The sequence below is a fragment of the Acidovorax sp. LjRoot117 genome (assembly GCF_964252695.1).
Classification (GTDB): Bacteria; Pseudomonadota; Gammaproteobacteria; order Burkholderiales; family Burkholderiaceae_C; genus Acidovorax.
The window spans coordinates 54,056-111,351 of record NZ_CAXUPO020000004.1 but is presented as its reverse complement, the minus strand read 5'-3'; the positions used below and the strand labels follow the sequence as shown (position 1 = coordinate 111,351).

The window sequence follows — 57,296 nt, the reverse complement described above, 5'->3', positions numbered from 1 at the left end:
AGACGGCGGCAAGTCCTTCCGCGGCAAGGTGGTGGGCATGCTCAGCGCATCGCCCGGTGCCCTGGGCGGCCTGCGCTCGCAAAGCCACCTGGCCCCGCTGCTCATCAACGCCGAATGCTGGCTGGCGCCCAAGGCGTTTGCGCTGGGCTCGGCCGGCAGTGCCTTCGACGAGGCGGGTGCCCTGGTGCAGCCCGCCCACCGCGACCGCGTGCGCGGCGTGGTGGACCAGGTGCTGTGGGCCTCTGCCCGCCTGCACCCCGAAGGCGCACCCGCCTGACGCCCTGCCCCGCCCAGCCCCCCGCCAGCCAGCCACCACAACCCCCATGGACTGCCGCCCCGGCTGCGGTGCCTGCTGCACCGCACCTTCCATCAGCTCCCCCATCCCGGGCATGCCGCAGGGCAAGCCCGCCGGGGTGCGGTGCGTGCAACTGGGCGCGGGTGAGCGCTGCCTCATTTTTGGGCAGCCCGAGCGCCCCGCGGTGTGCGGCGGCCTCATGCCGTCGGCCGAGATGTGCGGCGCCAGCACCGCGTCGGCCTTCGTGTACCTGGAGCGGCTGGAGCGGCTGACCCAGCCGGGCGCGGCGCCGTCCCGGCCTTGAGCTGCAGCGTGCCACCGCGCGGGCGCCAGGCACTGCGGTTGACCATCAAAACCGGCCCTACCGCTCATCTGGCAAGCGCCAACAGCTATCAAAACAGGAGCAAACCGCTCCACACTGTCACACACCGGCAGTCTCCCCCGTCTGGTCAACATGGCCAGACAACGCGCAGCGGCGGTTGATCTGCTTCACCACCCCCAGCCCAGGCACCAGCCCATGACCTCCGCAGCCCCTCCAGCGACCTCCGGCGCTTGCGCCACCGACCCCTTCACCACCCTGCGCCCCCGCCTCTTCGGCATCGCCTACCGCATGCTCGGCGTGCGCGCCGATGCCGAAGACGTGCTGCAGGACGCCTGGCTGCGCTGGAGCCGTACCGACCCCGCCGCCCTGCAGTCCGCCGAGGCCTGGCTGGTCACGGTGGTCACGCGCCTGTCCATCGACCGGCTGCGCGCGCTCAAGGCCGAGCGCGAGGCCTATGTGGGCTGGTGGCTGCCCGAGCCGCTGGTCGAGCTGGACGGTGCGCACACGCCCGAGTCGGCCGCCGAGCTGGCGGGCGAGCTGTCGGTGGCGTTCCTGTACGTGCTGGAGCGCCTGGGGCCCGAGGAGCGCGCCGCCTTTTTGCTGCGCCAGGTGTTCGACTACGACTACCCCGAGATCGCGGCCCAGCTGGGCAAGACCGAGGCCAGCTGCCGCCAGATGGTGCACCGTGCAAGCGAACGCGTGCAGCAGGCGCGCACCCGCTTCGAGGTGCCGCGCAACGTGCACCACCAGTTGCTGCAGCGCTTCATGCTGGCCGCGCGCAGCGGCGACCGCAACGCCATCGAAACACTGCTCAGCGAAGACGCCCAGCTCATCGGCGACGGTGGCGGCAAGGTGCCATCCTTCGCCCAGCCGCTGGTCGGCCCCTTTCGCATCGCCAACCTGTACTGGGCCCTGTTTCGCCGCCTGGGCGCGCAGGTGGTCTACCGCATGGCGCTCATCAACGGCGAGCCGGGGCTGCTGCGCTACCTGGACGGCCAGCTCGAATCGGCGCAGGCCTTCGTGACCGACGGCGAGCGCATCGTGGCGATCTACGCGATCCGCAACCCGGACAAGCTCGCGGGGATCCCGCTCTCGCTGGACTGACACAGGCGCGGCGCTGGGCGCTGTGGTGGCGAAGGGTTCGTGGATGGATGGGTGGTTGTGTTGTGGAGTGGAGTGGAGGCTGCAAAAAAACGCCGCCCGCTGTCACACCGGACAACACGCGCACGTCTTGAAAGGTATGGAATGCGATGGCCTGTGCCACGCACCCATCGCCCCCTTTCATCCACCACCGCCCCACCAGGGCACACCCAGGAGTTTTTTGATGTCCCAGCACACCGCCCGCCTGCCCTACCACCAGCTCTCGTCCAAGGCCTTCATGGGCCTGGTCAACGTGTCCGAAACCATCAAGAAGGGCGCCCTGGGCGCGCGCCTGGCAGAGCTCGTGTTCCTGCGCGTCTCTCAGATCAACGGCTGCGCCTACTGCATGGACATGCACTGGAACTACCTCGTCAAGGACGGCGTGGAAGCGCGCCACTTGAACGCCGTGGCCGGCTGGCGCGAGGCACCGTTCTTCAACGAACGCGAGCGCGCCGCCTTCCGCTGGGCCGAGATCCTCACGGCCACGCCGCACAGCGACGCGAGCGACGAAGAGTTCGCCAAGCTCAAGGCCCTGTTCACCGACGCCGAGATCTCCGACCTGGGCTTTGCGATCGCCACCATCAACGCCTGGAATTTGCTCAACGCAGGCATGCGGGCGCCGATTCCGCAAGCAGGCTGAACGCTCCGTCCCCAGGTGCCGGCACGCGACGTGCCGGCAACCCCCCCCGCCACAGGGCAGAGAGGGGAACGCGGTAAGGGCTGCAAGGCCGGAATGGCCGGAGAGGCCAGAGAAGGGGCGAAGGGCTGCGTCGAGCGCACGACACCCTGGCATTTCACGATTGACGCGTTAGCGGGGCTCATTCAGACTCGAATGTTTCCGCGGGTAACGGCGGCGGCGCAGCCACGCGCCTTGCCGCTGCCCCCGACGCCAGACATCCGAAAAGTTCGAAGAGCCCCCGGCCCGCTTCAGAGACCACCTCCATGCACCCTTTCCACAAAGCCTCCCTGGCGCTGGTCGCCAGCCTGGTCGCTGCGGCCTGCGCCGCCCAGGCCCCCGCGGCAACCATCACCGCGGCACGCCAGAGCGACCGCATCACCTGGACCGCCCAGGCCCCGCACGGCGCAGCCAAGCTGCGCCTGGTACGGCCCGACGGCACCGTCACGGACCAGGTCTTCCCGCGTGCCCCCATCGTGCTGGAGCCCCGGCAGGCGCGCCTGCCCGATGGGCGCTATTTCTACGAGCTGAGCCTGGACCCCCCCGCCACCATGGACCCGGCCCAGGCCCAGGCCACCCTGCACCAGCGCATCGTGTCCGGCTCCTTTGCCGTGGCGCAGGGCCAGGTGGTGGGCGCTGGGGCCGATGCCACCACCGCCGCGCAGCGCAGCACCGCACCAGCCGCCACCACGTTCACCACCAAGGACCAGGTCGTGGCCGACGACCTGGTCGTGCAGGGCAGCCTCTGCGCGGGCCTCGATTGCGTGAACAACGAAACCTTCGGGTTCGAAACGGTGCGGCTCAAGGGAGGCAACCTCGCCATCCATTTCGACGACACCAGCAGTGGCGCGGGCTTTCCCGCCAACGACTGGCGCATCAAGGCCAACGACACCTTCTCGGGCGGCGCCTCCTACCTCGCCATCGAGGACGCGACGTCCGGCAACCCGGTGTTCACCGTGAGCGCCGGGGCGCCCACCAACAGCCTCTACGTGAGCGCGAGCGGCCAGCTGGGCCTGCGCACGGCCACGCCTGCGCTGGACGTGCACGCATCCACCGGCAACACGCCCGCCTTCCGCCTGGAGCAGTCCTCCGCGGGCGGCTTCACCGCGCAGACGTGGGACATCGGGTCCAACGAGGCCAACTTCTTCGTGCGCGACGTTACGAACAGCTCGCGCCTTCCCCTGCGCATCCGCCCTGGCGCGCCCACCAGCAGCGTGGACATCGCTGCATCGGGCAATGTCGGCTTCGGCACCGCATCGCCTGCCGCCGCACTGCATGTGATGCGCACCGACGGCAGCGCCCAGGTGCTGGTGCAGGAGGCCAGCGGCACCGCGGCCCAGCGCACCTTGCTGAATCTGGCGAACAACGGGCCTGCCACGCTGCGCTTCACCACCGCGGCAGCCACCGGCTGGGACATGACGGCCGGCACCGCCCTCACCCTGGCGACACAGGGCGCGGGCACGCCGCAGTTCACGCTCGCGGCCAACGGCAACCTGGCCATCACCGGCACGCTGAGCACGGGCTCCAGCCGCACGCTCAAGACGGGGATCGAACCCATCAACGGCACCAGCCTGCTGGAGAAAGTGCTGAGCCTGCCGCTCTACCACTGGCGCTACACCGCCAGCCCCGCGCAGGAACGCCACGTCGGCCCCATGGCAGAGGACTTCCGCAAGATCTTCCAGCTCGGGCAAGACGACAAGAGCCTGGCCCCCGGCGACCTCGCCGGCGTGACCCTGGGGGCCGTGCAGGAACTGGCGCGCAAGGTGACCGAGCGCGAAGCCGACATCGCTGCGATCAAGGCCCGCATCTCCCTGCTGGAAGCGCAAATGGCGGCCCCCGCCAAGCCCGCGCGCTGAGGGAGCTGCCGTCCATGTCCCACGACCGAACCGCCTTTTACGGCCGTCCGCAGCCTCGCGCCGTGCGCCTGGCCGTGGCCGCGGCCATCGCCGCCTGCCTGCTGGGCCAGAGCGCCCAGGCCCAGACCACCCCAGCCGCAGGCACCCCACCGGCTGCCACCCCCATCACCGCCCGCCTGCAGGCCCAGCGCCTGGAATGGACCGTGGCCGTGCCCCACGGCCGGGCCACGCTGCGAATTGCCCGCGAAGGCGGCGCGCCGCAGGACATCGTGCTGCGCGAGCCCCTGGCCCTGGCACTGCAGGACACGCCCCTGCCCGACGGGCGCTACACCTACGAGCTGACGCTCGCCCCCGCCACCGCCGCCCTCCGGCGCGAGGAGGCCCCGGTGGCCCCCACCCGGCCAGAAGGGCCTGTCGGCGCCGTGCTCAGCGCCAGCGTGACCATTGCCGGGGGCGCTTTCGTGCTGCCTCCGGACGTGCCTCCCCGCGGTGAGGCCGGTGCGGCCGGCGACAACGCCAGCAGCGCCAGCACCGCCCGCACCCAGGCCATCACTGCGGCCAGCGCAAGCCAGCGCATGGTGCTCAAGGACCAGGTGGTCAGCGACGACCACATCATCCAGGGCAACGTCTGCACAGGCCTGGATTGCACCAACGGCGAAACCTTCGGCAACGACACCCTGCGGCTGAAGGAAAACAACCTGCGCATCGGGTTCCACGACACCCGCGCCGCACCTTTCCCCAACTCTCCCTGGACCTTGCTCACCAACGACAGCGCCAGCGGCGGTGCCAGCTACCTGGGGATCGCCGATGCTGCAGCCAGCACCGGCACCAACATCACGTCCAGCCAGGTCAAGGCGCTGTGGATGGCCGGTGCACCCGCCAACAGCCTGTACGTGAGCCCGCTCGGCCGCGTGGGCATACGCACTGCCGCGCCCGTGCTGGACCTGCACGTGCTGTCGTACAACACACCGGCGCTGCGGCAAGAGCAGAACGGCCTGAACGGCTTCACGCCCCAGACCTGGGACATTGCCGCCAACGAAGCCAACTTCTTCGTGCGCGACGTCACCGGCGGCTCGCGCCTGCCCCTGCGCATCCGGCCCGGGGCGCCGCACGCCAGCCTGGACATCGCCGGCGACGGCAACGTCGGCCTGGGCACTCCGCGCCCGGCGGCGCCGCTGACCCTGCGCCGCTCCGACGGCACGGGCAGCTTGCGGGTCGACAACACGACAGCCGCGGCCTCGACCGCGCGCGTGCAGATGGAGCTGCGCAACAACGGCGACATCGCCACGCGCCTTGCGCATGGCACGGGCACGGCGTACTGGACGCAGCTGACCACCGCATCGGGCGTGAGCCTTGCACCGAGCGGCAGCGGCAGCCCTGCGCTGTCGGTGCAATCCAATGGCAACCTTGCCGTGGCCGGCACGCTCAGCCAGGGCTCCAGCCGCACGCTCAAGCACGACATCACCGCCGCGCCGGTCCACGCCATCCTTGGCGAAGTGGCGCAACTGCCGGTGTATGCCTGGCGCTACCTGAGCGATCTGAGCGCCAGCCTGCACCTGGGGCCCATGGCGGAAGACGTGCACCAGCGCTTTCAGCTGGGCGCCAGCCCGAAGACGCTCGCACCCAGCGATGTGGCGGGCCTGGCCGCCGCGACGGTGCAAGCCTTGCACCAGAGGCTGGCCGCCAGGGACGAAGAGCTCCTGGGCCTGGCGCAGCGGCTGTCGGCCCTGGAAAAGCAAGCCGAACGCCAGCAGCGGGGAGGCCACCAATGACCGCCCGCGCAAGACCGGCTGCATTCCCCTGGAGCCATCGCATCGTCGCCGCCGTGGGCGCCGCCTGCGTCCTGCTGTGGGGCGCTGCCGCCTCCGCGCAGAGCATCAGCGTGACGCCGGCAGCCGTTCCCGTGCCGGTGCAAGGCACGCCCTACAGCGTGACCTTCACCGCCAGCGGCGGCGTGGCGCCGTACCAGTTCCTGGTCAGCACCGGAGTCCTGCCCACGGGCCTGAACCTGTCGGCGGGCGGCGCGCTCACCGGCACACCCACCACCGCCGCCGCCTACAGCTTCACCATCACGGCCTCCGACTTCCTGGGCCGTGAGCGGGACCTGGTCGCCGCCGGCACCGTCGCCGGCGTGCTGGCCGTCACCCCGCCCTCCTCGCCGGTCACCAACACGCCCTACAACAGCCAGATCCTGGTGACGGGCGGAACAGGGCCGTACAGCTTTGCCATCAGCTCGGGCGCCCTGCCGCCCGGCATGTCGCTCGGCGCGGGCGGCCTGCTCACCGGCACACCCACCACGGCGGGCAGCTTCAGCGTGGTCATCCAGGTCACGGACGCCAATGGCCTGATTTCGCCCTTCACGCTGAACATCAACGTCCTGGCAGGACCCGGCGGCACTGCCAAGGCCATCCCGGTGGACAGCCCCTGGATGCTGACGCTGGCAGGGCTCGGGGTGGCCTGGCTGGGGCGGCGGCGGCTTCGCGCGCAGCGCGGGAGGTGACGGCCAGGCGCTGTCACCCCTGCATCTGCCCCGCCAGCGCCACCGCGCTGCCCGCCGCCAGCGTCAGGCCCAGCGCGCCGTGCCCCACGTTGAGGTACACATTGCTGTCGCGCCAGCGGCCCACGATGGGCACCGACGTGGGCGTGGCGGGCCGCAGCCCGGCCCACACGGCCGGGGCGTCCAGGTCGCACAGGCCCGGGTAGGTCTGCGCCACGGCGTCCACCATGGTCCGCACCCGGTCCGCGGGCACGTCGAGGCCCGTGGCGCCCACCTCGGCCATGGCCGCCACGCGCAGGTGCGTGCCCAGCGGTGCGAACACCGTCTTGCGGCCCAGGTCGGTCACGCTCGCGCGGGGCCGCGCCACGCCGCCCCGAAACGGCACCGTGATGCTGTAGCCCTTGATGGGCTGGATGGGCAGGTGGATGCCCAGCCGCGCCGCCAGCGGCCCTGCAGCGGGCCCGGTGGCCAGCACGAAGGCATCGGCGGTGATCCCGCCCTGGTCCGTGGCCACCGCGCTCACCCGGCCTGCATGCCGCACGAACGAACGCGCCACCACGCCGAACGATGCCGTGCCGCCGCGCTGGCGCAGGCTGCCCACCAGGCTGCGGCACAGATGGTGCGGGTCGGCGATGCACTCGTCGCGGGTCCACACGCCACCGGCCCAGGGCAGGCCCGGCGCCGCCTGCAACGCGGGCTCCCTGTCCAGGCATTCGCGCACGCTCAGCACCTCCTGCCGGCAGCCCATGGCGGCCTGAACGGCCACCTGGCGCTGCTGCTGGCGCAGCGCCTGTGGCGTGGGGCACAGCACCAGCTTGCCGTTTTCTTCAAAGCCGAAGGACCAGTCCTCCTCGGCCATCCACTGCGCCAGCGCCGCGCGGCTGGCCTGCGCCAACTGCAGCAACTGCGCCGTGCCGCGCACCGACTGCCGTGCCGAGCACGCGCGCAGAAACTGCAGGCCCCACGCCCACTGCCGCCAGTCCCAGCGCGGGTGCAAGCGCACGGCCGAGCCGCGCGACAACAGCAGCTGGGGCAAGGCGCGCAGCGTGGCGGGCGACGCGAACGGCTCCACATAGCTGTAGCTCAGCTGCGCGCCGTTGGCGTAGCTGGTGACGAGGCCCGGCGCCTGCGCCGCGTCCAGCAGGTGCACATCGTGGCCCTGGCGCGCCAGTTCGTAGGCCGTGGCGCAGCCGATCACGCCCGCGCCGATCACGCAGACCTTCATGGCAGCGCACCTGCCAGTGCGGGCGCGCGCTGCAGGATGCGCGACACCGCCAGCTGCGCCACCGCCACATCGGCCAGGCCGATGCCCACCGACTTGAACACGGTGATGCCCGGCGCCTCGGGCCGCCACGGCGCACCGCCCGCGTAGAGCTGGGGCAGGTCCACCAGCGGCGCGCTGGCCGTGCGGCCCTGCCACAGCACCACCTCGCCGGCTTCGGCCAGGCTTTGCGGCAGCCATTCCAGCACGATGCGGCCCGCGCGGTCCATGGTGGTGTCGTCCAGCTCGCGGCCCTTGGGCGCGCTGATGCCCATGGCGGCCACGAAGGCGCCGGGCGCGAGCCACGCGCCGTCGAACACCGGTTTGGCCGAGCGCGTGGCCGTGACCACGATGTCCGCGCCGCGCACCGCCGCTTCGGGCGTGGTGAAGGCCGCCGGGCAGCCCGCCTGCACCGCCAGCGTCTGCGCCCACGCCGGGTCGCCCGCGGGGTCCACCAGCGCGATCTCCCCGAAGTCGAACCAGCCGCTCAAAGCCTCGGCCTGCGCGCGGCCCTGCAGCCCTGCGCCGAAGACCGCCAGCTTGCGCGGCCGCAGCGGGCCCGCCTTGGACGCCACCAGCGCCGTGATGGCCGCGGTGCGCAGCCGCGTGATCTCGTTGCCGTCCAGCACTGCGAGCGGCTGGTTGGTCACCACGTCGAACAGCACGATGGAAAAGCTGAACTGCCCCCGCACCGTGGGGTACACCTTGACCCCGGCCACGCCGCGCTCGGCCCACACCGCGCCCATGGTGCTCAGCCGCAGGTCGCGGCAATCGGTGCGCTGGCGCTGGTGCACGGCGGCACCGCCCGCGGCCAGGCTGGCAAATGCGTCGCCGAGCACGGTGGCCACCGACGCGAAATCCAGCGCCTCGGCCACTTGCCGGTCGCTGATGAAGGGAATGCTGGTGTTCATGAAAAGCTCTGGGATGAAGGGACTGAAAGGACTGAAAGGGCCGGCTGGAAAAAAAAGACCACTGCGGCAATACCGCCGCGCGTTCAGGGAATGCCGTACTTGTTGGGGTAGCGGATGTTTTCGCGCATGTGGGCGCTCATCGGGATGCGCAGCGCTTCGGTGTCGAACCACTTGCGGTACAGGGCGGCCAGCTCGCCCGAATGCATGAGCGCGAGCACCGTGCGGTCCACCACCTCGCGCAGCGGCGCATCGTCCTTGGGCAGCATGAAGGCATACGGCTCCACCGTAAGGTGGCGGCCGGTGACATGCAGGTCGCCCTTCTTCGGCGATGTGGCCAGCAGTGCGTAGAGCAGGATGTCGTCCTGCGCGAAGGCATCGACCGTGCCCTCTTCCACCAGGCGCACGCCCTCGGCATCGGTGGCCACCACCACGACCTGCAGCTCCTGCTCGCGCTGCACGCGCGCCATGGTCTCCTGCGCCGTGGTGCCGTTGCTCACCGCAATGCGCCGCCGCCACAGGCTGGGCACGCCGTCGATCAGCGCGGCCTGGCGCGCCAGGAAGCGCACGCCCGTGGTGAACAGCGTGTGCGAGAAGTCCACGTCCTTTTGCCGGCCCACGGTGTTGGTGTTGCCACCGCACTCGATGTCGATGCTGCCGGCCTTGAGCAGCGGTATGCGCTGCGCCGCCTCCAGCGGGCGGAACTCCACGCGCAGCGCCGGCTGCGCCAGCACCTTGCGCAGGTTCTGCACCACGCGCTGGCACACGTCGATGGAGTAGCCCACTGTGTCGCCCGCCGCGTCGCGGAACGCAAAGGTGCCCGGCGTGGGGATGTAGCCCACATGCACCACCCCGCCGCGAGCGATGCGCTCCAGCGCCGAAGCGCCGCCTCGGGCCGGTGTCTGTGCAGAGGCCGCGGCCGCGGCGCACAGCAGGGTGAGCGCCAGCAGGCACGCCCGGGGCGCGCGTGGGGACAACGCAGGCATGGTGAAAAGCTCCTGGGGTGAATACAAAGGGGGTGGGGTGCGCCGCTCAGTCCCAGCCCGGCGGCACCGCGCGGTGCCAGCCGGTGGCCTGCTCGAACGCATGGCCCACGCGCAGGATCGTCGGCTCGTCCATCGGCCGGCCGATGACCTGCAGCGATACCGGCATGCCGCCCTGCGTGAAGCCCGCCGGCACGGCCAGCGAGCACAGATCCAGCAGGTTCACGAAGCGGCCAAAGCGCGACAGCGGCGTGGCCAGCTCGTCCACCGCACTGACCGGGATGGCGGCGATCGCATTGGTCGGAAAGGCGCACACATCCACACCCTCCATGGCGCGCAGCATGTCGGCCTTGGCCTGCTCGCGCAGCTTGAGCAGCGCGATGTACTGCGCTGCACCGATGTCGCGGCCCAGCAGGATGCGGCGGCGCACATGCGGGTCGAACTCCAGCCCGTCCTGCTCGAACAGCGGTCCCAGGTTGGCATAGCCCTCGGCGCTCATCAGGCTGCCCGCCACGCGCATGGATTCGGCGCAGCTTTGCGGCAGCGCGCGCTCCACGCGCTGCATGCCCAGCGACACCAGCACCTGCACCGCCGCGTCGCAGGCCGCAAGCACGTCGGCATCCACATCGTGGCGCTCGGCCTCGGGCAGCGTCCACACGCGCAGGCCCTGCACGCCGCGCGCAAGGTGCGGCAGCACCGAGCGCACGGGCGCCTGCAGCGACACCGCGTCGTGCGGGTCGGCACCGGCCAGCACTTCCAGCAGCAGCGCACTGTCGCGCACCGTGCGCGTGAGCGGCCCCACCGTGTCGTGCGTGGGGCACAGCTCGATGAGCCCGTGGCGGCTGATGAGGCCGCGCGTGGTCTTGAGCCCCACCACGCCGCACAGCCCGGCCGGTATGCGCACCGACCCGCCCGTGTCCGTGCCGATGGACGCACTGCACAGCCCCGCCGCCAGCGCCACGGCCGAGCCGCTGCTGCTGCCGCCGGGCGTGCGGTGCGTGTGCACATCCCAGGGGTTCCAGGGTGTGCCCATCACCGCGTTGGTGCCCCAGCCGCCGAATGCGAACTCCACCGTGTGCGTCTTGCCGACCACGATGGCGCCGGCCGCACGCAGGCGGTCCACCACCGTGGCGTTCATGCCGGAGATGCGCGCCGGCCGCGCGCGCGAGCCTGCGGCAATCGCCTTGCCCTGCACCTCGAACAGGTCCTTCACCGCCACCGTCACGCCGTGCAGCGGCCCGACGAAGACGCCCGCACGGGCCATGCGGTCCAGGCCCTGCGCGGCGGCGCGGGCCTCGTCGGCGTAGACCTCGGTATAGGCGTGCAGCTGCGCGCCATGCCGGTCGATGCGCGCGAGCTGCGCCTCCACCAGCGCCTCGCTCGACAAGCGGCCCGCACGGATGGCCGCGGCCTGGTCTGCCAGCGGCGCGTAGACCATGGATGGCATCGAGAGATCGGTGGTCGTCATGCAGCCCCCAGCGTGCGGCGGCCCTGCGCCAGGCGGCGCTCCATGAAGCGCGAGAGCATGGACAGCGGGAACGCGATCGCGAAATAGAACAGCCCCACCAGGATGAAGACGTGCAGCGGCAGGAAGTACTCGCTGGAGATCGCCTTGGCGGCCAGCATGAGTTCGTTGGTGGCGATCAGCGCGCACAGCGAGCTGTCTTTCAGCAGTGCCACGTAGCTGCTCAGCAGTGGTGGCAGCATCACGCGTGCCGCCTGCGGCAGCGTGACGTGCAGGAACACGCGGCGCGGCGTGAGGCCCACCGCCAGGCCCGCCTCGCGCTGCCCGCCGTGCACCGACTGCAGCCCGCCCCGCAGGATCTCCGCCACATAGGCCGCGCCATGCACTCCGAGGCCGATGGCACCGGCCCAGTAGCCCGACAGCGTCACGCCGATGGAAGGCAGCGCAAAGTAGATCGCCAGGAGCAGCGCTAGCAGCGGTATGGCCCGCAGCAGCTCGATGAAGCCCTGCGCACTGCGGCGCAGCACGGCCACGCCGCTGCGCAGCATCCACACCAGCAGCGCCCCCAGCACGATGGCGATGGCAAAGCCGATGGCCGACAGCTCGGCCGTGACACGCGCGGCGTCCAGCAGGCGCGGCCACCACTCGCCCAGGTACTCGGCATAGGTTGCAAAGAATGCGGTCATCGTGCCCCCCTGGCAGTGTGGCGCTCCAGGCGCGTGAAGGCCCAGCTGATGGGCAGCACCATGGCCGCATAGAGCAGCATGGCGGTCAGGTAGATCAGCGGCGTCTCGAAGGTGGACGTCACCAGGTTGCGCGCATAGAACATCACTTCAGGCGCCGCGATGGCCGACGCGATGGAGGTGTCCTTGACCAGCTGGCTCGCGTAGTTGCCCAGCGACGGCAGCGTCACGCGCAGCATCTGCGGCAGCAGCACGCAGCGCAGCGTCTGCGCGGGTGTCAGGCCCACGGCCAATGCCGCCTCGCGCTGGCCCACCGGCAGGCAGCGCAGGCCCGCGGCAAACACGTCGCACAGGATGGCCGCGCCCACCAGGCCCAGGCCGACGACCGCGGCCGTGAGCGGCGACAGCCGCACTCCCACCGACGCCAGGCCGAAATACAGCACGAACAGATGCGCCAGCGCGGGCACGTTGCGCATCCATTCGATGTACGCCGCAATGGCCCATTGCAGCGCGCGGTGGCGCACGAAGACCACCAGCAAGGCCAGCAGCAGCCCCAGGCCCGCGGCGATCAGCGCGGCGCCTGCCGCCACCTGCGCGGCCGTCCACGCACCGCGCAACAGCGTGAGCGCGATCAGGGTGAAGGTATCGAGTCCGGGCATGGTCATGCACCCAGCCCTGCGCCACCGCCCACCTGGCCCAGGAAGCTGCGCGTGCGCTCCATGCGCGGCGCGTTGATCACCTGCGCGGCGGGGCCCTCTTCGACGATGTGGCCACCGTCCATGAAGATCACGCGGTCGGCCACATCGCGCGCAAAGCGGATCTCGTGCGTCACCAGGATCATCGAGCGGCCCTCGTCGGCCAGCTCGCGGATCACGCCCAGCACCTCGCCCACGAGTTCTGGGTCCAGGGCGGACGTGGGCTCGTCAAACAGGATGAGCTTGGGCTTTTGCGCCAGCGTGCGCGCAATGGCCACGCGCTGCTGCTGCCCGCCGGACAACTGCTCGGGGTAGGCGTCGGCCTTGTGCCGCAGGTGCACCTTCTCCAGCATGTCTTCGGCCAGCGCGTGGGCCTCGTCGCGCCGCATGCCGCCGGCCTTGATGGACGCAAGCGCCACGTTGTCGCGCACCGTGAGGTGCGGCCACAGATAGAACAGCTGGAACACCATGCCGATCTCGCGGCGCTGCGGTGCCATCTCGGTGTCGCTCATCAGCCGCCAGCCGCCGCCCTTGCGCGCAGGCACCTGGCCGATGCGCTCGTCCTGCAGCAGCACCTCGCCGCCGTTGGGCTTTTCCAGGAAGTTCAGGCAGCGCAGGCACGTGGACTTGCCCGAGCCGCTGGGCCCGATCAGCGACAGCGTCTCGCCTTTTTTCAGGTCGAAGGAAATGCCCTTGAGCACCTCCGTCTGGCCGTAGCTCTTGGTGAGGCCGCTCACGCGCAGCAGGGGTGGATGGTCGTCGTTCACAGCATGGTTCTCCAGACAGTGGTGTGCGGGCGCTGCGGCACGCAAATTGCACCCGCATGTCCTTGCTACCCAGTGCCTCCATGCTAGGAATGGCGCCCCTCTGTTCATTGGAGGGGGACGCAGCTATATTGAACGTATGCGACATGCAGGGAAAACGCGATGCCCCCCACCACACCCCAGCGCAAAGCCCCTGGCGTCAAAAATGGCGCCAACGCGCACCAGACCAGTGCACAGAACACAGGCGACATTGGTGCATTGATCGGCAAGCTCGACGCGGCGTCGCGGCCCAGCGCGCCGCGGCGCAAGGCGTCATCGGCCTCCGAACTGCGCGTGGGCATCCTGCTGTGGCCGCAGTTCCCGCTGCTGTCGCTGGCGGGCCTGTGCGACGGCCTGCGCCACGCGGCCGATGTGGGCGACCAGAGCCGGCAGATCCGCTGCTCGTGGACCATCCTGGGCATACCCGGCCAGTCGGTGGCCGCCAGTTGCGGTGTCGAAGTACCCGTGCAGGAATCGCTCTCGTCCGACTGCGACTACGACTACATCGCCGTCATCGGCGGGCTGCTGCCGGCCATCCCCTCAGCCCACCCGCGCTACCGCGAGTTCCTGCAGTACGCCGCATCGCTGGGCAAGCCGCTCATCGGCATCTGCACCGGCTCGTTCGCGCTGGCGCATGCGGGGCTCATGGCGCAGCGGCGCGCCTGCGTGCACCCCTACCACGTGGAGGACTGGCAGCAGGCGTTCCCCACGCTGCCCTTCGTGACGGACTCGCATTACCTCTTCGACGGCGACCGCATCACCTGTGCGGGCGGCATCTCCATCGTGGAGCTCACGGCCGAGCTGGTGCGCCTGCACTGCGGCCCCGACCGCGCGGCCAAGGTCGTGCACCAGATGACGGTGAACCCCTCCGCCGGCCACACCCACGTGGCACGCCGCCATGCGCTGGGCTACGGCACCACCGACCACGACAAGCTGCGCCAGGCCATCGTGCTCATGGAAAAGAACATCGGCACGCCCCTCGAGATCGCGGTCATCGCGCGGCTGGTGGATTCGAGCAGCCGCCAGCTCGAGCGCGTGTTCCTGGCCGAGACGCGCACCACGCCGTCGGAGTACTACCGCAACGCGCGCCTCAAATACGCCAAATGGATGCTCACCAGCACCGCCCTGCCGGTCATCACCATCGCGTATGAATGCGGCTTTGCCGACGCATCGCATTTCATCCGGCACTTCCAGCAGCTGTACGGCATGCCGCCGGGGCGCATGCGCAAGGCGCTGCAGGCTGGTACGGTGGAGGCCTGACGGCGCACAGCGCTGCCCCACAGCGATGGCTGGCGGCCCCGCAATGCCGGGCCAAAGACAAAAGCCGCATGCCTGGACAGCATGCGGCTTGGCAATTCGCCGAGACCCCATCGGGCAACCGGCGATGCGACGAGGCGCTAGTTCATCCCTTGCACGACGGCAGCTTCCAGTCCGCTGCGCGGTCCACGCCGGCCCGGGCGTTCTGGCCCACGGGGATGTACCACACGTCCTGCACCAGGCCGTAGGTCTTGCCGATCTTGCGCAGCTCGCAGCTGCCCCAGAGCTTGGCGATCTCGGCGTTCACGGCCTTCACCAGTTCGGGGTTGTCCTTGTTCAGGCCGAACACCACCTGGCCCAGGCCCGTGAGCAGCGGGTAGTCGGGCGATGCGTCGCTGAACGCGTTGAACTTGATCTTCCACTGCGGGTTCTGCGAGATCGCGTACTGCATCACCGGCGGGTCGCCGATCACCGCGTCGATGCGCCCGGCCAGCAGGTCGCGCACCGCGGCGTCCGAGGTGTCGTACAGCGCCAGTTGCAGGCCGTTGATCTTGCGCAGCTCCGGGATGAACGAGAAGCCGGTGATGGTGCCGACCTTCTTGCCTTCCAGGTCCTTGAGGCGGCTCCAGTCAGTCTTGTCCGACTGCGTGATGCCGTTCTTGAAATAGTGGATGGGGTCGCTCAGCGCCATGATTTTCGAGCGCTGCTCGGTCCAGCCCATGGTGCCGGCCATCACGTCCACGCGTTTGGATTGCACCGAGGCGATGGTGCCCGACCACTCCATCAGCGCGGGCTTGACCTTGAGCTGCAGCGCCTGCGCAATGCGCTGCAGGATCTCGCCGTCGTAGCCCACCATCTTGCCGTCCTGGTAGCCGGTGCCGGGCATGTCGCCCGAGAACGCGATGGTGAAGGCGCCCTTGTCCACGGTCTCCAGGGCGTGGGCCGACAGCCCCAGCGCCGACAGGCAGGTGGCGGCGGCGAACGAGGCCAGCAGCCTCGCGATCTTCGATGTGGGATTGCGCATGGTGGTGATCTCCAGAAGTCCGGTGGTTCCCTCCCACCGGCTGGTGGGATGGATGAATGAACTTTAGGGACGCACCCCGCGCCGCGATTGGAGGTTCTCACAGCGCAATGGAACGGCTGCGACATTGCGGGAAAGCCCGTACCGGGCACCCCCAAACGCCGCTTGTGTAGCCTGCCTGACACCCGTTTGCGCTGCAGCGGCCTACAGTGGACCTTCGTACCCACAACCCACGGAGACAAGCCCATGCTCAGCATTCCCTCGCTCAAGGACAGCGTGTCCGCCCCAGAATGGCAGTTGCGCTGCGACCTGGCCGCGTGCTACCGGCTCGTGAGCCTTTACGGCTGGAGCGACCTGGTCTTCACCCACATCAGCGCCAAGCTGCCCGAGTCGGTCTCGGGCCCCGAGCACCAGTTCCTCATCAATCCCTACGGCCTGATGTTCGAGGAGATCACCGCGTCGAGCCTGATCAAGGTGGACATGCAGTGCAACAAGCTGCACGACTCGCCCTTCCCCGTGAACCCAGCGGGCTTCGTGATCCACAGCGCCGTGCACGAGGCCCGGCCCGACGCCGGCTGCGTGCTGCACACCCACACCCGCGCGGGCGTGGCGGTCAGTGCACAGAAGGGCGGCGTGCTGCCTATCAGCCAGCAGAGCACGTTCGTGCTGGGCTCGCTGGCGTACCACGGGTACGAGGGCGTGGCCTTTCGCGACGAGGAAAAGCCGCGCCTGCAGGCCGACCTGGGCGAGGCCAACTTCCTCATGCTGCGCAACCATGGCCTGCTCACCGTGGGCAAGACGATTGCCGATGCGTTCCTGTCGATGTACACCTTCGAGAACACCTGCCGCATCCAGATCGATGCGCAGGCCGGCGGCGAGCTCACGGCCGTGAACCCGCAGATCGTGAGCGGCGTGGCGCAGGCCATGCGCGTGCAGACAGGCGGCCTGGGCGGTGCGTTTGCCTGGCCCGCACTGCTGCGCAAGGTGCAGCGCGAGGCACCGGGTTACGACAGCTGATGCCGCAGGGGCCGTCCCACACAACCGCGCGCACCCGAACGACAGCAGGCGTCACGCACAAGGCATAGGATGGCGGGTTTCTCCGTCACTTTTTTGGAAGGACCTTTTCATCATGAAGCTGTACTACTCCCCCGGCGCCTGCTCTTTGTCTCCGCACATCGCCCTGCACGAGGCGGGCCTGGCCTTCACGCCCGTGCTCGCCAGCACCAAGAGCCACAAGCTGCAGGACGGCACCGACTACTACAGCATCAACCCGCTGGGCTATGTGCCCATGCTGGAGCTGGACGACGGCACGCGCCTGCGCGAAGGCCCGGCCATCGTGCAGTACATCGCCGACCAGGTGCCCCTGAAGATGCTGGCGCCCACCAACGGCTCGCTGCAGCGCTACCGCCTGCAGGAATGGCTGACCTTCATCGGCACCGAAATCCACAAGGGCTTCAGCCCCCTGTTCAACCCCGCCACGCCTGAGGAATACAAGACCATGGCGCGCGAGAAGCTGCTGCAGCGCCTGCAGTGGGTGGACAGCCAGCTGGCCGACAAGCAGTACCTGATGGGCGACCAGTTCACCGTGGCCGACGGCTACCTGTTCACCGTGACCAACTGGGCCAAGCCGACCAACGTGGATATTTCCGCCCTGACGAACCTGGCCGCCTACCGTGACCGCGTGGCCGCCCGCCCTGCGGTGCAGGAGGCGATGAAGGCCGAAGGCTTGCTGAAATAGTAGGCACCCCCTGAGGCGCTGCGCGCCTTCCCCCTCTCTCGACTCGCTGCGCGATTCGGGAGGGGGACGCACCCAGCGCGGCGGGGCGGCCCTTGCGCGGGTGCGCTGGCCTTGGGCCGCGCCAGTTTCATGCGCTGTGGCGCGCGACAGCTGCGAGCCGGCTCGGCGGCTAACGCCCCTTCCAGGGCACGAAGCGCTGCTCCAGCCAGCGCATGAACCAGTCGAAGGTCCACGCCACCAGGCCGATGACCAGGATGCCCATCACCACCACATCGGTGCGCAAGAAGTTGGAGGCATTGAGCACCATCTGCCCCAGCCCCACGGTGGCTGCCACCATCTCGGCGGCCACGAGCGTGGTCCACCCGAAGCCGATGGCGATGCGCAGGCCCACCATGATCTCGGGCAGCGCAGCGGGCACGATGACGTGCCGCACCAGCTGCCATCGGCCCGCGCCCAGCGACAGGGCGGCGTTGATCTGCTCCACGCTCGCGCTGCGCACGCCGGCCTTGGCGGCCAGCGCGATGGGGGCAAAACAGGCCAGGTAGATCAAGAGGATCTTGGCGGTCTCGTCGATGCCGAACCAGATCACGATCAGCGGCAGGTAGGCCAGCGGCGGCAGCGGGCGGTAGAACTCGATGGGCGGGTCGAACACGCCGCGCGCCACGCGGCTCACGCCCATGGCGATGCCCACCGGCACGGCCGTGACGGCCGCCAAGGCGAAGGCGCCGAACACGCGGATCGCGCTCCACTGCAGGTGCTTCCACAGCGGCTCGCCGCCCTGGATGTTGCCGCGCCAGGCATCGCCGAACGCACGCAGCACGGCATCGGGTGCGGGCAGGAACAAGGGCGGCACCCAGGCCAGGTGCGTGGCCAGCCACCACAGCGTTACCAGTGCGGCCACGCAGACGGCGCTGATGGCACGGCTCGGCCCGCTGCCGGGCAGGCGAAACGGCGCGACCGCACGCAGCGAGGACGCTGCGGGTGCAACGTGCGGCGCAGCAGGTGCACCGGACACGGCTGCACCGGGCGTATCGCGTCCGATGCCCGGCACCACCAGGATCTGGCCCATCGCGTCAGGCATGCGTGGGCTCCGCATTTGCCAACACGGCGGGCGCGATCCAGTCCAGCACGCGTTCGCGCCAGGCGATGAACTGCGCATCCGATTTCACGGCGCGCGCAGCCCGGCCACCCAGGTAGTCGGTGTTGAAGGCCAGCGCGTGCTGCTGCGCGATGCGGCCCGGACGCGGTGTCATCACGATGAGGCGCGAGGCCAGGAACAGCGCCTCCTCGACATCGTGGGTGATGAAAAAAATCGTCTTGCCTGTGCGCTGCCACAGCTGCAGCACCAGCTCTTGCAACGACTCTCGGGTGAACGCGTCGAGCGCGCCCAGCGGCTCGTCCATGAGCAGCACGTCGGGGTCGCTGGCCAGGGCGCGGGCCATGCCCACGCGCTGCTGCATGCCGCCCGACAGCTGCCACACGGGCGCGTCGGCAAAGGCCTCCAGGCCCACCAGGGCCAGCTTCTCGATAGCCAATCGACGACGCTCGGTGCGCGGCACGCCGCGCAGGCGCAGGCCCAGCGCCACGTTGTCGACCACGTTGAGCCAGGGCATGAGGGCATGCTTTTGGAACACCACGCCGCGCTCCGCACCCGGCCCGGTCACCGCGCGGCCGTTCAGCGTGATGCTGCCGGACGACGCCTCGGTGAAGCCCGCGATGCAGTTGAGCAGCGTGGTCTTGCCGCAGCCGGAGGCGCCCAGCGCCACCACCAGCTCGCCGCGGGCGATGTCGAGGTCCACGTCCTGCAGCGCCAGCACCGTCGACGCCTGGCGGGCACCGGCATAGCGCACGTTCAGGCCCCGTATCTGCAGGCCTGGTTCTGCGCCGTCGCCGTGCCTACTTGGCACGCCGCACCCAGGCGGGGTTCACACCGACGGAATAGTCGGGCAGCACGTTCTGGATGGTGCCCTGCTCTTTCAAAAAGGCCGCAGTGGCCGCCAGCGACTTGGCCACGCCCGAGTCCTTGCCGCCACCCAGCCACTGGTTGGATGCCTGCTCGGCAGGCGGCACGAAGGCGTACAACGCCAGGCTCGCAGGCACGGTGGGCGCCTCGGCCCCGCTCCACTTGGCCAGCGACTTGACCTCGGCCGACTCGGCGGTCCAGGCAGCCTTGTGACCGGTGTAGGCCTTGTCGGCATCGGCCAGCACCTGCACGAACTGCGCGAGGAAGCCGTCATGCTCCTTGGCAAAGGCCTTGGTTACGGCCAGTCCGTCGAAGGTGGCCTTGCCGGTCTTGGCCGCGATCTGGCCCGAGGTCACGATGACCTTGCCGTTGGCCTTGGCCTTGGCCAGCACCGGGTCCCACACGAAGGTCGCGTCGATGTCGCCGCGCTCCCAGGCCGCCAGGATCTCGGGCGGGCGCAGGTTCACGATCTGCACGCTCTTGGGGTCCACGCCCGCGTCCTGCAGCGCCACCAGCGCGTGGAAGTGCGTGGTCGACACGAAGGGCAGGCCGATCTTCTTGCCCTTGAGGTCCGCCAGCGTGTTCACGCCCGAGCCATTGCGCGCCACCAGGGCCTCGGCATCGTTGATGTTGTCCAGCACCCAGAACACCTCGATGGGCACGCCCTGCGAGATGGCCGATGCGAACGGCGACGAACCCGCCTCGCCGATGTGGATGGCGCCGGAGGCCAGCGCGCGCACCACCTCGGCGCCGCTGCCCAGCTTGCGGTAGGTGACCTTGTAGCCCGTGCGCTTTTCGACCTCGCGCGTTTCCTGTGCATGGCGCCACGGCACGACCATGTCCTGGTAGCCGATGACCACCTCGCGTGTCTGCGCCAGGGCACTGAAGCCCAATACCGTGCCTACCAGCAAGGCCGCGGCCTGGATGCTTTTTCTGCGTGTTGTCGTTGCCATGGGGGGAATGTCCTCTCGGGATGCGTCGGATGCGGCCACGGTGCGGCGCGGGTCCGCCCATGGCATGAGAGAAAAATTCTAGGCAGCGGGCCGTTGGCGGCTTGCACTGGTTTCGCACTTGGATATGCGAAAACCAACTAACCGCCAGCGCGGCATCTGTGCAGGGTCCTGCTCGCCCCACACCCCCGGTCAGCCGCCCGCGCCAGAGCCCGCCAGCGGCCTTTGCCGCGACGCCACCAGCGCCCCCGCCCAGAGCGCACAGGCCGAGAACACCAGCCCGCGCGCCAGGCCGCCCGGGCCGTCGGCGATCCAGCCGACCACCGTGGGCCCGACAATCTGTCCAGCCGCGAACACGATGGTGAACGCGCTGATGCCGCTGGCCCACAGCACCTGGGGCAGGTTGTGGCGCACCAGCGCCGTGGTCGATGCGACCACCGACAGGAACACCCCGCCAAACAGCAAGCCCGATCCCAGCACCACCGGCCACGCGGACGTGAGCGCCGGCAGCACCGTGGCCACGCCCAGCAGGCCGTTGAGCAGCGCCAGCGCCTGCCCGCCCCGGCTGCGGTCCAGCAGGCCCGCCCAGATGCGCGAGGACAGCAGCACGGCCAGCCCCAGCAGCGCATAGAACCAGGTCACCGCGGTGCCGCTGGCGCCCTGCTCGCGCAGCAGCGCCACCACAAAGGTCATGTAGCCGATGTAGCCCACGCCGAACAGGCCATAGCCCAGCAGCGCAGGCCCCAGGGCCCGCCAGCTCACCCGGGCGGGTGGATGCTGCAGATTGAACGGCGTGGGAGGCGCTGCCGGTGCCGCCAGCGCCTGCAGGCGGCGCGCGGGCCACAGCAGCACCGCGGTGGCACCGGCGCAGGCAACGGCCAGCGCCCACCAGGCCCACGCCCAGGCATGCGGCCCGGGTGCGCCCGCCAGCACCGCAGGCACCAGCAGCGCCGACAGGCTGATGCCCCAGCCCGTGCCGCCGTAGTACAGCCCCAGCAGCAGCCCTGCGCGCCCCACCGCATGCGCCCCCAGGCGCGCCGCCAGCAGCCCGCCCGCAATGAACACCAGCGCGCTGGCAGCACCGGCCAGCAGGCGCTGCAGCAGCAGCGGCACCGCATCCACGAAGAAGCCGCTGAGCCCCATGAACACCGACGCCAACACGGCGCCCGCCACCAGCACCTTGCCCGGGGCCACGCGCTGCAGCAGCCACGGTGTGGCCAGCGCGCCCAGCAGGTAGCCCAGCGCATTCACCGTGTTCATGGCCCCGGCCAGCGTGTAGGTCCAGCCCAGGTCCTCGCGCATGGGGGGCAGCAACAGCGCATACGCAAAGCGTGTGATGCCCAGCGACACCGCAGCGCCCATGGAGAGCGCCACCGCCAGCCACAGCGCGGGCAACGTGGCAGGCAACGTGGCCAAGGGCCGGACCGCGCCGGGCGGTGCAGGATGGGAGGGCATGGCGTGCAATTTTGCCGCAGCCGCCTTTAGCGCGCTGGCCGGGCAGCGCCACGGCCCGCAGCGGGGCCGCTGGGGCCAATAGCACAAAACCAGAGCCCTTGTTGACGCCAGTGCGCTGCACGTTTTGCGCTGCAGCATTAACCTTCGGCTTTCGACCGATGGCCCCTGCCGACGTTTTCATCCCACGCTCTATCCGGAAGTTTCATCCCATGCCATTCCTGTCCGACCCCGTCCAAGCCGGTGACCTGCAACTGGCCAACCGCATCGCCATGGCGCCGCTCACGCGCAACCGCTCGCCCAATGCCGTGCCCACCGACCTCGTGGCCACCTACTACACGCAGCGCGCCAGCGCCGGTCTCATCATTTCCGAGGCCACCGCCATCTCGCACCAGGGCCAGGGCTATGCCGACGTGCCGGGCCTGTATGCGCCCGAGCAGATCGCCGGCTGGAAGAAGGTCACGTCGTCCGTGCACGCCGCGGGCGGCAAGATCGTGGTGCAGTTGTGGCACGTGGGCCGCGTCTCGCACACCGACCTGCAGCCCGGCAACGCCGCACCCGTCGCACCGTCGGCCATCCAGGCCAAGACCAAGACCGTGCTCATCAAGGACGGCGTGCCCACCTTCACCGAAACGTCGGTGCCCCGCGCGCTGGAGCAGTCCGAGCTGCCCGGCATCGTCGATGACTACCGCCGCGCCGCTCGCGCGGCCATCGATGCAGGCTTTGACGGTGTGGAAGTGCATGCCGCCAACGGCTACCTGATCGACCAGTTCCTCAAGACCGGCGCCAACCAGCGCACCGACGCCTACGGCGGCAGCATCGAGAACCGCGCCCGCCTGCTGCTCGAAGTGGTCAACGCCATCACCGCAGAGATCGGCGCCGGCCGCACCGGCATCCGCCTGTCGCCCGTCACGCCCGCCAACGACGTGGTGGACGCCGACCCGCAGCCGTTGTTCGACTACGTGGTGCGCCAGCTGGGCCCGCTGGGCCTGTCGTACATCCACGTGATCGAAGGCGCCACGGGCGGCCCGCGCGACATTCCGGACCGCCCCTTCGACTACAACGCGCTCAAGGCCGCATACCGCACAGCCGGCGGCCAGGGCGCGTGGATGGTGAACAACGCCTACGACAAGGCCCTGGCCGAAACGGCGCTGGCGAACGGCGCGGACATCGTGGCCTTCGGCCGCCCGTTCATCGCCAACCCGGACCTGGTGCAGCGCCTGCAAAAGGACGCGCCGTTGAACGAGGTGAACCGCGCCACGCTGTACGGCGGCGGTGCCGAGGGGTACACGGACTACCCTGCGCTGGCGGCGTGACGGGAACAGCCCGGCGGGCTGCTTGACGCTCCGCACCGTTCGCTCAGTCCACGCCATCCACACTGTTGCATCGTTCTGCAGGGTGGCATCTCACCGACCGTTCGGGCTGAGCCTGTCGAAGCCCTGCGCGGCGCTTCGACAGGCTCAGCGTGAACGGTGTGGGGTGATTTGGCAGCGCGGTGCGGGAGACTGCGAGTCTGTACAACCTCCGGCACTCTGACGCTGTCCTGCGCTCAACCCAGCCCGATCGGGCTCGGCGCCCGCATCACGATGCGGGTGAACAGGCGGTCATAGGCCGGGTCGCGCGCAGGTCCGTGCGCCAGCGGGTTGGCGTTGCCTGCAAACGCGGCGTCGATGGCGGTCCAGTCGGCCTCCGCCAGACACTTCTGCGCGGCCGGCAGCACCACGGCCTCCTCCAGCCGCATGTGCTCCAGGTAGAAGCCGACATACCTGCGCAGCGCATCCGCAAACACCTCGCGGCGCGACTCGCCCATCAGTTCCCAACCCAGCAGCAGGTGCTGCAGCTCGCGCACCGCCGCCTCGCCGCCTGCGTGTTCACGCTCCAGCTGCGCAATGGCGGCAGCGGCATCGGGCGAGCGTTCGGCCACCTTGGGGAACAGCCATTGCGATTCCTTGGGGTGGTGCTGGCGCTCGGGAAACTCGTCGATGTAGAACAGCATCGCGCGCATCACGTCGAAGAACGCGGCGGGTGCGTCGCCCGGCCCCTGGTCGAGCAACAGGCGCAGTGAATGCAGCACCGCCGCCAGCGACGCATGCTCTTCGCGAATGGTGCGCAGGCTGATGGACGGCATGGCAACTCTCCCGGGTGGACAACACAACAACAGCCCGAGAATGGCATGCAGCCGCGCCGCGGCGCATGACGCAGGTCAAACACTCCGCAACCAGCCACGCCACCGGCTCGGCAGCCGAGGCCGAAGCCAGAACGAAAGCGCTGGTGCGGCCCGCCCATGAAAAAAGCCCTGCAAGCCAAGAATGCCTGCAGGGCCTGGGTGCCCGGTCGTGCGGGCCGCGTCAGTGCGCCGTATCAGCGGGAGAGCAGTGCCCGGCCCGACGCACCGCCCGCCAGCGCCTGCCGCTGCTGTGCCGGAGCTGCCACTGGCGCAGAGTGTGAGCCGTGGTGCGCCCCACTGTGCCCCATCGAATCGGCCAGGCGGAACTGCTGCACCACCTGCGACAGGCGCGCGGCCTGCTCGCGCAGCGACTCGGCAGCGGCGGCGGACTGTTCCACCAGCGCCGCGTTCTGCTGCGTCATGCGGTCGATCTCGCCCACCGACTGGTTGACCTGGCCGATGCCGGCCGACTGCTCGGACGCCGCCGCGGTGATCTCGCCGATGATGTCGCCCACGCGCTGCACGCTGGCCACGATCTCCTTCATGGCCGTGCCCGCGCCTTCCACATGGCGCACGCCGCCGTCCACGGCCGCCACGCTGTTGTTGATCAGGCCCTTGATGTCGCTGGCCGCGGCCGCGCTGCGCTGGGCCAGGCTGCGCACCTCGCTGGCCACCACCGCAAAGCCCCGGCCCTGTTCGCCCGCACGGGCGGCCTCCACCGCGGCGTTCAGCGCCAGGATGTTGGTCTGGAAGGCAATGGAGTCGATCAGGCCGATGATGTCGCCGATCTTGCGGCTGGACGCCGAGATTTCCTGCATGCTGGAGACCGCCTGCTGCACCACCGAGCCGCCGTGCGTGGCGGTGTTCGATGCCGATGCGGCGAGCTGGTTGGCCATCTGCGAGGACGACGCCGTCTGCTGCACGGTGGACGTGAGCTGCGACAGCGAGGACACGGCCTCCTGTGCATTGCTGGCGGTCTGCTCGGTGCGCTGCGACAGGTCCTGGTTGCCCGTGGCGATCTCCTGGCTGGCCGTGGCGATGTTGCCGCTGGCATCACGCACCTGCGCCACCAGCGACCCCAGGCCCTGCTGCATCTCGCGCAGTGCGCGCTGCAGGTCGGCCACTTCGTCCTTGCCTTCGGCCTCGATCTTCTGCGACAGGTCGCCGCCCGCAATCGCCTGCGCCATGCGGCGGGCTTCTTCGAGCGGGTTGCAGATGGAGTTCATGTTCATGAGCGTGGTCGGCACCACCACCACCACGGTGATGAGCACCGCCAGCACGAAGAGCCACTTGGTCTCGCTCGATACGCGCGCCTGCTGCGCAATGGCCGTGTCCACATCGGCGCGCAGCACGGTGTCGAGCTCGCTCACGAGCTTGTCGGCCTGGTCGAACTCGGCCACGGCCTTGCCGCTCATGCGGTTGGCGATGGTGGCGGTGTCGTAGCCGCTGGCTTCGAGCTGGCGGGCCACGTGCCCGAAGAGATCGCGGTAGCTATCCAGCTTGGCGATGACCTTGCGCACCACCACGTTGTCCGCGTCTTCCTCGCCTTCCAGGAACTTCGCGGCGATCTTCTTGGCCTTCTCCTGGCTGGCCAGCCACTTGGCGTGCGCGGCCTTCACGGCCTCGGTCTTTTCATAGCCGATGATCATGTCCTTTTCGTGCTGGCGGATGGCCCCCATCTCGCCGCGCAACTCGGCCATGTAGCCCACCTTGGCGAACGAGTTGTCCACGAAGTCCTGGCTCATGTCGTGGATGCGGAACATGCCCAGCATGCCTGCGCCACCGAGCAGGCCCAGCAGCCCCAGGACCACCGCAATGGCCCCCAGCATGCGCATTCGGATGGTGAACTGCCGCATGAACGAAAAGAGATTCATGATGTGTCGTCCTTGTATCGGTATGGAGAAGCCGCGAGCCGCGCCCCCGCGCTGCTCTGCAACAAAAAGTTGCAGTTTGCCAGACATCGATGACCGTGCTGTACGTATTTATCACATGCGCCACCGCTTCAGTAAGAGGGCATTCGCCATCACACTGACCGAGCTCAAGGCCATGGCCGCGCCGGCGACCACCGGGCTCAGATAACCCAGCGCCGCCAGGGGAATCCCGGCCACGTTGTAAGCAAAGGCCCAGAACAGGTTCTGTCGAATTTTCATCACCGTACGGTGCGAGATGTCCAGCGCCGCCGCCACCAGCCGGGGATCTCCGCGCATCAGGGTGATGCCGGCTGCATGCATGGCCACATCGGTGCCGTTGCCCATGGCCATGCCCACATCGGCTGCGGCCAACGCCGGTGCGTCGTTCACGCCATCTCCCACCATAGCCACTGTCTTGCCGCCCGCCTGCAAAGCCACGACCTGCGCCGCCTTGTCCCCCGGCAACACCTCGGCCATCACCTCGCCCGCCGCGGGGTCCAGGCCCAGCCGCCGGGCCATGGCCTCGGCCGCGCCCCGGTTGTCGCCCGAGATCATCACGGTGCGGATGCCCCGCGCCTTCAGTTGCGCCAGCGCTTCCCGCGCGCCGGGCTTGGGTTCGTCGCCAAAGGCCATCACGGCGCGCAGCACCAGGCCCCCTGCTCCGTGTGTGCCTTCTGCGCCCTGTGTACTGCGCTGGGCCACGGCCGACACGCTGGCGCCTTCGGCCTGCAATGCCTGGGCGCGCGCGGCCAGCGGACCCAGGTCAACGCCCAGCTCCTGCATCCAGCGCAGGCTGCCCACCAGGTAGCTCGCCCCCTGCACCTCACCCTCCGTGCCGCGGCCGGGCACGGCGTGCACGGCGTGCACGGCATCAGGCTGCGCCATGGGCAGGTCGCGCGCCCGGGCAGCGGACACCACGGCGCGGGCCAGCGGGTGCTCGCTGCCGCTTTGCACCGCGGCCACGGCCGCCAGGACAACGCTTTCGTCCTGCCCCGCCACCACCTCGAACGCGGTGAGGCGCGGCTGCCCCACGGTGAGCGTGCCGGTCTTGTCGAAGGCCACCGTGTCCACCTTGTGCGCCAGCTCAAGCGCCTGCGCATCCTTGATGAGGATGCCGTGCTTCGCCGCCACGCCGGTGCCCGCCATGATGGCCGCGGGCGTGGCCAGGCCCAGCGCGCAGGGGCAGGCGATCACCAGCACCGCCACGGCGTGGATCAGCGCCACCTCCCCGCCCGCGCCGGCCCACAGCCAGCCCAGCAGGGTGAGCAGCGCCACGCCCAGCACCACCGGCACGAAGATGGCCGAGACCTCGTCCACCAAGCGCTGGATGGGCGCCTTGGCGGCCTGCGCGTCTTCCACCAGGCGGATGATGTGGGCCAGCACCGTCTCGGCGCCCACGGCGGTCACCGCCATCACGATGCGGCCGTCGCCGTTGATGGAGCCGCCTGTCAGGCCCGCGCCCACATCGCGCGCCACGGGCAGCGGTTCGCCGGTGAGCATGGATTCATCGACCTGCGTGTGGCCCTCGTGCACCGTGCCGTCCACCGGGATGCGCTCGCCCGGGCGCACCACCAGGCGGTCGCCCACCATCACCTCGGCCACGGGCACATCCGCCTCGCCGGCCTGGGTCAACAGGTGCACCACCTCGGGCCTGAGCGCGTGCAGCGCGCGGATGGCCGCCGTGGTCTGGCGCTTGGCACGGGCCTCCAGCCACTTGCCCAGCAACACCAGCGTGATCACCACGGCCGAAGCCTCGAAGTACAGGTGCGGCACATGCCCGGGTTGCCCCGGGTGGCCCGCGGGCGCCGTGAGCCACAGCCACACCGACAGTCCCCAGCCCGCGCTCGTGCCCAGCGCCACCAGCAGGTCCATGTTGCCCGCCAGCGCCTTCAGCGCATGCCAGCCGGCCTTGTAGAAGCGCGCGCCCAGAATGAACTGCACCGGCGTGGCCAGCGCGAACTGCACCCACGCGGGCAGCATCCACTGCTGGCCGAAAAAGTCTCCCAACATGGGTACCACCAGCGGCGCCGACAGCAGCAGGCCGATGCCCACGGGCAGGAAGCCCGCCCAGGGCGACAGGTCTTCGGCAGTATCGGCCTGCCCAGCGGCACGCGGCTCGTAGCCGGCGTTGCGCACCGCGCGGCGCACCAGCGCCTCCATGGCCGCCGCGTCTACAGCACCGGCCGCCCCGCCCGGCGCCCAGGCCACGCGCGCGGACTCGGTGGCCAGGTTCACGGTGGCGTCCTGCACACCGGGCACCTTGCGCAGCGCGCGCTCCACGCGCAACACGCAGCTGGCACAGGTCATGCCGCCGATGCCCAGGTCGAGCGAGTCCGTGACCGCGGCGAGGGATGTGGGAGAGGTACCGATAGTGTTTGTCGTCATGCATTTATGAGTTCTGGGTTGCGTATGTCGCCCCCCGCCAACGCACCAGCGCGGCCGATGCCAGTGCACCCGTGGAACCGGCTTTACCGGGCCACCGGGTGCGTCCCCTTCCCGAAGGAGAGGGGGAAGATGCTCAGCATCTCAGGGGGTGCATTGCTCTACCGTACACCTTGACATGATGGCAAGGTCAAGCGGCTCCGAGCCCTTCACGGCATGTTGTCCGATAGCACCGCCTTGCCCTGCAGCGCTCAATGGCCGCATGACGACCGGCCCCACACCCACCCAAAACACCACGCCCCCGCAACCCCGCACCGGCCAGGCCCCGCCCCCGCTGGAGCGCGCCGAATTCCGCGAGCGGTTTCTGCAGGACTTTCGCGACCCGCGCTTTGCCGACGAAGCCCCCGACGCGCTCGACCGCATCGAGGCCATCGCCTGGCGCAACTACGACGAAGGCCGCAAGGCCCCGCGCACCCGCAAGGCCGGGCCGGGCTATGCCGACCCGGACTACGACCTGTCGGTGGATTGGATCGAGGCCAAGGAGCGCATCGACGCCGCACGCACCCGCTGGGCCGACAAGGCCGCGCCAGCCCGCGCACTGCTGGTGTGCGGATCGGCCCGCAACGACGGCACCTGCCCCGGCGAGATCTCCAAGAGCTGGCGCATGCTGAACATGGCGCGCGACGTATTGGCGGGCGCGCAGATCGAAGTCGACCTGCTCGACCTGAGCCGCGTCACCTCCGACTACGGGCGCCACATCCATCCGTGCAAGGGCTGCGTGTCCACCGCCATGCCGCTGTGCCACTTTCCGTGCAGCTGCTACCCCAACCATGCCGAGCGCCAGACCGGCGACTGGATGAACGAGATCTACGAACGCTTCACCGCCGCACATGGCGTGATGATCATCACCCCCGTGTACTGGTACCAGGCCCCAAGCCCGCTCAAGCTCATGATCGACCGCCTGGTCTGCGCCGATGGCGGCAACCCCGACCCCACCACCACCCACGGCAAGAAGGCCACCGAGGCCAAGGCGCTGGAACTGGCGGGCTGGGACTACCCCAAGCACCTGGCCGGCCGCGCCTACGCGCTGGCCGTGCACGGCGACGTGGCCGGCATCGAGATGACGCGCCGGGGCCTGTCTGACTGGCTCGACTGGATGGGCTTCATCGACGCCGGCCCCAAGGCACGGCTGGACCGCTACATCGGCTACTACGAAAGCTACGCCCAAAGCCACGAGGTGCTGGACCGCGATACCGCCATGCAGGCCGAAGTGCGCGGCGCCGCCGAGGCGCTGTCCGTGGCCATCACCGAACTGCGCGCAGGCCGCCTGGTGCAGCCCGACGCCGGCGTGCGCCGCCCCCGGCCCAAGTAGTTCGTTCAAACAAAAAGGCCCCTACCGCTGGATGGAAGTGCGCTGGCAGCTATATTTTCAATAGCAGACAGTCCGCACAGCCGCGCCCGGCCTGCCCACAGGCCGTGGGGTCGTTGCATGGGCCTTGACCTTGCCATCGTGTGAAGGTTTACGCTGGCGCCCTGACACCTTACCGATACCCGTCGGACCACCCCCACAGGACTTCCAGGAGCCACCATGACCACGAACGACACCCCCCATGCCGCTTCCTCCACCCAGCTCTTTGACGTGCAGGGCATGACCTGCGGCCACTGCGAGCGCGCCGTGACGCAGGCCGTGCAATCCGCCGACCCCGGCGCCACCGTGCGCATCGACCGCAGCACCGGCCGCGTGGAAGTCGGCAACGCCACCACGCCCCGCGCCGCCCTGGCCGCGGCCATCGCCGAAGAAGGCTATACCGTCGCGCCATGAGCGCCGCCACCGCCCCCCGCGCCCCGGGCCTTGCGGACAGCAGCAGCAAAGGCACTGGCAAAGCAGCCATCCCCCACGGCCGGCCCCTGACCATCGGCGAGGCCGCCCGCAGCGCGGGCATCTCGGCCCGCATGGTGCGCCACTATGAGTCCCTGGGCCTCTTGGCCGCCGTGGCCCGCACCGACAGCGGCTACCGCCAGTACACCCAGGCGGACGTGCACACCCTGCACTTCATCCGCAGAAGCCGCGACCTGGGCTTCTCGATGGAAGAGATCGCCGAGCTGCTCGCCCTGTGGCACGACCGCAGCCGCGCCAGCAGCCAGGTCAAGCGCATCGCCCAGGCCCACATCGACGACCTGAGCGAGCGCATTGCCTCGATGCAGGCCATGCAACGCAGCCTGCAGACGCTGGTGTCGTGCTGCAAGGGCAACGAGCGGCCAGATTGCCCGATCCTGGATGACCTGGCGGGGGCGGCGGGCGGTTGACTCCGTTTTTGATAGCTGCTGGCGCCTATCAGGCAAGCGCTACAGGCCAAAAACAGCACAAAACAGCCCAGACAGGCAGCGCCTGACCATGGCAGACTCGCCGCTTTACGTTCTTTGGCTGCGCGCTACCCCATGCTTACCGGTGAATTGAGAAACAAGGTCGATCAGGTCTGGAACGCGTTCTGGTCCGGCGGCATCGCCAACCCCATCGAAGTCATCGAGCAGATCACCTACCTGCTTTTTCTGCGCGCGCTCGACAGCGACCAGACCCGCGAAGACAACAAGGCCCTGCGCCTCAAGACAGCGCCGGTGCGCATCATCCCCGAGGGATTCGACCCCAACGGCAGGCCATTGGAAAACATGCGCTGGTCACGCTTCAAGAACATGGCGCCCGCCGACATGTTCGACGTGCTCAGCAACCAGGTCTTCCCCTTCCTGCGCGGCCTGCAAGTGTCGGGCGGCCCTGCGGCTGAAACCGCGTTTGCGCACCACATGCGCGACGCCCGCTTCACCATCCCCACACCCGGCCTGCTGGCCAAGGTGGTGGACCTGCTCGACACCATCCCCCTGGACGACCGCGACACCAAGGGCGACCTGTACGAGTACATGCTCGGCAAGATCGCATCCGCCGGGCAGAACGGCCAGTTCCGCACCCCGCGCCACATCATCGATTTGATGGTGGCGCTCACCGCCCCCACGCCCCAGGACACCATCTGCGACCCCGCATCGGGCACCTGCGGATTCTTGGTGGCCGCAGGCGAATACCTGCGCCGCACCTACCCCGACATGCTGCGCGTACCCGCCCAGAACAAGCACTTCCACAACGGCATGTTCCACGGCTACGACTTCGACAACACCATGCTGCGCATCGGCAGCATGAACATGGTGCTGCACGGCGTGGAGCACCCCGCCATCGAATACCGCGACTCGCTGGCCGAAGGCGCGGCGGGTGACGCCGAGGCCTACAGCCTCATCCTGGCCAACCCGCCCTTTGCGGGCAGCCTCGACTACGAAAACACCGCCAAGGATTTGCAGCAAACCGTCAAAACCAAAAAGACCGAGCTGCTCTTTCTGGCCCTGTTCCTGCGCCTGCTCAAGACTGGCGGGCGCGCCGCCGTCATCGTGCCCGACGGCGTACTGTTCGGCAGCAGCAAGGCCCACAAAGAACTGCGCCGCAAGCTGGTAGAAGAGCAAAAATTGGATGCCGTCATCAGCCTGCCCGGCGGCGTGTTCAAGCCCTACGCGGGCGTCAGCACCGCCATCCTGCTCTTCACCAAAACCATGAGCGGCGGCACCGACCAGGTGTGGTTCTACGACATGCAAGCCGACGGCTGGAGCCTGGACGACAAGCGCCAGCCCCTGCTGGATACCAGCCTTTTGGGCCTGCAGCGCTTTAAGGACGGGCGCAGTCAGCTATCAGAAGCAGAGCACGCCAAAAACAACCTGCCCGACGTGCTGCAGCGCTGGCGCTCTCTCCAAACCGTTCGGGCTGAGCCAGTCCAAGCCGGGGCGCAATCCCACCCCTCCCCTGAACTCACCCGCCCCCGCACCGCCCAGAGCTTTTGCGTGCCCAAGGCCGATATCGAGGCCAATGGGTATGACCTGAGCATCAACCGCTACAAGGAAGTGGTGCATGAACAGGTGCAGCACCTGGCGCCAGGGGAGATATTGGCGGAGCTGCGGGCGCTTGAAGAGGAGATTGCGCGGGGGATGGGGGTGTTGGAGGGGATGTTGAAGTGAGCGCGAAATTCCCAACCGCCAAGCTGACAGACATTGCCGAGCTAAACCCCACGCTGGGCAAAAAGCTGCCAGCGGAAGAACTAGTTTCTTTTGTGCCAATGGCGTCACTGAGCGCCGAATCTGCCAAGGTAGAAACGACACAAGATCGGCCCTACGCAGAAGTAGCCAAAGGCTTCACGCCGTTTCTCGATGGCGATGTATTGGTGGCAAAGATCACCCCTTGCTTTGAAAACGGAAAAATTGCCCAAGCCCGCTTACCGCGTCCACATGGCTTCGGCTCCACAGAGTTCCACGTCGTTCGGGCACGCCATGGGATCGCAGAGTCGCGGTATCTGCACCATTACCTGCGGCTCGAAGAAGTGCGTGCAAATGGTCAGCGCCGCATGACAGGCAGCGGCGGGCAAAGACGGGTTCCTGCAAGTTTTCTCGCTGATCAGGCGATCCCCCTCCCCCCGCTGGAAGAACAACGCCGCATTGCCACCATCCTCGATCAAACCGAAACCCTCCGAACCCAACGCCGCACCGCCCTGGCCCTGCTCGACAGACTCACCCAGTCCCTCTTTCTCGATATGTTTGGGGACCCACTGGACAACACCAAGCGCTGGGAGTGGCGCTGCATGTCAGAGCTTTTCGAGACCTCTCCAATTTTTGGAACGATGATCCCTGCTGAAGCAGAGAAAGGCTCATGGCTATGTCTTCGAGTCGCCAACATTCAAGACTGGCAGTTGACGCTTGAAGATAAGAAGTACGTTGATTTGCCCACATCAGCCATTGAGCGGCACAGCGTCCAAGCGGGAGACCTGCTCATGGCGCGGGCAATCGCTAGTCAGGAGCATCTTGGTAAATGCGTGGTAGCTCAACCGGGAGACGAGTTGTGGGCTTTTGACTCTCACCTCATGCGCTTGAGGTTCCGGGCTGACAAAGCGTTACCTGAGTTCATTCGGCAAATGCTCAGAACACCGGGAGGCCGCAATATCTTTCTGAACGCTTCTCGGAAATCATCCGTGCAATACAACATCAACACGAAGGAAATTTCTGCCTTGGAGGTGCCACTTCCCCCCCTCCCCCTCCAACAAACCTTCGCCACCCGCATAGCCTCCATCGAAGCCCTCAAAACCACCCACCGCCGCGCCCTGGCCGCGCTGGATGCGCTGTTTGCCTCGCTGCAGCAGAGGGCCTTCAGTGGTGAGTTAACTCTGGCTGCCCCACGCTCTCCGGCCCAAAGCCTTGCGCAATTGCAGCAACTGGAAGCGTCCATCGGCCTAGAAGCATTGATCTTCATTGCCAAGCGCATGCCCGATGGCGATCTCTACAACTCCCTCAAGGCGATCTACTTTGCGGACAGGCACCATCTGGAGCACTACGGACACCAGATCTACAACGAGACCTATTGCGCACTACCCCATGGCCCGGTCCCTCAGTCGGCTTACGACGCCACGCGGGTGCTTATTGGCGAACGGATGTTCAGCGACTTTGACGACGACGCCATGCGTGCCGCCCTGCGCCGCAATGACAAGAAACTCACGGCCCTGCGTGATGCCGATTTCAGCAAGCTCAGCCGGTCGGTGGTGGAAAGCCTGGAATGGGCCGTCCGTTACTGCAGCGACATGAAGTTTGGGCAGACCAAGACGGCATCGCACGACAGCGCCTACGAGCGCACACCCAAGAACGAGGTGATCCCGCTGAAATACATCATCGATACGTTGCCGCCTGAGGCCCGTCAGCGCCACTGGAATCTCTAAGCTCCACAGTCCAGCCCACGCCATGCCCACCTCCGTCACCCAGCTTCAACAATGGCTGCTTGAACCCGAAGGCCAGCGCCTGGAGTTCAAGGAGGCCAAGCAGCGCTACGACTTTGAAAAGCTGCTCAAGTACTGCGTGGCCCTGGCCAACGAGGGCGGCGGCACCATGGTGTTTGGTGTGACGGACATGCGGCCCCGGCGCATTGTGGGCACCCAGGCTTTCGAGGAGCCGGGCCGCACCGAGGCAGGCTTGCACACGCGGCTGGGACACCGCATTCCGGTGGAAGAGCTGTTGCTGCCCGAAGGGCGCGTGGTGATCGTTCACGTTCCGCCACGCCTGCCGGGCACAGCATGGGAGATCGATGGCCGTTACTTCAAGCGCGCAGGTGACGACCTGGCAGCCCTCAGCGGCCAGGAGTTGAGGGAGATGTTTGCCGAAACAGGCCCCGACTTTTCAGCCCAGCCTTGCCCCGGTGCCACGCTGGTCGACCTGGAGCCCGAATCCATCGCCCTGTTCCGCGAGCGCTGGGCCCAAAAGACCGGCGACCCACGCAGGCGCGAGCTGAGCGACCTGCAAACGCTGCGCGATACCGAGCTGCTGGTAGACGGCGACCAGGTGAGCTATGCAGCGCTCATCCTGTTTGGCACGCGCGCGGGCCTCACGCGGTGGCTGGCGCAGGCCGAGCTGGTGTTCGAGTACCGCTCGTCCGAAGCCGCAGGCCCGGCGGCCGACCGCGAGGAATACCGCGCGGGCTTCTTTGCCTGGCAAGACGCGCTGTGGAAAAAGATCAACCTGCGCAACGACCGGCAGAGCTACCAGGACGATTTCTTCCGCATGGACCTGCCCACGTTTGACGAGGTGCCCGTGCGCGAGGCCTTACTGAACGCGGTGGCCCACCGCGACTACCGCCTGGGCGGCTCCATCTTTGTGCGCCAATTTGCCAAGCGGCTGGAGGTGGTGAGCCCCGGCGGCCTGCCACCCGGCATCACACCCGAGAACATCATTGACCAGCAATACCCACGCAATCGCCGCCTGGCCGAGGCATTGGGGCGCTGCGGGCTGATCGAGCGATCCGGCCAAGGCCTGAACCTGATGATGGAAAGCGCCGTGCGCCAGGGCAAGCCCCTGCCCAGCTTTGCAGGCACCGCCGCGCACGAGGTGCGGCTGACGCTGGAGGGCGGCGTGCGCAACCCGGCGTTTGTCCGGTTCATGGAGAGGCTGGGGGACGAGACGCTGCGCAGTTTTTCGACGCTGGACTATCTGGCGCTGGAATGCCTGGAGCAGGGCAAACCGCTCAGCCCCACACTGAAAGAGCGCTTGCCCAGCCTGATGGCGGTGGGTGCCGTTGAGTCCATGGGCAGAGGCCGAGGCACCCGCTACATGCTCTCAGAAGCCCTGTATGCATCCTTGGGTGCTAAAGGCACCTACACGCGTCAACGCGGCCTGGATCGCGACACGAACAAGGCGCTGCTGCTGAAGCATGTGATGAAACAGGGGGAACAGGGTGCCCCTGTGTCGGAACTGCAGCAGGTGCTCCCCACACACTCAGCGAGCGCATTGCGGAGCCTTCTGCTGGAACTGCGGGCGGAAAACAAACTGGCCCTGAAAGGCGAGCGCCGTTGGGCCCGCTGGTATGCAATAACGCATAAAAGTGTTTAGCAGTGCTTTATAGAACAAAAAATATTGTTTAAAAACAATGACTTATATAAGCTGTTTAAAGCAAATTTCCCTGTGCAGGGCTTTAGATAGCGGGTTAAACCACTGCCCAATGGGTTGTGTACCAGTGGACTGGATGACAAAGAGGGAGTCCCCGTGAGCAGCGCTACATCGAACTTCAGCTTTCTGCAACCCGACTGGCCCGACCTGCTGGCCGAAGCCCGACGCGCCGAAGCCGCCGCCCATACAGACCCCCGCACCGCGTGCTTCTACGCCCGCCGCGCGCTGGAGCTGGCCGTGGCTTGGTTGTATCAGGCTGAATGCGGCCGGGGAGGCAGCCTGCGCATGCCGTACAAGGCGGATTTGTCGGCTTTCCTGTTCGAGCCCAGTTTTCAGCAACTGGTGGGGCCGACGGTGCACACCAAAATGGATGTGATCCGCCGACTGGGCAACCAGGCTGTGCACCATGCCCGCCCGGTGCCACCGCAAGATGCGCTCAATGCATTGCGCGAGCTGTTCCATGTGGCGTTCTGGCTGGCGCAGCACTATGCGCGCCGCGTGGGTGACCGGCCTGCGGCAGGCCTGCAGTTTCGCGCTGACCTGCTGCCCCGCCCTACCACCGTCAACACCACCACAGCCGCTGAACAGGCTGCCAGCCGCGCCGCCCAGGCTGCAGCACAAGAGGCACTGGCCAAGCAGGCCCAGGCCTTGGCCGAACGCGATGCCGCCCTGCGCGAGGCCGCCGCCCGCAATGCCGAGCTGGACGCGGAACTGGCCCGCTACCGCGCGGAGATCGCCGCCGCCAAGGCCGCCAATGCTGCGCAGCCCGCCACAGCGCACGACTACAACGAGGCCGCCACGCGCGACCTGTTCATCGACCTGCTGCTCAAGGAAGCGGGTTGGGCACTGGACCAGCCACGCGACCGCGAGTTTGAAGTGCAGGGCATGCCCAACAACGCTGGAGGTGAAGGCAAGGGCTTTGTGGACTATGTGCTGTGGAGCGGCGAAGTGCCGCTGGCCATTGTTGAAGCCAAGCGCACCCGCCGCAGTGCCAACGAAGGTCAACAACAGGCCCGCCTGTATGCCGATTGCCTGTCAAAGCAGTACGGCCACCGCCCCGTGATCTATGGCACCAATGGCTACGAGCACTGGATGTGGGACGACCTGGCCAGCCCATCACGCCCAGTGCAAGGCTTCCACACCCGGGACGAGCTGGAGCTGATGGCCCAGCGCCGCACCACGCGCAAGCCATTGGCCGGCTTGCCCATTGCGGCAGGTATTGTGGAGCGCCATTACCAGCAGCGCGCCATCCGCCGCATTGCCGAAACGTTTGAGCGCGACCAGCACCGCAAGGCATTGGTGGTGATGGCCACCGGCGCGGGCAAGACCCGCACGGTGATCGCACTGGTGGACCTGCTGATGCGCGCCAACTGGGCCAAACGCGTACTGTTCCTGGCCGACCGTGTGGCGCTGGTGAACCAGGCCGTGAACGCCTTCAAGGCCCACCTGCCCGACGCGGCCCCCGTGAACCTGGTGACCGACCGTACCACCGAGGGGCGGGTCTACATGTCGACCTACCCCACGATGATGGGCCTCATTAACGAAAGTGCGGGTGGAGGAAAACGCCGCTTTGGCGTGGGGCACTTCGACCTGATCGTAGTGGACGAAGCACACCGTTCCATCTACCAGAAGTACCGCGTCATCTTCAGCTACTTCGATGCGCTGCTGGTGGGCCTGACGGCCACGCCCAAGGATGAGATCGACCGCAACACATACAGCCTGTTCGGCCTGGAAAGCGGCGTACCCACCGATGCCTACGGGCTGGACGATGCCATTGCCGAGGGCTATCTGGCCCCGCCTCGGGCGGTGTCGGTGCCGCTGAAATTCCAGCGCCAGGGCATTCGCTACGACGAGTTGAGCGACGACGAAAAAGAACAGTGGGATGCACTGGAATGGGATGAGGAAGGCGGTGACGCCCCCGATGAAGTGAGCGCGGAAGCCGTCAACAAATGGCTGTTCAACACCGACACGGTGGACAAGATGCTCGGCCTGCTGATGGACGAGGGCCACAAGGTGGCGGGCGGCGACCGCCTGGGCAAGACCATCATCTTTGCCAAGAACCAGAAGCACTCCGAGTTCATCCAGCAGCGCTTTGATCTGAGCTACCCGGAATACCGGGGCCAGTTCGCTCGCACCATCACGTTCAAGACCGAATACGCCCAGTCGCTCATCGACGACTTCTCGCAAAAAGACCGCATGCCACACATCGCCATCTCGGTGGACATGCTGGACACAGGGATCGATGTGCCTGAGGTGGTGAACCTCGTGTTCTTCAAGATCGTGCGCTCCAAAGCCAAGTTCTGGCAGATGGTGGGGCGCGGCACGCGGCTGTGCAAGGAGCTGTATGGCCCGGGGCAGGACAAGAAGGACTTCTTGATTTTTGACTTCTGCCAGAACCTGGAGTTTTTCAGCCAGGAACTGGAAGGCAGCGAAGGTGCCTTGGCACAGCCGCTATCGCAGCGGCTGTTCAATGCACGCCTGGAGCTTATCGGCCTGCTGGATCTGCGCCAGCAGATGCATGGCGTGGCCGAGGAAGCGCAGCAGTCCTTCGTGCTGACCGAGCCTGTCATCCGCCGCGATACCGCGGCGCTGCTGCACAGCATGGTGGCAGGTATGTCGCTGGACAACTTCGTGGTGCGCCCCCAGCGCCGCTGGGTGGAGACCTGGGCCGTGCTGGATGCGTGGAAACGGCCCACGACCGAACAGTTGGCCGAGGTGGCTACCCACCTGTCCGGCCTGCCCACGGCTGTGCGCGATGACGATGAGGATGCCAAGCGCTTTGATGCACTGCTGCTGAACACGCAACTGGCGCTGCTGCGCAGCGAGCCTTCGTTGCCCCGCCTGCAAGTCAAGGTGCAGCAACTGGCTGACAGCCTGCTGGAGCTTTCCAATGTGCCCAGTGTGCGTGAGCATCTGCTGTTGATCGAGGCCATCGCGGGCGATGAGTGGTGGCAGGACGTGAACTTGCCCATGCTCGAACAGGCGCGGCGCAAGCTGCGAAGCCTCATCAAGCTGATTGAAAAAAGTGGCCGCAATGTGGTCTATACCGACTTCGAAGACGACATTGGCGAGACGACCGAAGTGGCCTTGCCATTGGTCGCGAGTGCAGTGGACTACGAACGTTTTCGCTCCAAGGCCAAGGTCTTCCTGCGCGCGCATGAAGACCGACTGGCATTGCACAAGCTGCGCCGCAATCAGCCCCTGACCGCTGCCGACCTGAAGGAGCTGGAAGCCCTGCTGCACGAAGCGGGCGGTACCGACGGTGACATCCAGCGCGCCGTTGCGCTGCACACCAGCCTGCAGGTGTTTGTGCGTTCTTTGGTGGGCCTGGACAGGGAGGCAGCCATGGCCGCATTTGCCAATCTGATTGCGGAAGGTACTGCCAGTGCCAGTCAACTGCAGTTCGTGGAAGAGATCGTGCAGCACCTGACGGAGCATGGCGCCATGCCCGCTGCGCGGCTATACGAGTCACCTTTTACCGACATCCACTCGCAGGGGCCTGACGGCGTGTTTGAAAGCCACAAGGTGGAGCAATTGTTCCAAGCGCTTCATGGATTTGAACTGCAGCAGGCAGTTGCCTGAAGCCACGCAACCAATCCTGGGCCAGCCCATTTCACGCGCGAAAGCATCAACGGGTCTTACCCGCGGCTTTTGAAGCTGCGACTTCTTGCTCTGTTGCTTTCGCAGCGCTGCGTCTGCGCACGGGCTTGTTGGCGACGGGAGATCCTGGAGCTGGCTTTGAAGCAGACACAGACGGCGGCACGGCTTGTGCCATCCCCGTGCCATCCACCCGCCGCACCACCCCACCCATCAACGTACCAATGCACTGCTCCGCCACCTGCTCGGGCGTGTACTGCCCGCCGGGCTGGTACCAGCGGCCGATCCAGCTCAGAGCGCCCGCAATCACAAAGGCCGTCATCTTCGGGTCGCAGGGTGCGAGCGAACCTTCTGCCACGCCCTCGGTCACCAGGCGGCGGAACTCCTGGTCGACGGCGGACTTGAGGCGGCGCAGCTCCTTGCGGGCCGCGGGGGGCAGTTGCTCGTCGCCGATGCGGATCAGGCACATGCCGAAGTCCTGCGTGACGATGCGCGCATAGACCTGCATGCAGGTGATGAGCTGGTCGATGGCCTGGCCGCCGGCTGCGCGCGAGGCGTCGATGCCCTCCAGCATCATGGTCAGGCCCTGGCTCACGCACTGCAGCAGGATCTCGTCCTTGTTCTTCACGTAGTAGTACAGCGTGGGCTTGGTCACGTTCAGGCGCGCGGCGATGTCGTCGAGCGAGGTGGCGTGAAAGCCGCGCTCGTTGAACAGTTGCGCGGCCGCCTGCAGCACGGCGTTGCGCTTGGCCTCGCGCTGGCGCTCGCGGGGCGACACCGGGGCCGCCATGGCGGGGGCGGCGGCGGTCGCGGCAGCACCACTTTTGCGCCGGGGCGTGGGGGCCGTCGCAGCCGTCGCGGCAATGGTCGTCGTCTTGGTCATGTGCGTATTAGAGCCTTTTCGACGACCGGTCCGCCCGGGGCCCAGGCGCCGCAGCGCCCTGGCGGCGGCGCCCGACCGGGGGAAAACCCCGATGCCGCGGGGCCGGCCGCGCCGCCACTATCAAAACAGGAGCTATCAGCGCTCTGCCACCAAGCACCACAAGCCCTTCGGACATGACCAACACCGCTACCGACCCCACCGCGCCCGTGCTGCTGGAACGCGACGGCCCCATCGCCACGCTGCGCTTCAACCGGCCCGACGCGCTCAACGCCATCGACGTGGCCATGGCCAACGCTTTTCTGGCCGCGGTGCAGGCCCTGGCCGCCGACCCTACGGTGCGCGCCGTGGTGCTGCGCGGCAACGGCCGGGGCTTCATGGCCGGTGGCGACCTGGCCACGCTGCGGGCCCACCCGGTGCAAGGCGCCATCGACATCCTCACCCCGCTGAACCAGGCGCTGCCGCTGCTGGCGCAGATGAACGCCCCCGTCATCGCCCAGGTGCACGGCGTGGCCGCAGGCGCGGGCCTGAGTCTGCTGCTGATGGCCGACTACGTGCTGGTGGCCGAAGGCACGCGCTTCAACCTGGCCTACATCAACCTGGGCACCAGCTGCGACGTGGGCGCATCGTGGGCGCTGCCCCGGCTGGTGGGGGTGCGCAAGGCGCTGGAGATCGCCCTGCTGGGCGACGCCTTCACCGCCGACGAGGCCCTGCGCCTGGGCCTCGTCAACCGCGTGGTGCCGGCGGCGGAGCTGGACGCGGCCACCGCCGCGCTGGCAGCGCGCTTGGCGAGCGGCCCGACCCAGGCCTACGGCGCGATGAAGCGCCTGATGCGCGATTCAATGGACCGCACGCTGCCCGAGCAGCTGGCGGCCGAGGCCGCTGCGTTCGTGCAGTGCGCGGGCACGCAGGATTTCCAGAGCGGGGTCGACGCGTTCCATGCGCGCCAGAGCCCGCGGTTCACCGGGCGCTGAGAGCGATTGCCGGGCGTTGAACTCGCCCCTGGCGAGGGTCGTCAGAACGGCGCCGATTCGGGGTCTGTGTCCACTGGTGCCGTGGCCGGCCCGGTGATCGCGCGGCCCGTCACATCCTTGCCTCGGGGCGGCGCCGGCACGGCGGCCGCCAGGCCGGAGCCGGAACCCGGGGCCGATGACGGAGCGCTGTCGCCACCCGCCGCCACCGCCTGCGCAGCGCTGGCCACGCCGCTTTCCGCCTCGCCGCCCAGGGCCTCGATCAGGTCGGGGATCAGCTTGACCAGTTCGCCCGTGGCAATGGCCACGTCGGTGTCGAAGCCGCTGTCGTCGGACTTGGTGCCCTCGAACACCGTGTCGAGGAACGACACCTTCTTGATCTGGAAGCCCTCGGTGAGCATGAACGACACGCGGTCGTCCCAGGTCATCGCCAGCTTGGTGGGCAGCTTGCCGGCGTCGATGTGGGCCTGCACCTCTTCGATGTCGAGCGCGTGGCGGGCGTAGCGCACCACGGACTTTTCTTCGCTGGCGCTTTTGAGCTCGCACTCGCGGTCCACGGTGAAGCCCACGGGCGGCTCCTGCTCCTTGAGCCAGTGCGACATCGCGGCCTGCGGGCTCGTCTGGGTGTTGATCAGCGACACCGACAGGCCGGGCAGCGACTCGACCAGCAGTGTGACGACCTCATCGGCGCGGCCCTGGCTGGAGGTGTCGAGCACCAGCAGGCGGGACGCCGTGTCGATCCAGATCCACATCGAGCCCTGCTTGGTGAAGGCCATGGGCAGCAGGTCGAGCTTGGCCTCGTCCTTGAGCTCCTTGCTTTCCTTCTTGCCGGGCTTGCGGCCGGTTTCCTGCTCGATGCGCTCGGCCTTTTCCTTCACCCTGCGCGCCAGCACGCTACCGGGCAACACCTTGGACTCGACCATGAAGCGCAGGATCCACTGGCCCCCGACCGACTCGGCCAGCGGGCCGTGGGCGTCGCCGCGTGGCGGCACCCAGCCCAGGGACTTCTCCTGCGTGGCGCCGCACTCCATGAAAGGCGCCTTGGCCAGCGCTTCCTCGACCTGGGTCAACTCCACCTGCCATTGGGGGGCAATGCGGTACACGATCATGTTCTTGAACACGGGACAACCTTCTTCTCTTCTAGGCGTTGAGCGAACAACGGGCAAACGGCGAATCCGCCATTGTCGGGGCTGCGGGCACCGGTCTCGCGCCGCACCGCAGGCTTCGGCGCATCCTTAGGGAGCATTGCTACATATTTCATAGCTGTCAACGCCGGATGGACGAGCGGTAGAGGCCGATACCGCCCCAAGGTCCGCGCCGCGTACGGATCTTCTTGTCACAACTTTACACAGCCTCACCCAGTGGGCACGGCGGCGATACATGGCAGGCGGACACTGACCCTCAACCGCTGAGCCAACCTGGCACAGCGGGCTGCCACCTCCACCGTGAAAGGACTCACACCATGGCTTTCCAACTTCCACGCCGCTTTGTCGCCACCGCTGTTCTGGCTGCCCTGGCCCTGCCCGCTCTGGCACAACCGGCACCTGCCAGCCCCGCAGCCGCCCCGGCGGCCGCCAGCGCCACCGCCCCCGAGGGCCGCCACGCCCGCCAGGCCGGCGAGCCGCGCCGGGACCACCACGAACGCCACCAGGCCCGTCAGGCCCACCAGGCAAAACGCATGGCGGCCTTGAAGGACCAGCTCAAGCTGACGCCCGCACAGGAATCCGGCTGGACCACCTTCACCACGGCCCTGCAACCGGGCGAGCGCACCGCGCGCCTGGACCGCAAGGACATGGACAAGCTGACCACGCCCGAGCGCATCGACCGCATGCGAGCCCTGCGCGCCCAGCACGCCGCCGAGGCCGACCGCCGTGGCGAGGCCACCAAGGCCTTCTACGCCACGCTGACGCCCGAGCAGCAAAAGACGTTTGACGCCCAGGCGCACCGCCACCACCGCGGCGGCCCCCACGGCGAAGGCCGCCCCGGCAAGGGCGGCGAGCGCCACCACCACGGCGACGCAGGCAGGCCCGCACCCGCACCGGCCGGTGCGGCCATGCCTGCCAAGTAAACCAGCGGCAGCCGCAAGGCACGCCACCACCCACGGCCCGGGGTCCTGCAAAGGACCCCGGGCTTTTTCCTTGGGAGCACGGCCCGCTGTTTTGGGTCGGCGCAAAGCAGCGCGGTGCGGTGCGGCACACAGGCTGGCCGCACCAGTGCGCCTGTGGATAAGTCTGGGGAGACTTTTCGAACAACCGGGCAGTTATCCACACAAAGATGCCGGCGGCCGAAGTTGTTGTCTGCCGGCCCCGAAGTTCAACCCCTGCGTCCCACAGTGTTTGAAGCGACGCAAGTGCGCGCCAGCATTGGCAAATCCGGCCTTGTCCACAGAAACAGGGCGGCTCTACTACTACTGCTATTTATATATAGATCTATCAATGAATAACAGAACACCCCGAATCCGGGACACCGGGACCGCCTGCTGACGCCTTAACGAGCGTCTTTGCGCACCCGGTAAAGCGGCCGATGCCACGGCCCGAGCGGCAAATCTGGCGCACATCGCTCCCCTGAGGGTGGGGGCGGTCCAGAGAGCGTCCATCAGCGGGTGCCTGCCCATGCACAGCCGGCACTCGCCAGACGGCCCGTCACGCGCCCGCCCAGCCACACCGCAGCGGTGGCGAGGGCCTCACCGACAACGACTTCGAGCGCCTGCCGCAGGACTTCCTGGCGGCACAGATCCCGGTCAGCGGCACCGGTGCGTCGAATTTGCTATGTTTTCAGTAGCTGCTGGCGCTTGTCCATAAAGCGTCAGGACCACTTTTCCAGCAGATTCCCGGGCACAGCGACCCCGGTGGGTAAAACTGGGGACAGTTTTGGCACAAGTACCCGGTTGTCCACAGGCCGCAGCGATTCCTGGCTTTTGTCCCCGCCGGCGCGACAGCGGAAACAGGGGCTGGCCCACAGGGTTGGGCTGCGCGCAAGTGCTTGCCGCGGCTGGGAAAAACGCGGTTGTCCACACCGCAAGCCGTCCTCTACTACTACGACTATGTATTTATAAAGAAGATAAAGAAGAAGACAGGGACAACTTCCCGGCGCCCGGCACCGCACGGGTGAGATCGCCTTGCGCCAGGCATGCCGCAGTGGTGGAGGGCGCGGATAGTGGGAAGAGGCGTCGCGAATGGCCTGAGAGGGGCCTGGAGGCCTGCCGGACGGCGGGCACACCCCTCCTCCTGCCGGCGCGTTGCCAGCCCGCCCTGGAGGCTCTGGCCGCGCCGTGGTGCGCCGGGCTGGCCGCCCGGAGACGGCAACGCGCACGGGACAGACTGCCCGTGGCCTGTGGATCAAGCCTCGGCGGGCTTGTGGAGGAAGGTCGCCAGCACGTCGGCCGAGAGCGGCCGGCTGAACAAATAGCCCTGGTAGTGCATGCACCCGGCATGGGCGAGCAGCTCGCGCTGCTCGGGCGTTTCCACGCCTTCGGCGATCACCTGCAGGCCCAGGCTGCGCGACAGGCCGATGATGGTGTCCACGATGGCCGCATCGTTGGGGTCGGTGAGCAGGTCGCGCACGAAGCTCTGGTCGATCTTGAGCTGGTCGAGCGGCATGCGCTTCAAGTAGCTCAGGCTCGAATAGCCGGTGCCGAAGTCGTCCAGCGAGAAACCCACGCCGTAGCTGCGCAGCGCGGCCATGGTGGCGATGGTGGTTTCCATGTCTTCCACTAGCAGGCTTTCGGTGAGCTCGAGCTTGAGCAGGTGGGCCGGTGCACCGGTGATGGCCAGCACCCGCGCCACGTCGTCCACGAAGCTCGCATGGCGGAACTGGCGCGAGCTCACGTTCACCGCCATGGTCAGGTGCGCCAGGGCCGGGTCGTCCTGCCAGCTCGACAGCAGCTTGCACGCGGTGTGCAGCACCCAGCGGCCCAGCGGCAGGATGAGCCCGGTTTCCTCGGCCAGCGGGATGAACTGCGCGGGCGAGACCATGCCGCGCTGCGGGTGGGCCCAGCGCACCAGCGCCTCCACCCCCACGCACAGGCCGGTCTGGTGCATCTGCGGCTGAAAGTGCAGCAGGAATTCCTCTTGCGCCAGGGCCGCGCGCAGGTCGGTCTCCAGGCCCGCGCGGGCCGTCACCACCGCCTGCATGTCGGGGTCGAAGAAGCGCAGCGTGTTGCGCCCTGCGGTCTTGGCCTGGTACATGGCCAGGTCCGCCTGCTTGAGCAGCTCGCCCACGCTCGTTTGCTCGCCGGTGAAGGGCGCCACCCCGATGCTGGGCGTGCTGCGGTACTGGTAGCCGGCCAGCGCGTAGGGCACCGCCAGCATGGTCAAAATCTTCTCGCCCACGCCGCGCGCGTGCAGCGCCAGTTCGTGCGGCTTGGCGCTCAGCTCTTCCAGCATCACCACGAACTCGTCGCCACCCAGCCGCGCCACGGTGTCCACGCTGCGCACGCAGGTGTTCAGGCGCTGCGCCACCTGCTGCAGCAGGAGGTCGCCCTGGTCATGGCCCAGCGTGTCGTTCAGCGTCTTGAAGTTGTCGAGGTCGATGAACAGCAACGCCCCGCCGTGGTGGCGGCGCTGCGCGTTGGCCAGCGCGTGGCCGATGCGGTCCATCAGCAGCATGCGGTTGGGCAGGCCGGTGAGCGCGTCGTAGAACGCCAGGCGCTGGATCTCGCGCTCGCTGGCCTTGCGCTGGCGGATGTCGGTGTTGATGGCCAGGATGGAATGCGGCTGTCCGTCGTCGCCGCGCACCAGCGTCCAGCGCCCCTCCACCTCGATGGTGCTGCCGTCGCGGTGGTACTGCACGATCTCGCCCGTCCACTCGCCCTGCTCCAGCACCGCCTGCGTGGCGTGCCGAAAGTGCGTGGGGTCGTCGTAGAGCAGCGTCTCGATGGACTGGCCCAGCGCCTGCAGCTGCGACCAGCCGTACAGCCGCTCGGCGCTCTTGTTCCAGAAGATGATGCGGTGCGTGAGGTCGCGCACCAGGATGGCGTCCTGCGCCTTGTCCAGCAGCGACGCCTGGTGGCGGATGCGGATGTCGGCCAGCTGGCGGTCGATCTCGGCCGAGGCGCGCGCGGCAAAGATCTGCAGCGTGGAGGTGATGAAGTCCGTTTCCGCGATGGGCTGGCGGAACAGCACGAAGACGAAGCCCACCACCTCGCCGTCGCCGTTGCACAGCTGCTGGCCCGCATAGCCCTGCGCGCCCACCAGGCGCAGCATGGGTGCGGACGGAAACGCCTGCTGGACCTTCTCGGCCACCACGAACTCGCGCTGGTTCAGCAGCATCTGGCTGGGCGTGCCCTCCAGCATGTATTCGTCGTTGGACAGCATGTGGCCGTCCAGCACGGCCGCGAGCGTGGTCACCCGGTCGGGCTGGCCCTCGCTGCCGGGCAGCAGCCGCACCACGCAGCCGCCCTGCGCACCGAGCGCATCGGCCATGTTGCGCACCAGCTGCACGAAGAACTCGGTGCCCGTGCTGGCCGACACGGCCGCCGCCACCTTGAGCACCGAGGCCTGCAGGCGCTGCTGCGCCTTGTGCGCGCGCAGGCTGGTGATGCCGAAGGCCACGTCGTTGGACAGCTCCTGCAGCAGCGCGGCCTCCTGCGCGCTGATCTGCAGGATGTCGGGCGCGTACAGGTACAGCAGGCCGAAGGTGCGGTCCTGGTCGTGGTCGCGCTGCTGCAGCGGCAGGCAGATCACGCCGTGGAACCCGTGCTCCAGCATGCGCTCGGTCCAGTCGGCGAAGTCGCCTTCGGCACGGATGTCCTGCACGATCACCGGCTTGCCCGAGCGCACGGCCGTGCCCGCCGGGCCGCGGCCGTACGGGTCGTCGGCCGACCACGACAGGTGCAGGTTCTCCAGGTAGTTCTGGTTGTAGCCGGCATGGGCCACGGGCTCGATGGACTTGCGGTCATCGTCCCGCGCAAAGCCCACCCAGCCCATGCGGTAGCCGCCGATGTCCACCGCGATCTGGCAGATGGCCTGCAGCAGCGCGGTCTCGGACGTGGCGCGCACCAGGGTCTCGTTGCAAGCGCTGAGCAGGCGCTGCGCACGGCCCATGCGCGCGAGCTCGCGCTCGGTGCGCAGGCGCTCGGTCACGTCGGTGGCCAGCACCTGGCGCGCGGGGCGGCCATTGAAGCTGATGCTGCCGGCCGTGATCTCCACGTCCATCATCGAGCCGTCCTTCTTGAGGTGGCGGCTCACCACGGGCCGGTTGCGCTGGTCCATTGGGATCGCGTCGATGCTGGCCTTGATGGCCGCGCGGCGCTCGGCGGGCCACAGGTCGGTCATCTGCATGGCCAGCAGCTCGGCCTCGGTGTAGCCGTAGTGCGTCACCATCGACTGGTTCACCGCCTGCAGGCGCAGCGTCTCCTTGTCGTACACCCACATCGGGTGCGGGTGCTCGTCGAACAGCATGCGGTACTGCTGCTCGGACGCGCGCAGCTGCGCGGCCACGTGCCGCAGCTGCACCATGGAGCCGAGCGACTCGGTCAGGATCTCCAGGTGGGCCACGTCGCGCCGCGAGAACGCCTGGGGCTGGTCGGACGTGACCTTGAGCGAGCCGACCACGCCGCTGGCCGTGCGCAGCGGCACCGCCATCACCGAGCGCACGCCGTGGCGGTGCGGCATCGAGCTCATGTCCCAGCCCGCGGCCTCGGTGTCGTTGCACACCACCGTGCGGCCTTCGCGCAGCGAAGGCCACAGCAGGCTCTGGTCCACGGGCAGCAGGTGGCCCACCGGGCGCACGTGGTCGCCCGCCGCGGCCTGCGCCACCAGCTCCTGCTCGCGCAGCAGCTCCACCAGCGCGCCGCGCGCCCGCGTCTGGCGCAGCACCGTGTCGGCCACGAGCTGCAGCGCCTCGTGCAGGGGCAATGCCATCGACGAGATGCGCTGTTGCACCTGCAGCAGTTCGGCATGGTTTTGCGCATCGCGCTGCGCATCGATCTCGGCGAGCTTTTGCCGGCTGATGTCGGCCATGCCGCCCACCATGCGCACCGCCTTGCCGCTGGCGTCGCGGATCACGAAGCCGCGGTCCAGCACCCAGGCGTAGCTGCCGTCGTGGCGGCGAAAGCGGTATTCGCTCGACCAGTGCGTGCCCTTGCCGTCGATCACCGCGTGGATGCCGGTGACCACCGCATCGCTGTCCTCGGGGTGCAGGCGCGACGTCCAGGAGCTGCTGTCGGCCTGCAGCTGGTCGGGCGGCACGCCGAACAGCGTCTGCATGCCCTCGTTCCACCAGATGTGGTCGGTGAACAGGTTCCAGTCCCACACCGCATCGGCCGTGGCGCGCGAGACCAGGTGAAAGCGCTCCTCGCTCTCGCGCTGTGCCTGGTGGGCGCGGCGCTGGGTGGTGATGTCCTGGAAGGCGCCCTGGATGCGCAGGATCTGCCCGTCGGCACCGCGCACCGCCTGCCCCGCGGTGCGCACCCAGAAGTGCCGCTCGCCCGGCATCAGCGCCTCGGCCTCGATGTCGAACGGCGTGCCGTGCTGCAGGCAGTCGTCCAGCACCCGCTGCATCACGCCGCGGTAGGGCGGCGTGTACAGCTGCAGCACCTGCGCCAGGCCGCTTTGCCGCTGCGCAAGCCCGTAGGTGGCCGCGATCTCCTGCGACCAGGTCCACTGCTGGCCGGGCAGCTCCACCGTCCAGCCGCCGATGCGCGCGATGCGCCCGGCCGCGCGCAGCGCCTCGCCCTGGGCCACCATCTCGGCGTGCATCTGGTCGCGCTCGCGCACCAGGTGGGCCAGCAGCCGCTTCTGGCGGCGCAGCTCCAACTGCACCATGGCCTGGCCCGCCAGCATCTTGAGGGCGTCGATCTGTGCGTCCTGCAGCGTGCGCGGCACGGTGTCGACCACGGCCAGGGTGCCCAGGGCAAAGCCCTCGGGCGTGACCAGCGGCACGCAGGCATAAAAGCGCACATGCGGATCGCCCACCACCAGCGGGTTGCTGGCCAGCACGGGGTGCAGGGCGGCGTCGGGCACCACCATCGGGTCGCGGCGGCCGTCCAGCGCATGCGCGCAGAACGCGATGGCGCGCTCGGTCTGCTGAAACGCCAGGCCCACCGACGCCTTGAACCACTGGCGCTCGCCGTCGAGAAAGTTGACCACCGCGATGGGGCAGCCGCACACCTGCGCGGCCAGGGCCGCCAACTGGTCGAAGCCTTCCTCGGCAGGGGTGTCGAGGATCGCGTAGGACTGCAGTGCCAAAAGCCGCGCTGCCTCTTCGGGTGCGTGGGCTGATGACATGGTCAGGCAGCTATCGTGCAGCGACCCAGCGGCGCGCACCCCGTCCCGGCGCCTGGAGCGGCCTGGGTGGCATTGCCGTGGAGCTCAAGCATCGTCAAGGGTCTTCGCAGTGGGGATGAAAACCGTCGCCGCAGGCCGCAGTGCCCAGGCCAGGACGGTAAAAGGTGAATGCTACACCGCGACGCGCTCTGCCCGCGGCGCTGGGCATGGGGGTTTGCCCCAAAAGCAGTCGCACAGGCAACCTTCGTGCAGCGCCAGGCTTGCTAGGCTTTGCGCCATGCAGATCTCTGAACTGGCCCAGCGCACCTCGATCTCGGTCCATGCCCTGCGCCACTACGAGCGGCTGGGGCTGCTCACCCCGCGCCGGCGCGCCAATGGCTACCGCGACTATCCCGTGGCCCTGCAGCGCGAGGTCGTGTTCATCGCCATGTCGCGCCAGCTGGGCTTCACCCTGCCGCAGATCGCGCCGCGCCTGGCCGCCTACCGCGCCGGCACGCTGTGCATCGACGCCATGGTGCAAGACCTGCGCGAGCGTGCCCTGGCGCTGGACCAGCAGATCGCCGGGCTGCAGGCCCAAAAGCAGCGCGTGCTGGAGCACGCGGCGTGGTTTCGGGCAAAGCAGGCCACGGCGCGGCGTGCCCAGGCCGCGGCACCCAAAGCCAAGGCCCAGTGGCCCCGCGTGCGGCCCGCCCCTGCGCCGGCCGCACCCGCACCGCCGCCACCACCGGCTTCACGATCCCCCCGCCCCACCAGGAAAACACCATGACCCCCTCTGCACCTGCCACTGGTCCCGCCACGGCGTCCATTTCATCAGTCCCATCCTCCACTTCATTGACCCAGCTGCAATCGCTGGTGCTGGCCATGCCCATGGCGCGCACGCTGGGCCTGCGCTTCGTGCGCGTCGAGCCGGGCGCGGTGGAGGTGGAAATCCCGGTGAGCGACGCGTTCTGCTTTCGCCCCGGCCAGCTGCAGGCCACCGCCGTGTTTGCGGTGGCCGACTTCGCTGCGGTGGGGGCGGCCGGCAGCGTGCTGCCGCCGGGCTGGGTCAATGCCACGGTGGATGCCACCGTGAAGCTCGTGGCCCCGGCGCGGGGCGTGTGCCTCAGGGCGCGCGGGCGCGTGATCGACGCGGCGCGGCTGCTCACGGTGTGCGCGTCGGACGTGTTCGCGGTGGATGCGGATGGCCAGGAAACCCTGTGCGCCACGCTGCTGGCCACGGCGCGCAACATCGACACCACGGCAGCGCGGTAGTTGCAGCCGGTGGTGCACCGCAACCCAGAACGCAGGGCCGGAAGGTCAGCCGCGTGCGCGCCGCGCCCGCACCGCCGCCGCCAGGCCTTCGAGCACCGGAATGGTCTGCGCCATGCTGATGCAGGCATCCGTCACCGACACGCCGGGCGCGAGCGGCTGGCCGGGCACGATGTCCTGGCGGCCTTCCTGCAGGTGGCTTTCGATCATGAGGCCGGTGATGCGCTGGTCGCCCGCGGCGATCTGCTGGGCCACTTCGCCCGCCACGGTGATCTGGCGCTGGTGCTGCTTGCTGCTGTTGGCGTGGCTCACGTCGATCATCACCTGCTCGCGCAGGCCCGCCGCCTGAAGCATGGTGCAGGCGGCATCCACATCGGCCTTCTGGTAGTTGGGCTGCTTGCCGCCGCGCAGGATCACGTGGCAGTCCTGGTTGCCGCGCGTCTCGAAGATCGCGGCCTGCCCCATCTTGGTCATGCCCATGAAGGCGTGCGACGCCTGAGCGGCCTGGATGGCGTCGCTCGCCACCTTCACGCCGCCGTCGGTTCCGTTCTTGAAGCCCACGGGGCACGACAGGCCGCTGGCCAGCTGGCGGTGGCTCTGGCTCTCGGTCGTGCGCGCGCCGATGGCGCCCCAGCTCACCAGGTCGCTGATGAACTGCGGCGACAGCAGGTCCAGGAACTCCGTGCCCACTGGCAGGCCCAGCGCCAGCACATCCAGCAGCAGCTGGCGCGCCAGCTCCAGCCCTTCGTTGATGGCAAAGCTGCCATCCAGGTGCGGGTCGTTGATGTAGCCCTTCCAGCCCACGGTGGTGCGCGGCTTCTCGAAGTACACGCGCATCACGATGAGCAGGTCCTGCTGCAGCGCATCGGCCTGCACCTTCAGCTGGCGCCCGTACTCCATCGCCTGGCCATGGTCGTGGATGGAGCAGGGCCCCACCACCACCACCAGCCGGTCGTCCTGCCCATGCAGCACGCGCGAGATGGCGGTGCGGCTGGTCTCCACCAGCGTCTGGGCGGCATCGGGCGCGGGCAGCCATTCCTGCAGCAAAGCCGGCGTGATGAGCGGCCGCACGGCCTTGATGCGCGTGTCATCGACGCGCGTCGTATCGTGGGTGGAAATCGGGGTGGCGGAGCGGTGTGCGTGGGTCATGGTGGCCCTGATTGTCGCGCGGCGCTGGACAGCCGCTGCTGGCAGATTCGGGCGAACACCTTTCTACCCATGGGCGACATTGGTAAAGACTGGCGCGCCCCAGGCGAGAGACGCCGAGCAAGGGCCGCCCCGCAGCAAGGGCGTCGTCCCCCTCAGGGGGAAGGCGCCGAAGGCGACTCAGGGGGAGCCGCTACGGCCTGCGGAACGCCGCATTCTGCCGCGACCAATGCCGCGACTGCAGCTGGTCCAGCCGCACCGTGCCGCCGGTGGACGGCGCGTGCACGAAGCGCCCTTCGCCCACATAGATGCCCGCATGGTTGGGCTGGCGGCCGGTGCCGAACACCACCAGGTCCCCGGCGCGCAGCTCGCTGCCGTCGATGGGATACCCCCAGCTGTTGAGCTGCGCCACCGTGCGGGGCGGCGGGGTGCCCACCTGGTTGCGGTACACATAGCCGATCAACCCGCTGCAGTCGAAGCCAGAGTCCGGCGTGTTGCCGCCGTAGCGGTACGGCGTGCCCACCAGGCCCAGCGCGTGGATGGCGATGTCGTGCGCCTGCTCTGCCGTCAGCGGTGGCGTGGTGCGCACCGGCGCCGACGACGATGATGACGAAGGGAACGAAGAAGACGATGGGGGCCGCGAGGTACCGCAGCCCGCGAGGGCCAGCAGGGCGGCGGTGCAGGCGGCCAGGGCCAGTCTGTGAGAAACAACGCGCATGGCCCGAAGGGTAACGGATGGACCCCGGTGCCTGCCCGGACTCCGCCCGCGGCCTGGGGCTATTGGTCCGGATGGCCACCAGCGATGGAAGGACCAGCGCTGGCAGCTATCCTTTTTGCAACGGCCGCAACCACAAGGTTACGCCGCTGTCACCGTCCCCGTGGCGGCCACGCCCTGGCGCCGCTCGGCCAGCCGGTTGGCCACGCTCACGATGGCCAGCACCGACGCCGTCACGATGTTGTGGCTCATGCCCGCGCCAAAGGTGGAGCCTGCCACGCCTTCCATCGCAGCCTCCACGATGGCCAGCGCCTGGGCGTTGGCGCCCGTGCCGGTGGCGCGCTCTTCGTAGTGGTCCACGCGCAGCGGCAGGCCGAGCGCATCCACCGTGGCCGCAATCGGCCCGTTGCCCTGGCCGCGCAAGTGCTGGCGCGTGCCGTCGATGGTCACGTCGAGCTCGATGCCCTGCCCGTCTTCATCGAGCCGGTGGCTGTGGCAGATGATGGCCGCCCGGGCCGGGGCGCGCAGGTAGGTGGCCTGGAACAGGTCCCACAGTGCCTCGCCGCTCATCTCGCCCTCGCTCGCATCCGTCTGGCGCTGCACCACGGCGCTGAACTCCACCTGCATGCGGCGCGGCATCACCACGCCGTGCTCACGTTCGAGCAAGAAGGCGATGCCGCCCTTGCCCGACTGGCTGTTCACGCGGATCACGCTGTCGTACGTGCGGCCCAGGTCCGCAGGGTCGATGGGCAGGTACGGCACTTCCCACAGCGCGCTCGGGTCCTGCGCGGCAAAGCCTTTTTTGATCGCGTCCTGGTGCGAGCCCGAGAACGCGGTGAACACCAAGTCGCCCGCGTAGGGGTGGCGTGGGTGCACGGGCAGCGAGGTGCATTCCTCGGCAATGCGCGCCACCGAGGTGATGTCCGAAAAATCGAGGTTCGGGTGCACGCCCTGCGTGTACATGTTGAGCGCCAGCGTCACGATGTCCACGTTGCCGCAGCGCTCGCCGTTGCCAAAGAGGCAGCCTTCCACGCGGTCGGCACCGGCCATCATCGCGAGCTCCGCTGCGGCCACGCCGGTGCCGCGGTCGTTGTGCGGGTGCACCGAGAGCGTGATGTGCTCGCGGGGCGCGAGGCGCCGGTCCATCCATTCGATCTGGTCGGCGAACACGTTGGGCGTGGCGTTCTCCACCGTGGTGGGCAGGTTGATGATGATGGGGCGGCCGGGGCCCGCGTTCCAGGCCGCGATGGCCGTCTGGCAGGCCTTGAGCGACACGTCGAGCTCGGTGGCGCTGAAGGTCTCGGGCGAGTACTGCAGCGTCCACTGCGTGGCGGGCTGCGCGTCGGTGAGCTGCTTCAAATAGCCCACATGGTGCGCGATCAGCTGCATCACCTGCGTCACGTTCATGCCGAACACGATGCGCCGCCAGGCAGGCGCGGTGGCGTTGTACAGGTGCACGATGGCGCGGGGAGCGCCGTTGACGGCCTCCACCGTGCGCGCGATCAGGTCCTCGCGCGACTGGGTCATGACCATGATGGTCACGTCGTCGGGGATCAGGTCCTCGTCGATGAGGCGGCGCACGAAGTCGAAGTCGGTCTGCGACGCTGCCGGAAAGCCGACTTCGATCTCCTTGAAGCCGATGCGCACCAGCTCATGGAAGAGCTTCATCTTGCGCTCGCCGTTCATCGGCTCGAACAGCGCCTGGTTGCCGTCGCGCAGGTCGGTGGAGAGCCACACGGGCGCGCGGGTGATGCTGCGGGTGGGCCACTGGCGGTCGGTCAATGCGACCGGGGCAATGGGCTGGTACTTGGTGGCGGGCTTGGCAATCATGAGAGGCTCCACGAACGGTGTGTGCGGTGCGCTGAACGAAAAACAGGCGCGGTGCACGGGTCAGACGAAATGAATGGAAAAAACAAAACGTGTGACATCCCCTGCAGCCCTTTGCAAAGTGCAAAGGCTGGTTCGCGGGCCGGGGTCAGGGGGAGATCAGGTGTTGCGCTGAGCGGGTCAGGCAACGGTGGCGAACGCAGGCAGACCCCGGCCAAGCACTAGTAGGCTTAGCGATAGGGTGGATAGGATCATGCTGCGTTGCATAGGGTGCCTAAGATAGCACAGGCTTGCTGCAGTGCGCAAGAATGCAAACGAAAAAGGCCGCTACCGCTCGCTGGGCAAGCGCAAGCAGCTACTGAAACAATAGCAAATTACCGCTGTTAGCATGGCGCACTCCCGCCAGCACAGTCTGCTGCACGCCCCCGTCGTCATCTTTGGAGACCTTTCATGCCCTACATGCTGCTCATCATGGAACCCCACGGCCAACGCGCCGAGCGGGGGCTGGCCGGCGGGCAGCAGGCCTATGCGCGCATGGTGGAGTTTGGCGACAGCCTCAAGGCCCGCGGCCTGCTGCGCGCCACCGAATCACTGGCCTCCACCGACCAGGCCGTGCGCCTGCAGGTGCGCGACGGCCAGTCGCGCCTGGTGGACGGGCCGTTTGCCGAAACGAAGGAAATGGTGGGCGGCTTCTTCCTGATCGACTGCGCCACCCGCGACGAGGCTGTGGCCATCGCGCAGGCGTGCCCCGCGGCGGAGTGGGCGACCATCGAGGTGCGGGAAGTGGCGCCTTGTTATCACGGGGCTGAGAGCTGAAATCCGGCCCACCGCGGCTGCCAAGCCTTGGTGGCCGAATGCCCTGAGCAGCTGCGTGCAAGCCCCGCAGCATCGAGACGTCAGCGCCTGCCCTTTCGCGGAGCCGTGATGGTCACGGTCCGGCCGGTCTTGTGGCATGCGCTCACGATGCGCTCGACCCAGGCGCGGTCCACCAAAAAAGTGCTGCCGGCGATTTGCTCTTCGGACTCGACGACGTCGGTGGCCAGATTGACTGACTTGGCAAGCGCCTCCGCTTGTCCCAGTGACGCTGCCTCGTCTCCGGTAGCAACACGGCCTCTACTGTTGAGTATTTCCCCCCCGTTGTGCCAGATCATCAACATGTTGCCCCTAGAACCTTGCAAGCCAGTACGGGGCGCAAGCTTTAGAAAGCAAAAGCGGTTGGTTTGCTGTGCATACCGGCTGTTTCGGACTTCATCTTTGGTACGCAGATAGGCCCGAAGTACGGCAGGAGAACTGATTTCCGCAAGCGATGGGCGGGAGATGGCTGCCTCAGGAATAGCAGCGGCAGGCTGTTCGGCAGAGACCGCTGATGCTGCGCTCGCGACACTGCATAGAGCAGCACAGGTTGCGGCCAGCCAGGTTCTGGCGTGAATGGTGTTCATGGGATTCACTTGGCGCCGTGGACTTATCGCATTGAGCGAGCAGCTTTGAGCACATGGAAAAAGCAGACACCGACTGCCTCTACGCCCGGGCCGAAAGCGCGGGCTCAGTCCTTCTTCTTCAGCCGGGTGTGGGTGTAGAAATCGTTTCCTGCAGCCATCGCAAAGAGCTTGAACTCCGCGCTGGGTGAGGTGGCGCGTCTGGTCCGCCACGCGAACAGGCCGTTGGGTGAAGGGTCTATGGGCAGGGCTTCGTTGGCCACATCGATTGCGCTTTGTACGAACTGCGCATATGCCGCGCGCTTCGGATGCGTTCCGTCATTGGCGATCGATAGCGAGTCGTCTAGGTTCTTTGCGATCCCTTCTTCCAGACGAGGATATTGATTGAAGCCGTGAAACTGCACTGAGCCTTGGTCGTCGGCCTTGACGATGTCGACAATGCCGCTGGCACCTCGGGCCATGAACTCCTCCGGCTTGTCGCTGCGCAGCCGGTTGACGATCACCCTGCGCATCCACTGCATGCCCTTTTTGACTTCCTCGGCGGTGGCACTGCCCATTTTTTCGGGAGAGCGACTTTCCGCAAGCAGGAGCCGCACTAGCATGCCCTCTTCAGTGTCGAGCGGCGGGAGTTTCATGGCCGCTTCCACCCGGATCGTGATGGCAGAGGGAGAGATCGACAGTGCGGAAGAGCCCTGGCTGGAGATGATGCTGATGCGCGCCAGGCCTGCCTGCTTCGCGATGAACTCGAATTGCCAACTATCGGCACGTGCGTTGTGTTTGGTATCGCCCGTTGTCACGATGGGCGTCTGGTCCACCAGAGTCTTCAGCACATAGGCTTTGGGAATCCCCTCCAGTTTCAGTTTGAGCGTGTTGCCTTCCACCAGCGTGAGTACGCTCGGCGCAGTCATGTTGTTCGTGAATTTGAGAAGCGCGCTTGGCACGTGGGTTCCTTGATGTGATGCGAGCCTGATGTAGCGCACCGTGCAGGCGAGAGTCAGTGCCTGGTTTTTCGAAGTGGTGCAATGCTGACAGTGCGGCCCGTGGTTTTGCACGCATTGATAATGTTGTCCACCCAGGCACGGTCTATCAGAAAGGTGCTGCCAGCGATTTGTTCTTTGGACTCGACCACGTCCGTGGCCAGATGGATCGATTTGGCCAGCGCTTCAGACCGCCCCCGCAATGCCGCATCGTCTCCGGGCCCAATGCTTCCAGCGCTATCTAAAATTTCCCCGCCTTCGTGCCAAATCATCCACAGGCTGGCAGTGTCCCCCTCCACGTCGCTGCGGGGAGGTTGCTTGACGAAGCAAAAGCGGTTGGT

47 protein-coding genes (2 of these 47 running past the window's edge) are annotated in these 57,296 nt (G+C 67.9%); 23 read left to right on the top strand and 24 right to left on the bottom strand.

What is annotated here, in order from left to right; all coding sequences use genetic code 11:
* From ACSQ3D_RS13705 to ACSQ3D_RS13675, 7 genes are all read left to right on the top strand, one after another.
* Nucleotides 1-277, top strand: the 3' portion of a protein-coding gene (locus tag ACSQ3D_RS13705) for an NADPH-dependent FMN reductase (RefSeq protein WP_436127280.1). The gene continues 332 nt to the left of window position 1, outside the view; 277 of the gene's 609 nt are visible here — the last part of the coding sequence; its start codon lies beyond the left edge, outside the window; it ends in the stop codon at nt 275-277.
* 46 nt (nt 278-323) lie between these two features.
* Complete coding sequence (locus ACSQ3D_RS13700) at nt 324-599, top strand: YkgJ family cysteine cluster protein (protein ID WP_056171634.1); 276 nt, start codon at nt 324-326, stop codon at nt 597-599.
* 213 nt (nt 600-812) lie between these two features.
* A complete protein-coding gene (locus tag ACSQ3D_RS13695) occupies nt 813-1,721 on the top strand; it encodes an RNA polymerase sigma-70 factor (protein ID WP_056410629.1) in 909 nt (302 codons plus the stop codon).
* Nucleotides 1,722-1,941: 220 nt separating this feature from the next.
* A complete protein-coding gene (locus ACSQ3D_RS13690) occupies nt 1,942-2,397 on the top strand; it encodes a carboxymuconolactone decarboxylase family protein (RefSeq protein WP_056410631.1) in 456 nt (151 codons plus the stop codon).
* A 302-nt stretch (nt 2,398-2,699) separates the two neighbouring features.
* Nucleotides 2,700-4,289 (top strand): tail fiber domain-containing protein, encoded by a 1,590-nt coding sequence (locus ACSQ3D_RS13685; protein ID WP_436127279.1) that lies wholly within the window; start codon nt 2,700-2,702, stop codon nt 4,287-4,289.
* A 14-nt stretch (nt 4,290-4,303) separates the two neighbouring features.
* Nucleotides 4,304-6,061, top strand: a complete 1,758-nt coding sequence (locus tag ACSQ3D_RS13680; protein ID WP_436127278.1) for a tail fiber domain-containing protein — start codon at nt 4,304-4,306, stop codon at nt 6,059-6,061.
* Nucleotides 6,058-6,789 carry an Ig domain-containing protein gene (locus tag ACSQ3D_RS13675; protein WP_436127277.1) on the top strand — a complete coding sequence of 244 codons (732 nt, stop codon included), beginning with the start codon at nt 6,058-6,060 and terminating at the stop codon, nt 6,787-6,789. The genes ACSQ3D_RS13680 and ACSQ3D_RS13675 overlap by 4 nt, the downstream gene beginning before the upstream one ends.
* Nucleotides 6,790-6,802: 13 nt before the next feature.
* Here the strand turns inward: ACSQ3D_RS13675 and ACSQ3D_RS13670 are convergent, their stop codons facing one another.
* The 7 genes from ACSQ3D_RS13670 to ACSQ3D_RS13640 all read right to left on the bottom strand — a co-directional run bounded on the left by ACSQ3D_RS13670 (nt 6,803) and on the right by ACSQ3D_RS13640 (nt 13,656).
* Complete coding sequence (locus tag ACSQ3D_RS13670; RefSeq protein WP_436127276.1) at nt 6,803-8,011, bottom strand: FAD-dependent oxidoreductase; 1,209 nt, start codon at nt 8,009-8,011, stop codon at nt 6,803-6,805.
* Nucleotides 8,008-8,958, bottom strand: a complete 951-nt coding sequence (locus ACSQ3D_RS13665; RefSeq protein ID WP_436127275.1) for an ornithine cyclodeaminase family protein — start codon at nt 8,956-8,958, stop codon at nt 8,008-8,010. The genes ACSQ3D_RS13670 and ACSQ3D_RS13665 overlap by 4 nt, the downstream gene beginning before the upstream one ends.
* Before the next feature lie 83 nt (nt 8,959-9,041).
* Entirely contained in the window at nt 9,042-9,941 is a 900-nt protein-coding gene (locus ACSQ3D_RS13660) for an amino acid ABC transporter substrate-binding protein (RefSeq protein ID WP_436127274.1), read from the bottom strand.
* A gap of 46 nt (nt 9,942-9,987) precedes the next feature.
* A complete protein-coding gene (locus tag ACSQ3D_RS13655; protein ID WP_436127273.1) occupies nt 9,988-11,406 on the bottom strand; it encodes an amidase in 1,419 nt (472 codons plus the stop codon).
* Nucleotides 11,403-12,089: an amino acid ABC transporter permease gene (locus ACSQ3D_RS13650; protein WP_056410657.1), complete on the bottom strand. Its 687-nt coding sequence runs from the start codon at nt 12,087-12,089 to the stop codon at nt 11,403-11,405. The genes ACSQ3D_RS13655 and ACSQ3D_RS13650 overlap by 4 nt, the downstream gene beginning before the upstream one ends.
* Nucleotides 12,086-12,751: an amino acid ABC transporter permease gene (locus ACSQ3D_RS13645; RefSeq protein ID WP_235503864.1), complete on the bottom strand. Its 666-nt coding sequence runs from the start codon at nt 12,749-12,751 to the stop codon at nt 12,086-12,088. The genes ACSQ3D_RS13650 and ACSQ3D_RS13645 overlap by 4 nt, the downstream gene beginning before the upstream one ends.
* A complete protein-coding gene (locus ACSQ3D_RS13640; protein ID WP_396504209.1) occupies nt 12,748-13,656 on the bottom strand; it encodes an amino acid ABC transporter ATP-binding protein in 909 nt (302 codons plus the stop codon). The genes ACSQ3D_RS13645 and ACSQ3D_RS13640 overlap by 4 nt, the downstream gene beginning before the upstream one ends.
* Nucleotides 13,657-13,707: 51 nt before the next feature.
* Between ACSQ3D_RS13640 and ACSQ3D_RS13635 the strand changes: the two genes are divergently transcribed.
* Nucleotides 13,708-14,844 (top strand): GlxA family transcriptional regulator, encoded by a 1,137-nt coding sequence (locus tag ACSQ3D_RS13635; RefSeq protein WP_082485703.1) that lies wholly within the window; start codon nt 13,708-13,710, stop codon nt 14,842-14,844.
* Between the two features lie 142 nt (nt 14,845-14,986).
* Here the strand turns inward: ACSQ3D_RS13635 and ACSQ3D_RS13630 are convergent, their stop codons facing one another.
* Nucleotides 14,987-15,865, bottom strand: a complete 879-nt coding sequence (locus tag ACSQ3D_RS13630) for an ABC transporter substrate-binding protein (protein ID WP_436127272.1) — start codon at nt 15,863-15,865, stop codon at nt 14,987-14,989.
* Between the two features lie 243 nt (nt 15,866-16,108).
* On the opposite strand from ACSQ3D_RS13630, the gene ACSQ3D_RS13625 reads away from it, so the two are divergent.
* Nucleotides 16,109-16,879: a class II aldolase/adducin family protein gene (locus ACSQ3D_RS13625; RefSeq protein WP_436127271.1), complete on the top strand. Its 771-nt coding sequence runs from the start codon at nt 16,109-16,111 to the stop codon at nt 16,877-16,879.
* A gap of 112 nt (nt 16,880-16,991) precedes the next feature.
* Nucleotides 16,992-17,600 (top strand): glutathione transferase GstA, encoded by a 609-nt coding sequence (gstA, locus tag ACSQ3D_RS13620; protein WP_056171625.1) that lies wholly within the window; start codon nt 16,992-16,994, stop codon nt 17,598-17,600.
* 169 nt (nt 17,601-17,769) lie between these two features.
* On the opposite strand, the gene ACSQ3D_RS13615 is transcribed toward gstA, so the two are convergent.
* The 4 genes from ACSQ3D_RS13615 to ACSQ3D_RS13600 form a co-directional block, all read right to left on the bottom strand.
* A complete protein-coding gene (locus ACSQ3D_RS13615) occupies nt 17,770-18,681 on the bottom strand; it encodes an ABC transporter permease subunit (protein ID WP_436127270.1) in 912 nt (303 codons plus the stop codon).
* Entirely contained in the window at nt 18,674-19,507 is an 834-nt protein-coding gene (locus ACSQ3D_RS13610; protein ID WP_436127269.1) for a taurine ABC transporter ATP-binding protein, read from the bottom strand. Before ACSQ3D_RS13610 ends, ACSQ3D_RS13615 begins: the two co-directional genes overlap by 8 nt.
* Nucleotides 19,497-20,516 carry a taurine ABC transporter substrate-binding protein gene (gene tauA / locus ACSQ3D_RS13605; protein WP_396504204.1) on the bottom strand — a complete coding sequence of 340 codons (1,020 nt, stop codon included), beginning with the start codon at nt 20,514-20,516 and terminating at the stop codon, nt 19,497-19,499. The genes ACSQ3D_RS13610 and tauA overlap by 11 nt, the downstream gene beginning before the upstream one ends.
* A 189-nt stretch (nt 20,517-20,705) precedes the next feature.
* Nucleotides 20,706-21,968, bottom strand: a complete 1,263-nt coding sequence (locus ACSQ3D_RS13600) for a YbfB/YjiJ family MFS transporter (protein ID WP_436127268.1) — start codon at nt 21,966-21,968, stop codon at nt 20,706-20,708.
* A 209-nt stretch (nt 21,969-22,177) separates the two neighbouring features.
* Between ACSQ3D_RS13600 and ACSQ3D_RS13595 the strand changes: the two genes are divergently transcribed.
* Nucleotides 22,178-23,281: an alkene reductase gene (locus ACSQ3D_RS13595; RefSeq protein ID WP_396504202.1), complete on the top strand. Its 1,104-nt coding sequence runs from the start codon at nt 22,178-22,180 to the stop codon at nt 23,279-23,281.
* 233 nt (nt 23,282-23,514) lie between these two features.
* Here the strand turns inward: ACSQ3D_RS13595 and ACSQ3D_RS13590 are convergent, their stop codons facing one another.
* The 3 genes from ACSQ3D_RS13590 to ACSQ3D_RS13580 all read right to left on the bottom strand — a co-directional run bounded on the left by ACSQ3D_RS13590 (nt 23,515) and on the right by ACSQ3D_RS13580 (nt 28,427).
* Nucleotides 23,515-24,093 (bottom strand): hemerythrin domain-containing protein, encoded by a 579-nt coding sequence (locus ACSQ3D_RS13590; RefSeq protein ID WP_056410683.1) that lies wholly within the window; start codon nt 24,091-24,093, stop codon nt 23,515-23,517.
* A 233-nt stretch (nt 24,094-24,326) separates the two neighbouring features.
* The gene (locus ACSQ3D_RS13585; protein ID WP_396504201.1) at nt 24,327-26,006 is read right to left on the bottom strand and encodes a methyl-accepting chemotaxis protein; all 1,680 of its coding nucleotides are present in this window, start codon (nt 26,004-26,006) and stop codon (nt 24,327-24,329) included.
* Between the two features lie 111 nt (nt 26,007-26,117).
* Nucleotides 26,118-28,427 (bottom strand): heavy metal translocating P-type ATPase, encoded by a 2,310-nt coding sequence (locus ACSQ3D_RS13580; protein ID WP_436127267.1) that lies wholly within the window; start codon nt 28,425-28,427, stop codon nt 26,118-26,120.
* A 259-nt stretch (nt 28,428-28,686) separates the two neighbouring features.
* Between ACSQ3D_RS13580 and ACSQ3D_RS13575 the strand changes: the two genes are divergently transcribed.
* The 7 genes from ACSQ3D_RS13575 (at nt 28,687) to ACSQ3D_RS13545 (ending at nt 39,512) form a co-directional block, all read left to right on the top strand.
* The gene (locus tag ACSQ3D_RS13575) at nt 28,687-29,796 is read left to right on the top strand and encodes a flavodoxin family protein (protein WP_436127266.1); all 1,110 of its coding nucleotides are present in this window, start codon (nt 28,687-28,689) and stop codon (nt 29,794-29,796) included.
* A gap of 216 nt (nt 29,797-30,012) precedes the next feature.
* Nucleotides 30,013-30,246: a heavy-metal-associated domain-containing protein gene (locus tag ACSQ3D_RS13570; protein WP_056410694.1), complete on the top strand. Its 234-nt coding sequence runs from the start codon at nt 30,013-30,015 to the stop codon at nt 30,244-30,246.
* Nucleotides 30,243-30,731, top strand: a complete 489-nt coding sequence (gene cueR / locus ACSQ3D_RS13565; protein WP_436127265.1) for a Cu(I)-responsive transcriptional regulator — start codon at nt 30,243-30,245, stop codon at nt 30,729-30,731. The genes ACSQ3D_RS13570 and cueR overlap by 4 nt, the downstream gene beginning before the upstream one ends.
* A 132-nt stretch (nt 30,732-30,863) precedes the next feature.
* Nucleotides 30,864-32,471: a type I restriction-modification system subunit M gene (locus ACSQ3D_RS13560; protein WP_436127264.1), complete on the top strand. Its 1,608-nt coding sequence runs from the start codon at nt 30,864-30,866 to the stop codon at nt 32,469-32,471.
* Nucleotides 32,468-34,213, top strand: a complete 1,746-nt coding sequence (locus tag ACSQ3D_RS13555) for a restriction endonuclease subunit S (RefSeq protein ID WP_436127263.1) — start codon at nt 32,468-32,470, stop codon at nt 34,211-34,213. Before ACSQ3D_RS13560 ends, ACSQ3D_RS13555 begins: the two co-directional genes overlap by 4 nt.
* Before the next feature lie 22 nt (nt 34,214-34,235).
* The gene (locus ACSQ3D_RS13550) at nt 34,236-35,873 is read left to right on the top strand and encodes an ATP-binding protein (protein WP_436127262.1); all 1,638 of its coding nucleotides are present in this window, start codon (nt 34,236-34,238) and stop codon (nt 35,871-35,873) included.
* A gap of 153 nt (nt 35,874-36,026) precedes the next feature.
* Entirely contained in the window at nt 36,027-39,512 is a 3,486-nt protein-coding gene (locus ACSQ3D_RS13545; protein WP_436127261.1) for a DEAD/DEAH box helicase family protein, read from the top strand.
* A 46-nt stretch (nt 39,513-39,558) separates the two neighbouring features.
* On the opposite strand, the gene ACSQ3D_RS13540 is transcribed toward ACSQ3D_RS13545, so the two are convergent.
* Entirely contained in the window at nt 39,559-40,410 is an 852-nt protein-coding gene (locus ACSQ3D_RS13540) for a TetR/AcrR family transcriptional regulator (RefSeq protein ID WP_436127260.1), read from the bottom strand.
* A gap of 173 nt (nt 40,411-40,583) precedes the next feature.
* On the opposite strand from ACSQ3D_RS13540, the gene ACSQ3D_RS13535 reads away from it, so the two are divergent.
* Nucleotides 40,584-41,381 (top strand): enoyl-CoA hydratase/isomerase family protein, encoded by a 798-nt coding sequence (locus ACSQ3D_RS13535; protein ID WP_436127259.1) that lies wholly within the window; start codon nt 40,584-40,586, stop codon nt 41,379-41,381.
* Between the two features lie 41 nt (nt 41,382-41,422).
* On the opposite strand, the gene ACSQ3D_RS13530 is transcribed toward ACSQ3D_RS13535, so the two are convergent.
* Entirely contained in the window at nt 41,423-42,499 is a 1,077-nt protein-coding gene (locus ACSQ3D_RS13530; RefSeq protein WP_396504194.1) for a recombination-associated protein RdgC, read from the bottom strand.
* A gap of 341 nt (nt 42,500-42,840) precedes the next feature.
* On the opposite strand from ACSQ3D_RS13530, the gene ACSQ3D_RS13525 reads away from it, so the two are divergent.
* On the top strand, nt 42,841-43,446 hold the full coding sequence (locus tag ACSQ3D_RS13525) for a Spy/CpxP family protein refolding chaperone (RefSeq protein ID WP_056410707.1): 606 nt from the start codon (nt 42,841-42,843) through the stop codon (nt 43,444-43,446).
* Between the two features lie 1,270 nt (nt 43,447-44,716).
* Here ACSQ3D_RS13525 and ACSQ3D_RS13520 read toward each other — a convergent pair.
* Nucleotides 44,717-49,606, bottom strand: a complete 4,890-nt coding sequence (locus ACSQ3D_RS13520) for an EAL domain-containing protein (protein WP_056410710.1) — start codon at nt 49,604-49,606, stop codon at nt 44,717-44,719.
* Nucleotides 49,607-49,883: 277 nt separating this feature from the next.
* Between ACSQ3D_RS13520 and ACSQ3D_RS13515 the strand changes: the two genes are divergently transcribed.
* Nucleotides 49,884-50,372 (top strand): MerR family DNA-binding transcriptional regulator, encoded by a 489-nt coding sequence (locus ACSQ3D_RS13515; protein ID WP_436127258.1) that lies wholly within the window; start codon nt 49,884-49,886, stop codon nt 50,370-50,372.
* Nucleotides 50,373-50,467: 95 nt separating this feature from the next.
* Complete coding sequence (locus ACSQ3D_RS13510; RefSeq protein WP_200912377.1) at nt 50,468-50,857, top strand: PaaI family thioesterase; 390 nt, start codon at nt 50,468-50,470, stop codon at nt 50,855-50,857.
* 45 nt (nt 50,858-50,902) lie between these two features.
* On the opposite strand, the gene ACSQ3D_RS13505 is transcribed toward ACSQ3D_RS13510, so the two are convergent.
* From ACSQ3D_RS13505 to leuA, 3 genes are all read right to left on the bottom strand, one after another.
* A complete protein-coding gene (locus ACSQ3D_RS13505; protein WP_056171595.1) occupies nt 50,903-52,003 on the bottom strand; it encodes a 3-deoxy-7-phosphoheptulonate synthase in 1,101 nt (366 codons plus the stop codon).
* 190 nt (nt 52,004-52,193) lie between these two features.
* On the bottom strand, nt 52,194-52,718 hold the full coding sequence (locus ACSQ3D_RS13500; protein ID WP_056171593.1) for a C40 family peptidase: 525 nt from the start codon (nt 52,716-52,718) through the stop codon (nt 52,194-52,196).
* Between the two features lie 138 nt (nt 52,719-52,856).
* Nucleotides 52,857-54,545 carry a 2-isopropylmalate synthase gene (gene leuA / locus ACSQ3D_RS13495; protein ID WP_436127257.1) on the bottom strand — a complete coding sequence of 563 codons (1,689 nt, stop codon included), beginning with the start codon at nt 54,543-54,545 and terminating at the stop codon, nt 52,857-52,859.
* 447 nt (nt 54,546-54,992) lie between these two features.
* On the opposite strand from leuA, the gene ACSQ3D_RS13490 reads away from it, so the two are divergent.
* Nucleotides 54,993-55,358, top strand: a complete 366-nt coding sequence (locus tag ACSQ3D_RS13490; RefSeq protein ID WP_436127256.1) for a YciI family protein — start codon at nt 54,993-54,995, stop codon at nt 55,356-55,358.
* An 80-nt stretch (nt 55,359-55,438) separates the two neighbouring features.
* Here the strand turns inward: ACSQ3D_RS13490 and ACSQ3D_RS13485 are convergent, their stop codons facing one another.
* From ACSQ3D_RS13485 to ACSQ3D_RS13475, 3 genes are all read right to left on the bottom strand, one after another.
* Nucleotides 55,439-55,981 (bottom strand): hypothetical protein, encoded by a 543-nt coding sequence (locus ACSQ3D_RS13485; protein ID WP_156372150.1) that lies wholly within the window; start codon nt 55,979-55,981, stop codon nt 55,439-55,441.
* A gap of 104 nt (nt 55,982-56,085) precedes the next feature.
* The gene (locus tag ACSQ3D_RS13480; RefSeq protein WP_436127255.1) at nt 56,086-56,919 is read right to left on the bottom strand and encodes a hypothetical protein; all 834 of its coding nucleotides are present in this window, start codon (nt 56,917-56,919) and stop codon (nt 56,086-56,088) included.
* Between the two features lie 53 nt (nt 56,920-56,972).
* A protein-coding gene (locus tag ACSQ3D_RS13475; RefSeq protein ID WP_436127254.1) for a hypothetical protein crosses the window boundary here: on the bottom strand, nt 56,973-57,296 show its 3' portion. It continues 243 nt past the right edge of the window; 324 of the gene's 567 nt are visible here — the last part of the coding sequence; its start codon lies off the right edge, out of view; it ends in the stop codon at nt 56,973-56,975.

Coding starts and splice junctions, on each gene's coding strand:
- ACSQ3D_RS13700 (WP_056171634.1), top strand. CDS start 324: ATGGACTGCCGCCCCGGCTGCGGTGCCTGCTGCACCGCACCTTCCATC.
- ACSQ3D_RS13695 (WP_056410629.1), top strand. CDS start 813: ATGACCTCCGCAGCCCCTCCAGCGACCTCCGGCGCTTGCGCCACCGAC.
- ACSQ3D_RS13690 (WP_056410631.1), top strand. CDS start 1,942: ATGTCCCAGCACACCGCCCGCCTGCCCTACCACCAGCTCTCGTCCAAG.
- ACSQ3D_RS13685 (WP_436127279.1), top strand. CDS start 2,700: ATGCACCCTTTCCACAAAGCCTCCCTGGCGCTGGTCGCCAGCCTGGTC.
- ACSQ3D_RS13680 (WP_436127278.1), top strand. CDS start 4,304: ATGTCCCACGACCGAACCGCCTTTTACGGCCGTCCGCAGCCTCGCGCC.
- ACSQ3D_RS13675 (WP_436127277.1), top strand. CDS start 6,058: ATGACCGCCCGCGCAAGACCGGCTGCATTCCCCTGGAGCCATCGCATC.
- ACSQ3D_RS13670 (WP_436127276.1), bottom strand. CDS start 8,011: ATGAAGGTCTGCGTGATCGGCGCGGGCGTGATCGGCTGCGCCACGGCC.
- ACSQ3D_RS13665 (WP_436127275.1), bottom strand. CDS start 8,958: ATGAACACCAGCATTCCCTTCATCAGCGACCGGCAAGTGGCCGAGGCG.
- ACSQ3D_RS13660 (WP_436127274.1), bottom strand. CDS start 9,941: ATGCCTGCGTTGTCCCCACGCGCGCCCCGGGCGTGCCTGCTGGCGCTC.
- ACSQ3D_RS13655 (WP_436127273.1), bottom strand. CDS start 11,406: ATGACGACCACCGATCTCTCGATGCCATCCATGGTCTACGCGCCGCTG.
- ACSQ3D_RS13650 (WP_056410657.1), bottom strand. CDS start 12,089: ATGACCGCATTCTTTGCAACCTATGCCGAGTACCTGGGCGAGTGGTGG.
- ACSQ3D_RS13645 (WP_235503864.1), bottom strand. CDS start 12,751: ATGACCATGCCCGGACTCGATACCTTCACCCTGATCGCGCTCACGCTG.
- ACSQ3D_RS13640 (WP_396504209.1), bottom strand. CDS start 13,656: ATGAACAGAGGGGCGCCATTCCTAGCATGGAGGCACTGGGTAGCAAGG.
- ACSQ3D_RS13635 (WP_082485703.1), top strand. CDS start 13,708: ATGCCCCCCACCACACCCCAGCGCAAAGCCCCTGGCGTCAAAAATGGC.
- ACSQ3D_RS13630 (WP_436127272.1), bottom strand. CDS start 15,865: ATGCGCAATCCCACATCGAAGATCGCGAGGCTGCTGGCCTCGTTCGCC.
- ACSQ3D_RS13625 (WP_436127271.1), top strand. CDS start 16,109: ATGCTCAGCATTCCCTCGCTCAAGGACAGCGTGTCCGCCCCAGAATGG.
- gstA (WP_056171625.1), top strand. CDS start 16,992: ATGAAGCTGTACTACTCCCCCGGCGCCTGCTCTTTGTCTCCGCACATC.
- ACSQ3D_RS13615 (WP_436127270.1), bottom strand. CDS start 18,681: ATGCCTGACGCGATGGGCCAGATCCTGGTGGTGCCGGGCATCGGACGC.
- tauA (WP_396504204.1), bottom strand. CDS start 20,516: ATGGCAACGACAACACGCAGAAAAAGCATCCAGGCCGCGGCCTTGCTG.
- ACSQ3D_RS13600 (WP_436127268.1), bottom strand. CDS start 21,968: ATGCCCTCCCATCCTGCACCGCCCGGCGCGGTCCGGCCCTTGGCCACG.
- ACSQ3D_RS13595 (WP_396504202.1), top strand. CDS start 22,178: ATGCCATTCCTGTCCGACCCCGTCCAAGCCGGTGACCTGCAACTGGCC.
- ACSQ3D_RS13590 (WP_056410683.1), bottom strand. CDS start 24,093: ATGCCGTCCATCAGCCTGCGCACCATTCGCGAAGAGCATGCGTCGCTG.
- ACSQ3D_RS13585 (WP_396504201.1), bottom strand. CDS start 26,006: ATGAATCTCTTTTCGTTCATGCGGCAGTTCACCATCCGAATGCGCATG.
- ACSQ3D_RS13580 (WP_436127267.1), bottom strand. CDS start 28,427: ATGACGACAAACACTATCGGTACCTCTCCCACATCCCTCGCCGCGGTC.
- ACSQ3D_RS13575 (WP_436127266.1), top strand. CDS start 28,687: ATGACGACCGGCCCCACACCCACCCAAAACACCACGCCCCCGCAACCC.
- ACSQ3D_RS13570 (WP_056410694.1), top strand. CDS start 30,013: ATGACCACGAACGACACCCCCCATGCCGCTTCCTCCACCCAGCTCTTT.
- cueR (WP_436127265.1), top strand. CDS start 30,243: ATGAGCGCCGCCACCGCCCCCCGCGCCCCGGGCCTTGCGGACAGCAGC.
- ACSQ3D_RS13560 (WP_436127264.1), top strand. CDS start 30,864: ATGCTTACCGGTGAATTGAGAAACAAGGTCGATCAGGTCTGGAACGCG.
- ACSQ3D_RS13550 (WP_436127262.1), top strand. CDS start 34,236: ATGCCCACCTCCGTCACCCAGCTTCAACAATGGCTGCTTGAACCCGAA.
- ACSQ3D_RS13540 (WP_436127260.1), bottom strand. CDS start 40,410: ATGACCAAGACGACGACCATTGCCGCGACGGCTGCGACGGCCCCCACG.
- ACSQ3D_RS13535 (WP_436127259.1), top strand. CDS start 40,584: ATGACCAACACCGCTACCGACCCCACCGCGCCCGTGCTGCTGGAACGC.
- ACSQ3D_RS13525 (WP_056410707.1), top strand. CDS start 42,841: ATGGCTTTCCAACTTCCACGCCGCTTTGTCGCCACCGCTGTTCTGGCT.
- ACSQ3D_RS13520 (WP_056410710.1), bottom strand. CDS start 49,606: ATGTCATCAGCCCACGCACCCGAAGAGGCAGCGCGGCTTTTGGCACTG.
- ACSQ3D_RS13515 (WP_436127258.1), top strand. CDS start 49,884: ATGCAGATCTCTGAACTGGCCCAGCGCACCTCGATCTCGGTCCATGCC.
- ACSQ3D_RS13510 (WP_200912377.1), top strand. CDS start 50,468: ATGCCCATGGCGCGCACGCTGGGCCTGCGCTTCGTGCGCGTCGAGCCG.
- ACSQ3D_RS13505 (WP_056171595.1), bottom strand. CDS start 52,003: ATGACCCACGCACACCGCTCCGCCACCCCGATTTCCACCCACGATACG.
- ACSQ3D_RS13500 (WP_056171593.1), bottom strand. CDS start 52,718: ATGCGCGTTGTTTCTCACAGACTGGCCCTGGCCGCCTGCACCGCCGCC.
- leuA (WP_436127257.1), bottom strand. CDS start 54,545: ATGATTGCCAAGCCCGCCACCAAGTACCAGCCCATTGCCCCGGTCGCA.
- ACSQ3D_RS13490 (WP_436127256.1), top strand. CDS start 54,993: ATGCCCTACATGCTGCTCATCATGGAACCCCACGGCCAACGCGCCGAG.
- ACSQ3D_RS13485 (WP_156372150.1), bottom strand. CDS start 55,981: ATGAACACCATTCACGCCAGAACCTGGCTGGCCGCAACCTGTGCTGCT.